Origin of the sequence: Bartonella sp. AD24XZML (genome assembly GCF_042196485.1) — a bacterium.
In the GTDB taxonomy this organism is placed as follows: Bacteria; Pseudomonadota; Alphaproteobacteria; order Rhizobiales; family Rhizobiaceae; genus Bartonella.
The window spans coordinates 57,672-115,342 of the sequence record NZ_JBHIQH010000104.1 but is presented as its reverse complement, the minus strand read 5'-3'; the positions used below and the strand labels follow the sequence as shown (position 1 = coordinate 115,342).

Annotated in this window: 53 protein-coding genes, 1 tRNA gene and 2 pseudogenes (1 of these 56 only partly in view); 27 read left to right on the top strand and 29 right to left on the bottom strand. The window is 35.4% G+C overall.

From position 1 onward, the window contains the following. The 3 genes from accC to ACFIMX_RS09490 form a co-directional block, all read right to left on the bottom strand. Positions 1-560 carry the start of an acetyl-CoA carboxylase biotin carboxylase subunit gene (gene accC, locus ACFIMX_RS09500; protein ID WP_375639665.1) on the bottom strand. The gene continues 799 nt to the left of window position 1, outside the view, so 560 of the gene's 1,359 nt are visible here — the first part of the coding sequence; the start codon lies at positions 558-560; the stop codon falls past the left edge of the window. Between the two features lie 14 nt (positions 561-574). Then, positions 575-1,072 (bottom strand): acetyl-CoA carboxylase biotin carboxyl carrier protein, encoded by a 498-nt coding sequence (gene accB / locus ACFIMX_RS09495; RefSeq protein ID WP_375613403.1) that lies wholly within the window; start codon positions 1,070-1,072, stop codon positions 575-577. A 242-nt stretch (positions 1,073-1,314) separates the two neighbouring features. Next, complete coding sequence (locus tag ACFIMX_RS09490; RefSeq protein ID WP_375618106.1) at positions 1,315-2,187, bottom strand: DsbA family protein; 873 nt, start codon at positions 2,185-2,187, stop codon at positions 1,315-1,317. A 342-nt stretch (positions 2,188-2,529) separates the two neighbouring features. Between ACFIMX_RS09490 and glpD the strand changes: the two genes are divergently transcribed. The 3 genes from glpD to cobT all read left to right on the top strand — a co-directional run bounded on the left by glpD (position 2,530) and on the right by cobT (position 7,111). Further along, complete coding sequence (gene glpD / locus ACFIMX_RS09485; protein ID WP_375639726.1) at positions 2,530-4,062, top strand: glycerol-3-phosphate dehydrogenase; 1,533 nt, start codon at positions 2,530-2,532, stop codon at positions 4,060-4,062. Between the two features lie 690 nt (positions 4,063-4,752). Then, positions 4,753-5,733, top strand: coding sequence for a tRNA dihydrouridine(20/20a) synthase DusA (gene dusA, locus ACFIMX_RS09480; RefSeq protein WP_375618107.1), 981 nt, complete (start codon positions 4,753-4,755; stop codon positions 5,731-5,733). Between the two features lie 391 nt (positions 5,734-6,124). Further along, a complete protein-coding gene (gene cobT / locus ACFIMX_RS09475; protein ID WP_375639666.1) occupies positions 6,125-7,111 on the top strand; it encodes a nicotinate-nucleotide--dimethylbenzimidazole phosphoribosyltransferase in 987 nt (328 codons plus the stop codon). Between the two features lie 48 nt (positions 7,112-7,159). On the opposite strand, the gene ACFIMX_RS09470 is transcribed toward cobT, so the two are convergent. The 7 genes from ACFIMX_RS09470 to topA form a co-directional block, all read right to left on the bottom strand. Continuing rightward, on the bottom strand, positions 7,160-7,651 hold the full coding sequence (locus ACFIMX_RS09470; protein ID WP_375639667.1) for an Lrp/AsnC family transcriptional regulator: 492 nt from the start codon (positions 7,649-7,651) through the stop codon (positions 7,160-7,162). A gap of 21 nt (positions 7,652-7,672) precedes the next feature. Then, entirely contained in the window at positions 7,673-8,302 is a 630-nt protein-coding gene (locus ACFIMX_RS09465) for a uracil-DNA glycosylase family protein (RefSeq protein ID WP_375639668.1), read from the bottom strand. A gap of 28 nt (positions 8,303-8,330) precedes the next feature. Then, positions 8,331-8,894, bottom strand: coding sequence for a thermonuclease family protein (locus ACFIMX_RS09460; protein WP_375618110.1), 564 nt, complete (start codon positions 8,892-8,894; stop codon positions 8,331-8,333). Between the two features lie 328 nt (positions 8,895-9,222). Further along, positions 9,223-9,390, bottom strand: a complete 168-nt coding sequence (rpmG, locus tag ACFIMX_RS09455) for a 50S ribosomal protein L33 (RefSeq protein WP_004864083.1) — start codon at positions 9,388-9,390, stop codon at positions 9,223-9,225. Positions 9,391-9,492: 102 nt separating this feature from the next. Beyond that, positions 9,493-10,665 (bottom strand): MFS transporter, encoded by a 1,173-nt coding sequence (locus tag ACFIMX_RS09450; RefSeq protein WP_375639670.1) that lies wholly within the window; start codon positions 10,663-10,665, stop codon positions 9,493-9,495. A 276-nt stretch (positions 10,666-10,941) separates the two neighbouring features. Next, positions 10,942-13,218 (bottom strand): ribonuclease R, encoded by a 2,277-nt coding sequence (rnr, locus tag ACFIMX_RS09445; protein ID WP_375694377.1) that lies wholly within the window; start codon positions 13,216-13,218, stop codon positions 10,942-10,944. A 3-nt stretch (positions 13,219-13,221) separates the two neighbouring features. Beyond that, complete coding sequence (topA, locus tag ACFIMX_RS09440; RefSeq protein WP_375618113.1) at positions 13,222-15,795, bottom strand: type I DNA topoisomerase; 2,574 nt, start codon at positions 15,793-15,795, stop codon at positions 13,222-13,224. 264 nt (positions 15,796-16,059) lie between these two features. On the opposite strand from topA, the gene ACFIMX_RS09435 reads away from it, so the two are divergent. Continuing rightward, positions 16,060-16,266, top strand: coding sequence for a hypothetical protein (locus ACFIMX_RS09435; protein WP_005773510.1), 207 nt, complete (start codon positions 16,060-16,062; stop codon positions 16,264-16,266). On the opposite strand, the gene dprA is transcribed toward ACFIMX_RS09435, so the two are convergent. The 4 genes from dprA to ACFIMX_RS09415 are packed head-to-tail and all read right to left on the bottom strand — an operon-like array spanning position 16,196 to position 20,292. Then, a complete protein-coding gene (gene dprA / locus ACFIMX_RS09430; RefSeq protein WP_375694376.1) occupies positions 16,196-17,428 on the bottom strand; it encodes a DNA-processing protein DprA in 1,233 nt (410 codons plus the stop codon). The genes ACFIMX_RS09435 and dprA overlap by 71 nt on opposite strands. Then, positions 17,385-18,017: a glycerol-3-phosphate 1-O-acyltransferase PlsY gene (plsY, locus tag ACFIMX_RS09425; RefSeq protein ID WP_375618116.1), complete on the bottom strand. Its 633-nt coding sequence runs from the start codon at positions 18,015-18,017 to the stop codon at positions 17,385-17,387. The genes dprA and plsY overlap by 44 nt, the downstream gene beginning before the upstream one ends. Positions 18,018-18,028: 11 nt before the next feature. Then, positions 18,029-19,330, bottom strand: a complete 1,302-nt coding sequence (locus ACFIMX_RS09420; protein ID WP_375618117.1) for a dihydroorotase — start codon at positions 19,328-19,330, stop codon at positions 18,029-18,031. Beyond that, positions 19,327-20,292: an aspartate carbamoyltransferase catalytic subunit gene (locus ACFIMX_RS09415; protein WP_375618118.1), complete on the bottom strand. Its 966-nt coding sequence runs from the start codon at positions 20,290-20,292 to the stop codon at positions 19,327-19,329. Before ACFIMX_RS09415 ends, ACFIMX_RS09420 begins: the two co-directional genes overlap by 4 nt. A gap of 125 nt (positions 20,293-20,417) precedes the next feature. On the opposite strand from ACFIMX_RS09415, the gene ACFIMX_RS09410 reads away from it, so the two are divergent. Further along, on the top strand, positions 20,418-22,037 hold the full coding sequence (locus ACFIMX_RS09410) for an acyl-CoA dehydrogenase family protein (protein WP_375618119.1): 1,620 nt from the start codon (positions 20,418-20,420) through the stop codon (positions 22,035-22,037). On the opposite strand, the gene ruvX is transcribed toward ACFIMX_RS09410, so the two are convergent. Beyond that, entirely contained in the window at positions 22,022-22,501 is a 480-nt protein-coding gene (gene ruvX, locus ACFIMX_RS09405; RefSeq protein WP_375618120.1) for a Holliday junction resolvase RuvX, read from the bottom strand. The genes ACFIMX_RS09410 and ruvX overlap by 16 nt on opposite strands. A 147-nt stretch (positions 22,502-22,648) precedes the next feature. Here ruvX and gatC point away from each other — a divergent pair, with 147 nt between their 5' ends. After that, a complete protein-coding gene (gene gatC / locus ACFIMX_RS09400) occupies positions 22,649-22,936 on the top strand; it encodes an Asp-tRNA(Asn)/Glu-tRNA(Gln) amidotransferase subunit GatC (RefSeq protein WP_375618121.1) in 288 nt (95 codons plus the stop codon). Positions 22,937-22,967: 31 nt separating this feature from the next. Next, complete coding sequence (gene gatA, locus ACFIMX_RS09395; protein WP_375618122.1) at positions 22,968-24,452, top strand: Asp-tRNA(Asn)/Glu-tRNA(Gln) amidotransferase subunit GatA; 1,485 nt, start codon at positions 22,968-22,970, stop codon at positions 24,450-24,452. Between the two features lie 94 nt (positions 24,453-24,546). Here the strand turns inward: gatA and ACFIMX_RS09390 are convergent, their stop codons facing one another. From ACFIMX_RS09390 to ACFIMX_RS09370, 5 genes are all read right to left on the bottom strand, one after another. Continuing rightward, a complete protein-coding gene (locus tag ACFIMX_RS09390; RefSeq protein ID WP_273791026.1) occupies positions 24,547-25,257 on the bottom strand; it encodes an ABC transporter ATP-binding protein in 711 nt (236 codons plus the stop codon). Then, positions 25,244-26,026 (bottom strand): ABC transporter ATP-binding protein, encoded by a 783-nt coding sequence (locus ACFIMX_RS09385; RefSeq protein ID WP_375618123.1) that lies wholly within the window; start codon positions 26,024-26,026, stop codon positions 25,244-25,246. The genes ACFIMX_RS09390 and ACFIMX_RS09385 overlap by 14 nt, the downstream gene beginning before the upstream one ends. Beyond that, complete coding sequence (locus ACFIMX_RS09380) at positions 26,023-27,081, bottom strand: branched-chain amino acid ABC transporter permease (protein WP_375618124.1); 1,059 nt, start codon at positions 27,079-27,081, stop codon at positions 26,023-26,025. Before ACFIMX_RS09380 ends, ACFIMX_RS09385 begins: the two co-directional genes overlap by 4 nt. Further along, positions 27,081-28,157: a branched-chain amino acid ABC transporter permease gene (locus tag ACFIMX_RS09375; RefSeq protein ID WP_375618125.1), complete on the bottom strand. Its 1,077-nt coding sequence runs from the start codon at positions 28,155-28,157 to the stop codon at positions 27,081-27,083. Before ACFIMX_RS09375 ends, ACFIMX_RS09380 begins: the two co-directional genes overlap by 1 nt. Positions 28,158-28,271: 114 nt before the next feature. Then, a complete protein-coding gene (locus ACFIMX_RS09370) occupies positions 28,272-29,405 on the bottom strand; it encodes an ABC transporter substrate-binding protein (RefSeq protein ID WP_375694375.1) in 1,134 nt (377 codons plus the stop codon). 323 nt (positions 29,406-29,728) lie between these two features. Here ACFIMX_RS09370 and ACFIMX_RS09365 point away from each other — a divergent pair, with 323 nt between their 5' ends. The 4 genes from ACFIMX_RS09365 (at position 29,729) to ACFIMX_RS09350 (ending at position 32,664) form a co-directional block, all read left to right on the top strand. Continuing rightward, the gene (locus ACFIMX_RS09365; protein ID WP_375639682.1) at positions 29,729-30,304 is read left to right on the top strand and encodes a cold-shock protein; all 576 of its coding nucleotides are present in this window, start codon (positions 29,729-29,731) and stop codon (positions 30,302-30,304) included. Positions 30,305-30,553: 249 nt separating this feature from the next. Then, on the top strand, positions 30,554-31,072 hold the full coding sequence (locus tag ACFIMX_RS09360; RefSeq protein WP_375639684.1) for a DUF192 domain-containing protein: 519 nt from the start codon (positions 30,554-30,556) through the stop codon (positions 31,070-31,072). After that, positions 31,062-31,835, top strand: coding sequence for an alpha/beta fold hydrolase (locus ACFIMX_RS09355; protein ID WP_375618129.1), 774 nt, complete (start codon positions 31,062-31,064; stop codon positions 31,833-31,835). The genes ACFIMX_RS09360 and ACFIMX_RS09355 overlap by 11 nt, the downstream gene beginning before the upstream one ends. A 616-nt stretch (positions 31,836-32,451) precedes the next feature. Continuing rightward, positions 32,452-32,664: a DUF3126 family protein gene (locus ACFIMX_RS09350; RefSeq protein WP_375618130.1), complete on the top strand. Its 213-nt coding sequence runs from the start codon at positions 32,452-32,454 to the stop codon at positions 32,662-32,664. 44 nt (positions 32,665-32,708) lie between these two features. Here ACFIMX_RS09350 and radC read toward each other — a convergent pair whose 3' ends face one another. From radC to sfsA, 3 genes are read right to left on the bottom strand one after another with little or no spacing between them, the layout of a single operon-like run. Continuing rightward, entirely contained in the window at positions 32,709-33,503 is a 795-nt protein-coding gene (gene radC / locus ACFIMX_RS09345; RefSeq protein ID WP_375618131.1) for a DNA repair protein RadC, read from the bottom strand. Positions 33,504-33,520: 17 nt separating this feature from the next. Then, complete coding sequence (map, locus tag ACFIMX_RS09340) at positions 33,521-34,351, bottom strand: type I methionyl aminopeptidase (protein WP_375618132.1); 831 nt, start codon at positions 34,349-34,351, stop codon at positions 33,521-33,523. Next, positions 34,344-35,060, bottom strand: a complete 717-nt coding sequence (gene sfsA, locus ACFIMX_RS09335; RefSeq protein ID WP_375611922.1) for a DNA/RNA nuclease SfsA — start codon at positions 35,058-35,060, stop codon at positions 34,344-34,346. The genes map and sfsA overlap by 8 nt, the downstream gene beginning before the upstream one ends. Positions 35,061-35,362: 302 nt before the next feature. On the opposite strand from sfsA, the pseudogene ACFIMX_RS09330 reads away from it, so the two are divergent. From ACFIMX_RS09330 to ttcA, 4 genes and pseudogenes are all read left to right on the top strand, one after another. After that, positions 35,363-36,200: pseudogene (locus tag ACFIMX_RS09330) on the top strand (RNA methyltransferase). After that, positions 36,193-37,020, top strand: a complete 828-nt coding sequence (gene murI / locus ACFIMX_RS09325; protein ID WP_375639685.1) for a glutamate racemase — start codon at positions 36,193-36,195, stop codon at positions 37,018-37,020. The pseudogene ACFIMX_RS09330 and the gene murI overlap by 8 nt, the downstream one beginning before the upstream one ends. Positions 37,021-37,190: 170 nt before the next feature. Next, entirely contained in the window at positions 37,191-37,808 is a 618-nt protein-coding gene (gene rpsD / locus ACFIMX_RS09320; RefSeq protein ID WP_273722651.1) for a 30S ribosomal protein S4, read from the top strand. Between the two features lie 264 nt (positions 37,809-38,072). Next, the gene (gene ttcA / locus ACFIMX_RS09315; protein WP_375639686.1) at positions 38,073-38,948 is read left to right on the top strand and encodes a tRNA 2-thiocytidine(32) synthetase TtcA; all 876 of its coding nucleotides are present in this window, start codon (positions 38,073-38,075) and stop codon (positions 38,946-38,948) included. A gap of 538 nt (positions 38,949-39,486) precedes the next feature. Here the strand turns inward: ttcA and rimO are convergent. Together rimO and lexA are read right to left on the bottom strand one after the other, a co-directional pair. Continuing rightward, the gene (gene rimO / locus ACFIMX_RS09310) at positions 39,487-40,800 is read right to left on the bottom strand and encodes a 30S ribosomal protein S12 methylthiotransferase RimO (protein WP_375618135.1); all 1,314 of its coding nucleotides are present in this window, start codon (positions 40,798-40,800) and stop codon (positions 39,487-39,489) included. Positions 40,801-41,258: 458 nt separating this feature from the next. After that, a complete protein-coding gene (gene lexA / locus ACFIMX_RS09305) occupies positions 41,259-41,963 on the bottom strand; it encodes a transcriptional repressor LexA (protein WP_375618136.1) in 705 nt (234 codons plus the stop codon). 1,192 nt (positions 41,964-43,155) lie between these two features. Here lexA and ACFIMX_RS09300 point away from each other — a divergent pair. Beyond that, a tRNA-Lys gene (locus ACFIMX_RS09300) sits at positions 43,156-43,231 on the top strand. A gap of 88 nt (positions 43,232-43,319) precedes the next feature. On the opposite strand, the pseudogene ACFIMX_RS09295 reads toward ACFIMX_RS09300, so the two are convergent. Further along, positions 43,320-43,498: pseudogene (locus ACFIMX_RS09295) on the bottom strand (integrase); the annotation flags it as partial. 284 nt (positions 43,499-43,782) lie between these two features. On the opposite strand from ACFIMX_RS09295, the gene ACFIMX_RS09290 reads away from it, so the two are divergent. The 8 genes from ACFIMX_RS09290 to ACFIMX_RS09255 all read left to right on the top strand — a co-directional run bounded on the left by ACFIMX_RS09290 (position 43,783) and on the right by ACFIMX_RS09255 (position 52,335). Then, the gene (locus tag ACFIMX_RS09290; RefSeq protein WP_375694374.1) at positions 43,783-44,682 is read left to right on the top strand and encodes a septal ring lytic transglycosylase RlpA family protein; all 900 of its coding nucleotides are present in this window, start codon (positions 43,783-43,785) and stop codon (positions 44,680-44,682) included. Positions 44,683-45,770: 1,088 nt separating this feature from the next. Further along, on the top strand, positions 45,771-46,934 hold the full coding sequence (locus ACFIMX_RS09285; RefSeq protein ID WP_375694373.1) for a D-alanyl-D-alanine carboxypeptidase family protein: 1,164 nt from the start codon (positions 45,771-45,773) through the stop codon (positions 46,932-46,934). Between the two features lie 28 nt (positions 46,935-46,962). Next, positions 46,963-47,607, top strand: a complete 645-nt coding sequence (gene tmk / locus ACFIMX_RS09280; RefSeq protein WP_375618139.1) for a dTMP kinase — start codon at positions 46,963-46,965, stop codon at positions 47,605-47,607. Continuing rightward, the gene (locus ACFIMX_RS09275; protein ID WP_375618140.1) at positions 47,604-48,647 is read left to right on the top strand and encodes a DNA polymerase III subunit delta'; all 1,044 of its coding nucleotides are present in this window, start codon (positions 47,604-47,606) and stop codon (positions 48,645-48,647) included. Before tmk ends, ACFIMX_RS09275 begins: the two co-directional genes overlap by 4 nt. Before the next feature lie 76 nt (positions 48,648-48,723). Next, positions 48,724-50,283 carry a methionine--tRNA ligase gene (gene metG / locus ACFIMX_RS09270; protein WP_375618141.1) on the top strand — a complete coding sequence of 520 codons (1,560 nt, stop codon included), beginning with the start codon at positions 48,724-48,726 and terminating at the stop codon, positions 50,281-50,283. After that, positions 50,273-51,046 (top strand): TatD family hydrolase, encoded by a 774-nt coding sequence (locus ACFIMX_RS09265; protein ID WP_375618142.1) that lies wholly within the window; start codon positions 50,273-50,275, stop codon positions 51,044-51,046. Before metG ends, ACFIMX_RS09265 begins: the two co-directional genes overlap by 11 nt. A 10-nt stretch (positions 51,047-51,056) precedes the next feature. Continuing rightward, positions 51,057-51,866: an MBL fold metallo-hydrolase gene (locus ACFIMX_RS09260; RefSeq protein ID WP_375618143.1), complete on the top strand. Its 810-nt coding sequence runs from the start codon at positions 51,057-51,059 to the stop codon at positions 51,864-51,866. A 109-nt stretch (positions 51,867-51,975) separates the two neighbouring features. After that, a complete protein-coding gene (locus ACFIMX_RS09255) occupies positions 51,976-52,335 on the top strand; it encodes a hypothetical protein (RefSeq protein WP_375639689.1) in 360 nt (119 codons plus the stop codon). A 307-nt stretch (positions 52,336-52,642) separates the two neighbouring features. Here the strand turns inward: ACFIMX_RS09255 and ACFIMX_RS09250 are convergent, their stop codons facing one another. From ACFIMX_RS09250 to pcsA, 3 genes are read right to left on the bottom strand one after another with little or no spacing between them, the layout of a single operon-like run. Further along, positions 52,643-53,044: a DUF6163 family protein gene (locus ACFIMX_RS09250; RefSeq protein WP_375639691.1), complete on the bottom strand. Its 402-nt coding sequence runs from the start codon at positions 53,042-53,044 to the stop codon at positions 52,643-52,645. Beyond that, positions 53,041-54,087 carry an enoyl-CoA hydratase/isomerase family protein gene (locus ACFIMX_RS09245; RefSeq protein ID WP_375618146.1) on the bottom strand — a complete coding sequence of 349 codons (1,047 nt, stop codon included), beginning with the start codon at positions 54,085-54,087 and terminating at the stop codon, positions 53,041-53,043. Before ACFIMX_RS09245 ends, ACFIMX_RS09250 begins: the two co-directional genes overlap by 4 nt. Before the next feature lie 26 nt (positions 54,088-54,113). Next, a complete protein-coding gene (pcsA, locus tag ACFIMX_RS09240; RefSeq protein WP_375618147.1) occupies positions 54,114-54,926 on the bottom strand; it encodes a phosphatidylcholine synthase in 813 nt (270 codons plus the stop codon). Between the two features lie 185 nt (positions 54,927-55,111). Here pcsA and ACFIMX_RS09235 point away from each other — a divergent pair, with 185 nt between their 5' ends. The 3 genes from ACFIMX_RS09235 (at position 55,112) to ACFIMX_RS09225 (ending at position 57,417) form a co-directional block, all read left to right on the top strand. Then, on the top strand, positions 55,112-56,338 hold the full coding sequence (locus tag ACFIMX_RS09235; protein ID WP_375639692.1) for a UbiH/UbiF family hydroxylase: 1,227 nt from the start codon (positions 55,112-55,114) through the stop codon (positions 56,336-56,338). Positions 56,339-56,771: 433 nt separating this feature from the next. Continuing rightward, positions 56,772-57,116 carry a hypothetical protein gene (locus ACFIMX_RS09230; RefSeq protein ID WP_375611907.1) on the top strand — a complete coding sequence of 115 codons (345 nt, stop codon included), beginning with the start codon at positions 56,772-56,774 and terminating at the stop codon, positions 57,114-57,116. Further along, positions 57,094-57,417 (top strand): hypothetical protein, encoded by a 324-nt coding sequence (locus ACFIMX_RS09225; RefSeq protein WP_375618149.1) that lies wholly within the window; start codon positions 57,094-57,096, stop codon positions 57,415-57,417. The genes ACFIMX_RS09230 and ACFIMX_RS09225 overlap by 23 nt, the downstream gene beginning before the upstream one ends. Positions 57,418-57,671 lie beyond the last annotated feature (254 nt).

The window sequence follows — 57,671 nt, the reverse complement described above, 5'->3', positions numbered from 1 at the left end:
TCTGAACGCGTTGTTTTGAGAGCTATAGAAAATTCTTGTTCAGAATGAACGACTTTCATACCACGTCCACCACCACCGGCAGAAGCTTTTATAATAACTGGATAATCAATTTCACGAGCAGTGCGTAAAGCATCTGATTCTTCAGTGACTGCTCCATCTGAACCTGGAACTACAGGAATACCAAGTTTTTTGGCGGTTTTCTTTGCTTCGATTTTATCGCCCATGATTCGGATATGAGTAGCTGTTGGACCGATGAATGTAATATCATGGGCTTCTAAAACATCTGCAAATTTTGCATTTTCAGAAAGAAAGCCATAACCTGGATGAACAGCATCCGCTCCTGTAATTTCACAAGCAGCAATAATTTGCTGAATACTCAAATAAGAATCACGAGCGGGAGGAGGGCCAATACAAACACTTTCGTCAGCAAGACGAACATGCATTGCATCTGCATCAGCGGTAGAGTGAACAGCCACGGTTTTTATGCCAAGTTCTTTACATGCACGTAAAACGCGAAGAGCAATTTCTCCTCGATTAGCAATGAGGATTTTTCGAATCATGGTTGCCCCTCGCTTTATTCAACAATAATAAGTGGTTCACCAAATTCAACAGGTTGACCATCTTTGACAAGAACAGTGGTTACCGTGCCTGAGCGTGGTGATGAAATTTGATTCATTGTTTTCATGGCTTCAATAATAAGTAATGTCTCCCCTTCAGAAACATTTTGTCCTACTTCTACAAAAGGTTGTGCGCCTGGTGAAGGTGCAAGATAGGCTGTTCCAACCATTGGAGAGGTTATTGTGTTTTTTGATTTATCTTCTTGGATAGATTGTATAGGAGATTCAGCTGTTGGAACTGGAGAAGATGTTACAGAAAAAGTAGGAGTAGAAACAGGAGCATAGATTGCTTGCTCAGAAGAAGTTAAGGTATTCTGGCGTGAGACACAAATACGAAGCTCCCCTTGTTCAACTTCAATGTTCGTTAAATTTGTATCATTCAAAATTTCAGCAAGATCACGAATAATTTTCGTATCAATTGCGGTTTTTGCCGAATCCATTTTTTTTGTTGCCATTTTATTTCTAACTCCTTGATCAATGAAGATCGTCATTATCTCATTTTATGACCGAATATCTCTAGATTAGGGATGACATCTTTTGAGGCTTTAAAGATTTTTATTTCCTTTAAATCATTATACTTTGCAATTTAAAACTTGTATCTGCTTTACGTAAAATTGCACTTATAAGCCTGTTATCAAAAAAGAGAAAGCATAAAATTACCTCATTTACAGTATTCTTCCTAAAACGGATCAGGTATTCACTGTGCATTATCTATCGCTTGTTTTAGAATATCTTGTCTGGCTGCGCCGATGAATATTTTATCACCAATGATGTAAGAAGGTGTTCCCGTAATATGAAGTGCAGAGGCAATTTGAATGTTTTCTTTAAAAGCGTTTTGCAGAGTGGGATCTTTTATTGCATTATGTAGTTTTTTTTCATCTGCTCCTAATGAAACAGCTACTTTAATAGCTTTAGCTTCATTTGCACGACCCTGATACATTAAAAGCGTTTTGTGAAACTGAGGATATTTCTCTGGAAATTGTTTTCGAAATGCGTAGGCAACAGTATGGGCTGCCATAGAATCAGAGCTTAAAATTGGTAAGTCCTTGATAATAACCTTTAAATCTGGATATTCTTTTATTAAGTCTTCTATATTTGAATAGGAAATTTTACAATATCCACAGTTGTAATCAAAAAAATTGACAAGCACTCTTTTACCATTTGGGTTTCCCAAAACAGCGTCATGAGGAGAATGAAAAATCTCTTTTTCTAATGAATGAATGACAGAAGTTTGTTTTTGGTTTTCGTATTCATTCTGTTTTTCCAGCTTATCTTGAAGAATAAGCTGCATTTCAATCATAATTTCTGGATGAGTAAGAAGATACTCTTTGACGATTTGTTGAATATGATGAGAATCAGTATGTGGTATCATTTTTTCTTTAAGCTTAGATAAAAAGCTAGAATCTTCTAAAAGTTGTGATTTAAGCTTTTCTAAGCTTAAATCATTTGCTGTTTTTGAGTGTGATGTTGCGTTTGATAAAGAAGGTAAAAAGATTAAAATACTCGACATAACTATGACTAAAATTTTTGAAAAAAGTGTTATTTTTGAGTTTTGAGAGTGATAATTCATTTGTATACCTTCACATTTTTTAGGGTGTCATTGAGTGAACTATATGAAAAGCGCTATCTATGTTCAATGAAGCATTTAGTTATAGTGTATCTTTAAGAATGAGAAAAAACATCAATTTTTCTCTAAAAAGATTTCATATGATAAAACTTGGCTTGGTAAGGATTATGTTTTGTAAAGGATAAAAAAAATCTCTTTAATTTGTCAAATGTTGTTTTGATGTATAAGGGTATCAAAAGCTTTTTGTGCGTGTTTATTTTAGGAAAAAGTACGTTGATAATACAAAGAAGAACACTTGTATTATTTTTTCCTGTTGCTTTATTGAGTACTGAGAAACAAAATTAAATAATAAAAAGTGAAATTATGAAAACCATAACACATTATGAACTGTTTATTATTGGAGGAGGGATAAACGGCTGTGGATTGGCAAGAGATGCAGCAGGACGCGGTTTTAAAGTGGGATTGGCTGAAATGAACGATCTTGCATCTGGGACCTCAAGTGCGTCAACAAAGCTTATTCATGGTGGGCTTCGTTATCTTGAACACTATGAGTTCAAACTTGTTCGTGAAGCATTGAAAGAACGCGAGATCATTTTACGTATGGCTCCACATATTGTGCGTCCTTTGCGTTTTCTCCTTCCTTATCATAAAGAATTGCGCCCTGCTTGGATGTTGCGTTTTGGACTTTTTATTTATGATTATTTAGGGAATTGGAATCAGAAGTTGTGGCGCAGTAAAACGATTAATTTTTCACAAAAATTTTGCTCTACACTGAAGAAAGAATATCAGAGAGGTTTTGAATATTCTGATGCAAGAGTAGATGATGCGCGTTTAGTTATTGGCAATGCTCGTGATGCAGAAAAGTGGGGAGCTGATATAAAAGTACGAACAGAAGTTCTCTCTTTAAAAAAAGAAGACAATAAATGGCGTATATTTCTTCAAGACAAGTTAAGTAGCAAAGAATATAGTGTCACAGCTTCTTATGTCGCGAATATGACAGGACCTTGGATTGATCATGTTTTGGCAAGCATATTAGATTGTAAAGAACATCCACCAGTACGGCTTGTTAGAGGTTCTCATATTTTGGTTCCCAAGCTTTATACTCATGATCGTGCTTATATTTTTCAAAATGGTGATGGGCGTATTATATTTGCTATTCCGTATCAAGAAGAGTTTACCTTACTTGGAACAACAGATTGTAATTATCAAGGAGATCCGGCTGACGTTCATATTACTGATACAGAAATTGATTATATTTGTGCAGCAGCCAGTGAATATTTCATACAACCAGTGTTGCCTGAAACGATTGTCTGGTCTTACTCTGGAGTTCGTCCACTCTATGATGATGGAGCTTCAAAAGCACAAGAAATTACGCGCGATTATGTTTTAAAAGAAATGGGAACAGGAACGACACCAAAGATACTTAATCTTTATGGTGGAAAGATTACAACTTATCGTAAGTTGGCTGAAGATGCGATGAAATTTGTTGAAAAAGAGCTTGGTAAAAAGGGAGCATCATGGACGGCTAAGGCAGTACTTCCAGGGGGTGATTTTCCCTATAACAAATTAGATACAATCGAAAATAGGATTGCTCTTTTAATGCCAGATTTAGATGCTTTTACACATCGCAGGCTTGCACGCTCCTACGGTACGGAAGCGTTGGTGATCTTTGCACATGGTAAGGCAAATAAAGGAAAAAATTTTGGACATGGGCTTTATGAAGTAGAAGTAAAATGGTTGATGGAAAAAGAATGGGCTAAAGTATGTGAAGATGTGTTATGGCGTCGTTCAAAACTGGGACTCCTATTTAATGAACAAGAGGTTGATACTCTTTCTTCCTATATGCAAAGCCAACAAGAGATTGAACAACGTTTATGATCATTTCATTTTACAGATTGTATCTGCAATATTGTAAAATATTTTCCTTCGAGAGATACCGATATTAGTTATAGATATTAAAAAGGCAATGGTTGTCTATACCCTGATTTTAGTTTTTTTTGCAAGAATCATAAAATGGCAAAATTAGATAGAATATTTAAGATGAAATTTGTCTATCTTATAAAGTGAAATCTAAGAATATCACCAAAAAGAACTCATTGATAAAAAGTAATTTATAATTAGATTCGTGTGAAATAAGGTTTTTTTCTTCTTTAGGAGAAGATAAAGCTACTTTCTGTATCGTTTATTTGTACAATGAGTTAAAAAAATCTAAAGAAAATTAAATCGATCATGAAAAATTGTATAATGTGTTAGTTTAGCATTTATTATCTTAAACGCTGTACTAAATCATGTAAGGGGAGAGGCTTGAAGAGCGTAAGAAGAACTTATAAATGAGTTTTTTATATTATAGTAAAAATCTTCTTTTTTCATGTTTATATACCTGAACACTAATCTATGAGAAATGCGATATTGTGTTTTGGCATGATTGATTGTAGTAAACCTTGATATCAATAATGAGCTGTTATTATACTCATGATAGTATAAGAGAATAAAATTTTCCGTAAACTAAAAGTAAGTATTTTTTTATGTATAAAGAGAGAGCTATAGAGACTTGAGAGTAATACCCTCATGATATTTTACAACCTTCCATCCCCTATAAAATTTGCAGTAGCACCAATGTTGGACTGGACAGACCGACATTGCAGGTTTTTTTATCGTCTTTTAACGAAAAAAGCTCTCCTTTATACGGAAATGATGGTAGCAGATGCTGTCATTCATGGTGTTCGTGAACAATTGTTGGCTTTTAGCGACAAAGAACGTCCAGTTGCATTACAATTAGGGGGGGCAGATCCGAAAAAGTTAGCAGAAGCTGCACGAATTGCTGAGGATTTTGGCTACAACGAAATAAATCTCAATGTTGGTTGCCCATCAAATCGTGTTCAAGCAGGGGTCTTTGGAGCTTGTTTGATGCTACATCCAGACATTGTGGCAAATGCCGTAGAAGCAATGAAACGAGAGGTTACTATACCTGTAACTGTCAAATGTCGGATTGGAGTGGACGAACAAGATGAAGAGTTAGCGTTAGATCTTTTGGCTAATCAGGTTTGGAATGCTGGATGTGATGCGCTCTGGATACATGCACGCAAGGCATGGCTACAAGGATTGAGTCCGAAAGAAAATCGCAATATTCCGCCCCTTAATTATGAAAGGGTTTACAAATTAAAACGTCAATATCCTCATAAATTCATTGGGATAAATGGTGGAATTAAATCGATTGATGAGATCAAAGAACACTTAACTTTCTGTGATGCTGTCATGGTTGGTCGCCAAGTTTATCATGATCCAACTTTGTTAAAACATATTGATTTTGAACTCTATGGTGAGTCGCAGAATAGTCTAAGTGAGAGTGATCTTATTGAGGTTATGTGTGATTATGCGGCTCGACATATTGCATCGGGGGGACGGCTTTCTCATGTGACGCGTCACATGATTGGTTTATTTCATGGGCGGGGTGGGGCACGTCGATGGCGGCAAATACTATCAAATGATGCGACAAAACCAAACGCAGATATATGTACTTTAAAAGAAGCTTTTTATGCTCTCATTTAATAACAGTCAGACAATTAACATATATTAAAGTTGAGATCCTTTGCGTTTTGATTTCTTTGCGATAATTTTGATCTCTTCAATTTTATAAGTTTTTGAAAGTTTATAACTTTTATTATGAATAAGAATGTTAGAATTTATATATTAAACGGCATGCTGATTATGCCTATTAAATAAAAAATAGCTTAAGGGTATCACTGTAAAGGTAGTCATAAGATATTAATAACATTTTGAATCTTGCACGTTTGTTATTGGGTAGAAAATAGAATGTAGAAATTATTGCTTTCATAGTATTTAACATTTTTAAAGCACTGTTAAAAAAACAATAAATTATTCATATCCTGTATATATGACGTGATTTTCATAAACATTGTAGATTTTAAAAGGTATCCTTATGATCGCTAGTCCATTTGATGATTTTCGTGCTTTGCTTACAAATTTACCTGTTGCTGATGAGTTTTCTATAATTTTGGCAAAAAAACGGCAAAAAAACTTAACAAAAGAGCAAGGAACATTGGGAAAACTAGGAGATATTGCTGTTTGGTATGCGGGGTGGAGGGGTACAGAAAAACCTATCGTAACCCGACCTTTGGTTGCTATTTTTTCTGGAAACCATGGTATTGTAGAGGAGAATATTACACCATTTCCACAATCTATGACACAAAAAATGGTAGAAAATTTTGCCTCTGGTGGAGCTGCTATCAATCAAATTTGTATTGCTTATGATCTTGGATTAAAAATTTTTGATTTAGCATTGGAATATCCAACAATGAATATTACGAAGAATGCCGCAATGGATGAGCGGAGTGCGGCTGCTACAATGGCATTTGGAATGGAATCCATTGCGGGTGGTACAGATCTTTTATGTATTGGAGAAATGGGAATTGGAAACACAACAATAGCTTCAGCTTTATGCTTAGCATTGTTTGGAGGGGAAGTGGAAGAATGGACAGGAAATGCTATGGAATCAGAAGGTGATTTTTATCAGCGTAAAATTGCAGCGGTTAAGACAGCCATTTCTTTGCATAAGGATTATTTTAATGATCCTTTTGAGATAATGCGTCGCTTAGGAGGACGTGAGATTGCTGCTATGGTTGGTGCTATTTTAGCAGCAAGAATAGAAAAAATACCCGTTATTTTAGATGGTTTTGTGGCAACAGCAGCTGCAGCGGTTCTTTATAAAATGCATCCAAAAGCTCTTGATCATACCCTTGTTGGACATGTTTCTTCTGAGACAGCTCATCGTAAACTTTTAAAAAAAATTGGCAAAGAACCACTTCTAGATTTGGGGATGCGTCTTGGTGAAGGGACAGGAGCAGCTATGGCAGCTGGTATTGTCAAAGCTGCTGTTTTAACACATGCACAAATGGTGGTTTTTTAACAAGAAAGTTTGAATGCCTAAAAGATCATAAGACGGATATAAAAAATCTTAAGAGCTTTGTTCATGCGTCTTGTCGTGTAATTTAATATAATTAAGTGGAAGTTCTGTTGTATATTTAATCTGTTCCATTGCGAAAGAAGAAGAGACATCACGGATGTCAATTTTAGAAATTAATTTTTTATAAAAAAGATCATAAGCTTCAATGTTGGGCACAACAACACGCAATAAATAGTCAATATCTCCACTCATTCGATAAAATTCAATGACTTCACGGAATTCTTCCACAATTTTTGAAAAACGCTTAAACCATTCATGACTATGTGTATTTGTGCGAATAGACACAAAAACAGTGACGTGTGCGTTTACTTTTTCTGGAGAAAGAACAGCAACACGACGCTGAATGACGCCATCTTCTTCAAGTTTTTGAATTCTACGCCAGCAAGGAGTGGTCGAAAGCCCCACTTTTTTAGCAATATCAGCAACAGAAAGTGTCGCATTTTCTTGCAAAAGATGTAAAATTTTTCGGTCAAGACGATCCATATTTTTTCTCAATATTTTAATTTATAAAAATTTACGCACTAAACGACGCAGATATACAATAAGCTCATCGTTAAACCATGGGTTTTTCTGTAACCAAGAAGTATTTCGCCATGACGGATGAGGCAAAGGCATAACATTATAGCCTCGAGGTTGAGGAATGGAAAGAATATTTCTCCAATCACCAACAGTTGCAGAAACGGTTTTATGTTTTAATTCTGTAATGTGCCACTTTTGCGCATAACTGCCAATAGCAAGAACAAGCTTTATTTGAGGCATTGCCTGAAATATCTTTTCATGCCATATTTCTCGACATTCACGTCTTGGTGGTAAATCAGCTTTATTTTTGTCATAACCTGGAAAACAAAATCCCATAGGAACAATAGCAAAAAGAGATTTATTATAAAATTCTTCTTTCGTGACACCCAACCAATTACGCAATTTTTCACCAGAGCGATCATTAAAAGGGATAGAAGTTTTATGGACACGCAACCCTGGTGCTTGGCCTGCAATTGCAATCGAAGCAGTATCGGATAAATAAACGACAGGGTTTGGTTCATGAGGAAGAGGAGGAAAATAATGGGGTTGTTGGACGCAAAAACGACAGGAATAGATCTCTTTTTCAAGTTTGATAATTGGGCTACATTGTTTCATTAGTAAATAAAATTAAAAAATATTTTTCTTATTCTGTGCGAGGATTTGCTTTGCGCCATTCTTTTGGTCGTTGAAAACTTGATGCCCATATTCCTTTCTTTTTCTTTCTAGCTTCTTGCTCTTCTTTGGGGTATTCATAATAATTTACAGCCCAACCATTATGTACAAGTGTTGCGTTGATATTGCTAACTTGTTTTGTTTTACATGTTGCAAGAATACGGCGATATTTATCTGTTTTTTGCCAGTGACATGTAACAATTTTATTTTTTAATAATTGTTCTAAATATTTCTTTGCTTCAAGCCCACAAGGGTAGCGTGCTTTCTTTTTTCCACAAAATTGGTGGAGTTCAGGAGCATCAATTCCAGCTAGTCGAATCTTAATTGAAGAAATCATAATGGTATCACCATCAATGATTAATGCATTTCCTTCAACAGAGTTTTGAGAAGAAAATTTTTCTTTTTGAGGCAACCGCTGAATTTTCTTAAAATAAGTTGACATAATGATAAGAATGCTAGCAGCGACAAAAATACTGAAACCGATTACTTTTAGATTAAAGCCTCTTAGATTAAAATGAGAAAAAGATTTTTTCATGAAATAAAGAAACTGCTAACATTATTATAACTCTATTTTAGTATTGTTTATAATTCACCCGAGAAACTTTATTCATATGACGAAACAATGTCTCGTTTTAATGACAAAGTTTTCGTTAGATATCACAATAATCAAATACTCATGCAGAATATATGTAAGCAACTTAAATAATAATTCAACTTATCTAAATCCGTACAAAAACAAATTTTAAAGTAAACTTTTTAAACTTAAGGAAATAAAAAAAACACCCCTCAAAAATAACGTTGAAGAGCAATACTCCCACATTTCTTTTGGAGTATAAAATCTATCAATTCAATGATAATTCTATTTATTTAATTTTTGTTTCTTTAAATTCAACGTGTTTTTTTACAACTGGATCATATTTACGCTTGCTCATTTTATCTGTCATTGTACGGCTGTTTTTCTTTGTTACATAGAAAAAACCAGTATCTGCAGTTGATAAAAGCTTGATCTTAATGGTTGCTGCTTTAGCCATAATGTAAACACCCTATTTATACTGAAAAAATATTATTGCTGTCAAAACTTATTTCCAACATCATCAGATTTTCCGGCAACACTACGGATGTTCTCAAAAAAGTCAAGAGCTGATTAATTTTCTCATAAGTTGGACAAACACCAAAATGACATATAAACCGAAAAAAACAGCCATGGCTATTGAAAAACCGAAAGGTTTAAAGATATCCATGGATTTTCCGATAAAGATCGGTCCGATGAGCATACCAATTCCATAACAAAAAATAAAAGCAGAATTAGCAGCAGCAAGTTCTTGCCCCTTGAGACGGGCTCCTAAATGTGCAAGACTAATTGTATAAAGGCTCGCTGATACACCACCCAGAAAAAACAAATCAAGCATCAGAATCCATGGATATTGAAGAATCCATGGTACTATAAAAGTTCCTATAAAACCTAGAATAGCGCAACTCATCAGTGGGTAGCGTCGATCTTTGGCGTAGTCGCTTATAATGCTGATAGGAATTAAGAGAAAAATATTCCCAAGTGCAAGGGTTGCCATAAAATGTGCTGCTTCATTCTCATTATAACCAATGGATAAACTAAAGGGTATTATAAGAGTTAATACGCCCATTTGAATGGCCCCGTAAACAAGGACCGCCATCATTGCACTTGGAACGTGAAAAAGATAACGAAACAATGGCATATATTGATTTTTTTGAAATTCTGGACTTAATTTCCAAGCGGTAAAAATTGGTATAGTAGCAAGCATAATAAGGCTATATCCAACAGCAAAAGGAATAAATCCTTGTGTTCCCACTTTTGCTAGCAGCGTTAGACCTATTATAAACCCTAATCCTAAGACAATAGCATAAATAGAAAGGATCAAACCGCGTTTTTTGGGGGGAGCATAACTGTTGATCCAAAACTCTGACAGGATAAACATAACTGTCATGCTGAAATGTAATATAAACTTTAAAATAAACCAAACCCATATGGGATCAAAAAAATAGAATCCTAAAAAACTTAAAGATCCTATCGCCATCATAAGCAATATTGTTTGAGCGCTTCCTAAGCATAAGGCGATTCGAGACGTAAAAATAGCTGCAATAATTGTGGCGATTCCACCAACTGTTCCACTATAGCCGATTGTACTGTTGGAAAGTCCTTTCTCTGCCATAAGAAGAGAAACAAGTTGTGTTCCCATTGCCAAAGCTGTTCCAACAGTGCCAATGGTTGCAATAGCGGCAATAATTGCACGCAAAGAATTATTTTGAGAGTCAAAAGGTTTTTTTTTCATGAGAATGGCTTAAGGTACTCTTGTTTATTTAAACAATGAAAAGATGAGCTGAAATGAAAGGAAGCCAAAACTATCCTTTGCAGTTTCTCTCATTTTCTAAGTATAAAAAACTGCAAGATTTCTATATGGTTATTATAGAATTAATAATAAAATTTATCCTCTTGTATACTAGAGAAAGAAGATTGTATATATAAAATAATATAAATATTATATAATATAAGTCATTTCTTAAATTGAATTTATTATTCATATTCTATTTAATTGAGGGAAAGAAGCTTAATTTTTTCTTTTCCCATAAAGAGTATAATTTTGTTTTTTTAATTTGTTTTTATGGTAGGATGTCGGTAAAAATTTTATTGGACGAGGTTTTGTTAACAGTTCAAAGCATAAAGCGCCAGCAAAAGGTTGTACCGTTATAAGTTTTACTTCTACAACATCACTGAGCTGATAGCCTTTATGGCTACGCTGTCCTACAAGAACATGTTGTGCTTCATCAAAATGATAATAATCATTTTTAAGTGTAGAAATATGGACAAAACCATCTGTATTGAGTTTATCAAGTGAGATAAAAAGACCTGCTTTTGTAACTCCGGAAATGCGGCCTGTAAAAATACGACCGATTTTATTCGTTAAATAGTGAGCAACAAGCCGATCTATCGTTTCTTTTTCAGCCATCATTGCACGGCGTTCGTATAAAGAAACTTGCGTAGCAATTTCTGCAAGATTTTGTTCTTGTGTATCTGTTAATTGATCATTTCCTAATTTGAGAGCTTTAATGAGTGCTCGATGAATAATGAGATCAGCATAACGACGGATTGGTGATGTAAAATGTGTATAGTTCTGCAAATTCAAACCAAAATGGCCACTATTTTTAGGGTTGTACTCTGCTTGTGATTGTGAACGCAAAATAACTTGATTGACTAGTTCTTGTTGTTGAGTATGAGCGACCTTTTCTAAAATTCTATTAAGGCGCGCTGAGGTAAGTTCGCTTACGCGGGAGAGTGGTATCCCCAAACTTTGAAGAAAGCTCCGAAGTATTTCTTGCTTAGCAAGAGAAGGTTTTTCATGAATACGATAAATGAGCGGCTGGTGATGTTGTTTTAATGTTTCAGAAGCTGCAATATTGGCTTGTATCATAAACTCTTCAATTAAACGATGCGCTTCTAATTGTGTTTCACTCACAACATCTTTTATGCATCCATTTTGATCAAGAATAATCTTTTTTTCTGCAATTTCTAATTCTAGTGGTTGGCGACGATTTCGCGCAGCTTTAAGGCATGCATAGGCTTCCCATAAGGGGTGCAAAATGCTCTCAAAAAGAGGGGCTATTTTTTCATTTATATTACCTTCAATTGCCAATTGTACTTCTTGATAAGAAAGTTTGGCTCTTACACGAATCATAGTACGATGAAAACTATGTTTTCGTTTATTACCGTTTGCATCAAAAATCATGCGAACGGCTAAAGCTGGTCTTTCTTTTCCTTCACGCAGAGAACATAAATCATGAGAAAGGCGTTCAGGTAACATTGGCACAACGGTATCGGGAAAATAAACAGAATTTCCACGTTTCAATGCTTCTTTATCTAAGGCGCTTCCTGTTTTGATATAATAAGAAACATCTGCAATGGCTACAATAATAATCCAACCATCATTATTTGCTGGATCCTTATCCTTGGTTGCATAAACTGCATCATCATGGTCTTTTGCATCTGGTGGATCAATTGTAATAAAGGGTAATTGTTGCCAATCTTCACGATTATCCATATTGGCAGCTTTGATATGTTTGGCTTGCTCAAGAACACTTTCAGGAAAAATATAAGGAATTCCTTTCGAAAGAAGCGCTATCATTGAGAGTGTTTTCTCACTCTTAATGTGCCCTAAAACATTCTTTATTTTTGCGCTCTTTAATCCGTAACCAGTATTTTTTTTTATTTCGACTTCAACGAGATCACCAATTTGAATCTTCATTTCTGGAGACATTTCAACAATGAGTTCATTGGTTTTGCGGTCTATAGGATCAAGGCGCCATTGATTATTTTCCAATTTTCGTACAATAGCAAATGCGCTTTTGGGAGATACGTCAATTTTACGAATAATTCGTCCCGTATAAGGATGGCTTGAGCTTTCAGAATTTTTATTTCGAAAAACTTTTACAAGAATATGATCTCCAACACCAATATTACTTCCTTTTATGTGATGAAAAGAGTGTATTTCAATATTGGGCTTTGGAGAATCTTCCCATTCAAGAGGTTGTGCAATAAAACTTCCATCTTTATCACGTCCGCTAATTTTTACTAAAGAAACAGGGGGTAATTTTCCTTTGCTTATTGCTCTTTTGTGGTGTTTAGATATGAGATTTTGATCCTTTAACTCACGTAACATATCTCTAAGCCAGATACGAGAATCGCCTTTTAAGTTAAAAGCTTTAGCGATTTCTCGTTTACTTGAGTGGTTAGGATTCTCAATTATAAAGGAAAGGATTGCTTCCTTATTGGGAAAAGTTTTCCCCTTGAATGAAGAGAGATATTTTATGTTTTTTTCACCTTTAGCCAAAATTTATGTCTCTTTTATTTTTGCTTTTGTTTTAGAAGAAGCTCTTTTTGAAGTTGTTTTTTTACTCGATGCTTTAGCCGATATAAGTTCTAGTGCCTCTGGAAGAGTTACACTAATGGGATCTTTATCTTTTGGCAATGTTGCATTAATTTTACCCCAATTGACATAAGGACCATAACGCCCGTTGCGCACAGTAATGGTTCCTCCTTCGGGATGCTCTCCTAATGTTGCCAATGCTTCAGGTGTTGTTCTGCTTTGCCTGGTTTTGTTTTCTTGTTGTTCTGCTAATACTGTAACAGCGCGATTGATACCAATATCAAAAACTTCATCTGCATGAAGAAGGCGCGCAGATTTTCCGTTATGGCTAAGATAGGGACCATATCGTCCAATCGTAGCCGTGATTGTTTTTCCAGTTTCAGGATGAATGCCAATTTCACGGGGAAGGGATAGTAAAGCCAAGGCTTTATCAAGGGTTACATTTTCTGCCTGCCATTCTTTTGGTAATCCTGCACGCTTAACTTCTTTGCTTTCACCAAGTTGAATATAGGGACCAAACCGGCCATTACGAAGAGAGATCTCTTTTCCTGTTTCAGGTTCAATACCAAGTATAACAGGTTCATCATTGCGTACAGCTTCATTCTCTTCTCCAGTATCTGTACCAAGTTGGCGTGTGTATTTACATTCGGGATAATTGGAACAGCCAACAAAAGCACCATAACGCCCAAGTTTTAATGATAATTGACCATTTTTACAAAGAGGACAGGAACGTACATCACTTCCATCTTCGCGTTCAGGAAAGGCGAGAGGTGCTAATGTTACATTTAAAGCATCAAGAACATTAGTTATACGGAGTTCTTGGATATTGATAATAGATGCATTAAATCCATCCCAAAAATCTCGCAATACGTCTTTCCAAGAAAGTTTGCCATCAGAGATAAGATCCAGCTTTTCTTCAAGATCTGCTGTGAAACCATATTCTACATAGCGATTAAAAAAATTTTCAAGAAAGGCTGTAACAATACGTCCCTTGGCATCGGGAATAAGCTTTCGTTTATCAATGACAATATATCCACGGTCACACAATGTCGCCAATGTGGATGCATAAGTTGAAGGACGACCAATTCCTAACTCCTCAAGCTTTTTAATTAATGAAGCTTCAGAATAACGAGCAGGGGGCTCTGTGGTATGTTGTACAGATTCAACTTTTTCTTTTGTAAGTGCTTCACCAGTGTTTATTTGTGGTAAACGTGTTGTTTCATTTTCTTCATTATTTTCTTCGTCTCGTTGATCCGTGTAGACGGAAATAAAGCCATCAAAGCGAGTAACAGATCCTGTTGCCCGTAGATTTGCACAGTTTTCTCCTGTCTGTGCTTCAATTTCAACAGTTGTACGTTCAATTTCAGCAGAGCGCATTTGGCTGGCAATAGCACGCTTCCATATCAGCTCATAGAGCTTTGCTTGATCGCTATCGAGAAAATTACGGACTTGACTAGGATTGCGTTGAAAATCTGTTGGACGGATCGCTTCGTGTGCTTCCTGTGCATTTTTTGCCTTTGTTGAATAAAAACGTGGCTTTTCAGGAATATAGTCTTTTCCGAAAGTTTCATGAATAACTTTTCTTGCTGAATCAATAGCCTCAGGTGCTATCTGCACACCATCGGTACGCATATAAGTAATAAGCCCTGCCGTTTCACCATTAATTTCAATGCCTTCATAAAGTTTTTGGGCAATTTGCATAGTGCGAGAAGCTGAAAATCCTAATTTTGAAGAAGCTGCTTGTTGTAGTGTGGAGGTTGTAAATGGAGGAAAAGGATTTCTCTTTGTAGGTTTTGCTTCAACACTGAGTGTATGGTATTGGGCTTGCTCCAACATAAAGCGAATTTGGTCTGCTTGTTCTTGAGATTGAATATCAAGCTTGCCTATTTTTCTTTGATTAAACATTGTCAATCTTGCTTGGAAACTATCATTTCGGATGGTTTTTAACTGTGTTGTAATGGACCAATAATCTTCTTTGATAAAATGTTCTATTTCTGATTCACGATCACAAATAATACGCAAAGCAACCGATTGAACGCGTCCTGCTGAACGCGCACCAGGGAGTTTACGCCATAAAACAGGTGAAAGTGTAAAACCAACGAGATAATCAAGAGCGCGACGTGCAAGATAAGCATCTACAAGTGATGTATCAATATCACGTGGATTGTTCATAGCATCAAGCACAGACTTTTTGGTGATGGCATTGAAGACAACTCTTTTAATAGGTTTATCTTTTAAAACTTTTTTTTGACGGAGAACATCCAGAATATGCCATGAAATAGCTTCCCCTTCACGATCAGGGTCTGTTGCTAATATAAGACTATCGGCTTCTTTAACGGCTTTTGCTATTTCATTTAAACGTTTAGCGGCACCAGAATCTATATCCCATTTCATAGAAAAATCTTGATCCGGTAAAACAGAACCATCTTTTGCAGGCAAATCACGAACATGTCCAAATGATGCGACAACTTTGTATTGAGACCCAAGATATTTATTAATTGTTTTTGCTTTTGCTGGAGATTCAACGATAACGATATTCATAATTTTACCCAAATATTGAAATAAAAATTTTTTTATAAACGCCTTTTACGCGAATAGCTAATGCCAATTGCTTAAGAGCACATAAAAAAATATTAGCCATATAAAAAACATGAATATTGTACAACTTATGATTGTCATTATTAGAGTACACCCTATATAGAATTACACAATTTATTTTCCACTGTTATTACAAAAACATACGGCGAAATACTAAGATAACGTCTATTGAGAGGTAGGAGGGGAAATGCTCAAGGATAGAGGATTATGTTTATAAATCATTTAAAAGTTATCCAATATATTACAGACATGTCAAAGCAAATGAATCAAATGGCGCGTCAGGCGCACAGTCCGCTTTTAGCATTGCTTTTGGATATGGTTGCCAAAGAAGGGCAAAGCATTATTAATAGTGCTGAGGCTCTTGGGGAAGATCAAGATTCGACAATGACACACAACCACCAGAGTGTCGAATAAGCTTTCCAGCAAGGTCGAGTTCTACCAACAAGAGGTAGAGAGCTGGGAGTGAAACACCTGAGTGGATACTGAGTGTGTCTAAATCGATTGGCGTTGTTGAAAGAGCGGAGAGAACTGCTGCACGTGCTGCATCATCATCTGCTAAAGAGAGATCACTGTTTTTTTCATCTGCTAAATTAAAATTCTCCTTTTCAAGTTGTAAAGAGGATGGTTCCTCAAAAAAATTGAGTTGCGAATTTGGAAGCGGTGAAATTAATGGCGTAAGTGTTTCTATAATGTCAGAAGGATGTGTGGTGAGTAGAGCACCATCTTTGATAAGATTGTTTGTACCAACAGATCTTGGATCAAGTGGAGAACCGGGAATGGCAAAAATCAACCGTCCCATTTCAGCTGCTTGACGTGCGGTAATTAAGGACCCTGAGCGCAGGGCTGCCTCTACAACCAAGAGACCAAGTGATAGAGCTGCAATAATACGGTTTCTTCTTGGAAAATCGATAGCACGCGGCTTCCAAGAAATGGGCATTTCGCTGATGATGGCTCCACCGTTGGCAATAATATCTTCATGCAACTTTTTATTTTCAGGAGGATAGATATGATCAATTCCTCCCGCCATGACTGCAACAGTTCCTGTTTTTAAACTTGCTTGATGCGCAACGCTATCAATTCCACGAGCGAGTCCAGAAATTGTTACAAAGTCTGCTTCTCCGAGAAAACGCGCAAATTGAGCCGTAAGCTTTTTTCCCGCAGCTGAAGCATTTCGAGAACCTATAATTCCAATAGAAGTTTTTTGAAAAATTGAAACATTACCTTTGATAGCAATAAGCGGCGGAGGGGCTTCTGTAACCTTAAGAAAAGCTGGATAATCTGGTTCTCCCATACCGATAAACCGGACACCTAATCTTTCAGCTTCTTGCATTTCTTTTTCTGCATCTTTTAAGCTTGCTATTTTAATAGATGCAGAACCATCACCTTTTCTACTAAGCTCTGGCAGTGCTGCCAGAGCATTTTCTGCTGTTTTATAATGATCAATGAGATTGCAAAAACTAACAGCTCCAATATTTTCACTGCGCAATAACCGTAACCAGCTTAGACGTTGACGATCAGTAAGCAGGATTCCTTTATTTATCTCCGTGTTGCGTACCAATCTTACTTTCTTCCCCAATTAATAATCTACCGATATTTGCAGAATGTTTTATAAACACAAATACGCTCATCACAATCAGCATACAATAGAAATAAGAAGCGGAAAAATAAAAAACAAATATCGGTGTGATCGTAACAGCAATAAGCGCAGATAATGAAGAATAACGCATGAGGAGAAAAATCGTTATCCATACAATAATAAAAATAATTGCTGCAGGCCAATAGATTCCTAAGCAGACTCCTAGATAGGTAGCAACACCTTTGCCACCTTTAAATTTAAGCCATACGGGGAAAAGATGTCCTAAGAAAACAAAAAATCCTGCTAGAGAAACAAGGATACTATTGTTTAGCGGATCACTAAAAAACTTTATAACGAAAACAACGATAGTTCCTTTCAACATATCACAAAGAAGTGTTAGAGCAGCAAGCTTTTTATTTCCTGTTCGTAAAACATTTGTTGCTCCAATATTGCCGGAACCGATTGTTCTTATATCACCAATTTTGAACAATTTCGTTAAAAGAAGACCAAATGGAATCGAGCCAATGAGATAAGATATGAGGAAAATAAACCATGGAGTGGATTGAAAAAATATTTCTGCTTCATTCATTAAGAATCTCATTAAATTTGTTGATCAAGTTTAAAAACGTTTTTCCCTTTCACAAAGGTCTGGAGCACGCGTCCTTGAAAACGCGCATTCTCAAAAGGGGTATTTTTTGAACGTGAATAGAGCTTCTCTTTCGAAACAACCCATGGTTCTTCAAGATTAACCACAATAAGGTCTGCATGAGCCCCTTTTTTGAGTGTTCCTGCATTGAGTCCAAAGAGCTTTGCAGGCGCCGTTGACAAAAGTTCCGTTATCCGTAGAAGAGATAGGCTCTCATTATGATAAAGGCGTAAGGCTGCGCTCAATAAGGTCTCCATACCAATAGCGCCAACTGCCGCGTCATTAAATGGTAAATGTTTTGTGTCGATACTCTGAGGATCATGAGAAGAGACAATAACATCTATAATCCCATCCTTTATTGCTTCAATCATTGCTACACGGTCTTCTTCTGTACGCAATGGGGGCATTAAGCGAAAAGAAGTGCGATATTCACCAATGTCATTTTCATTGAAAGATAAATGATTAATAGATACACCCGCTGAAATTTTCTCACTGCGTTTTTTACCTAAACGAAGTGCATCAGCAGAGAGTGCTGTCGATATTTGAGCGGCATGATAGCGTGTTTGCGTTAATGCTGCTAAACGTAGATCTCTTTCAAGTGGGATAACTTCTGCTTCGCGAGGGATGCCAGAAAGACCAAGCCAACTGGCAAGCAGTCCTTCATTCATCACACCTTGCCCTGTAAGATCTTTATCTTGCGTTTCATGCATCAATGGAACATCAAAATCGCGTGCATAAGTCATTGCACGCCGCATAACAGATGAATTTTGAAGTGTTGTTTTTCCTTCACTAAAGGCAACGGCTCCTGCATCTTTGAGCAAACCAAATTCGGTTATTTCTTGTCCGTTGAAACCTTGTGTGATTGAAGCAACGGGATAAATATTGACCAATGACATTTCCTGTGCTGTATGCGTAATAAATTTAACGAGTGCTACATTATCGATAACTGGATGCGTGTTTGGCATCATAAGAAAGGAAGTAATACCACCTGCTGCGGCCGCGTAACTTGCTGATGTAATTGTTTCACAATGTTCGTTCTCTAATTCTTCAACAAAAACGCGCGCATCAACAAGTCCAGGGAGAATTGCTTTGTTTTGTGCGTTAATAACTTCTGCTTCTTCAGGAAACCCCTGATTCAGAGCTTCTTTTCCAGCGGCTATAATTCGTCCATTTTCAACAATAACTGTACCAATTTCATCGATTGCGCGCGAAGGATCAATAATACGAGCATTTTGAAAAACAACTGGTTTTATCATTTTTTTTCTCCACTGATCTTTGCTCGTGAATCTAATAGAGCCTCCATGACAGCCATACGCACTGCAATTCCCATTTCTACTTGTGTATGAATCATACTTTGTGGTCCATCTGCTATGTCGGATGCAATCTCTACACCACGGTTTAATGGGCCAGGGTGCAGAATAATAGAATCATTTTTGGCATAGGCTAAATTTTCTTTATGTAAGCCAAAATAATGGAAATATTCACGCGTAGAGGGAATAAAAGAGCCTGTCATTCGTTCATGCTGTAAGCGCAACATCATGATAACGTCAGCATTTTTAAGACCGTCTTTCATCGTGTTAAAAACCTCAACACTCATATGAGCAATTTCTGCGGGTAAGAGTGTTGAAGGAGCAACAGCACGAACACGAGCACCCAAAGCATTGAGACACAAGATATTAGAACGGGCAACACGTGAGTGTAAGATATCTCCGCAAATCGCAACAGTTAATCCTTCAATACGACCTTTTGCCTTTTTAATGGTTAGAGCATCTAATAAAGCTTGGGTTGGATGTTCGTGGGCACCATCACCTGCATTAATAACACAACAATCAACTTTTTGCGCTAATAAAGCTGCCGCTCCTGCACTGTTATGGCGAAAAACCAGTATATCTGGCTTCATCGCATTGAGAGTTGTAGCTGTATCAAGTAATGTTTCTCCCTTTTTTACAGATGAGTTGCCGATCGCAAGATTCATCACGTGTGCACCTAGCCTTTTACCCGCTAATTCAAAAGAAGATTGTGTTCGCGTAGAGGCTTCAAAAAAGAGATTAATTTGAGTCCGTCCATGCAAAGTAGATTTTATTTTATCAATTTTGTTAGAAAGGATAACATTTGCTTCTGCACGATCAAGCAATGTATTAAGATCTTGTACACTCAGATCTTTAATAGCTAAAAGATGTTGATGAGGGAAAAGTGGAAAAAAATTATCTTGCATCATAGCATTCTTCTTTATCTCTCTCTAAACAGGTTAAACAAGCATTTGTTTGAATATGATAAATGTTTTTTAACTCTAAAAAGACAAATAGTCTATGATATGAATGATTTGAATGTAGGAATATACCTATGAGTGCTGTATCTGCGCAAAATACTCGTCGAAAAAATACATTTCTTAGCGATACGCTTATGTTTCGTATTGCTTCTACTTTGCCTAAGTTTTTGTTAACAAGTTTTGAAGAAATAGGGGATTTTGCCGCGAGTCGAGAAGCATGGAAACTTTCTTGCTTAGCGAATCATTATAAGCCTTTACTATGCTATAATGATGAATGGGGGCAACCAACAGAAAGATTAGAGATCCATTCTTCCTATCAAGCTCTTCAACAATATTCTAGACAAGCAGGTTTGGTTACCTCGCTTTGGGAAAATACGAGCTCAGAAAATGGAGTACGCTATCAAGCGCGTGCGATTCGTTTAGCTTTATCTGCTGGTTTAGAAACAGGACACTTGAATGAAGTTATCATAACGAGTGCAGCTATTGCTGTTTTAATTAGTGATATTGAGCTCTTCAAAAAATGGCAAAATGTACTTTTATCACGCCAATATGATTCCTCATCAAAGCCTATTCATCATAAAAAGGCGGCTTCTCTAACTTGTGCATTTGACGATATTGAAAAATACGCTTTCAATTTTCCAAGTGTTAAGAAAATTTCTTTCGATGAAAGTATGGAACGTGATCTATATCGTTTAAATGTTGTAAAAACCAACGTTATTAATCCTACCGCTGACGGATATCTTGTTAGTGCAGATTTAGATGGTCATTTAAGTTGTTTTTTTATTCCACGCATACAAGAAAATGGCGCATTAAATGGATCTATATCGATTCGTCATTTAATTCAGCGTTCTGGAGAACTTTTAACACCAGAGGGGGTTGTCGACTTCCAAGGCAGTTATGGCTGGCTTTTGGGAAATGCTGGAGAAGGGCTTAAAGTTATTAAAGATATCGAGACGATGATGCGTTTCGATCAATCTGTCATATCGGCAGGTGTTTTACGAGCGGCTCTTCAATTTGGTATGGATTTTTTCCGGAAAAAAATGCCCAATCAGCCTTTACCACCACTGACAGAACGTATTTTTGCAGATATTGCATTAGATATAGCTGCCTCACAAGCATTGGTTTTGCGTTTAGCAAGAGCATTTGACAATGCAGCAAATGACCGTTCTGAAGCAGCTTTTGCCCGCATTATGACACCTATTATTGCTTATCATGTAAGTCAATTGGTTGTACCTATTATTGGTGAAATTATTGCACAACTTGGTATTGAAAGTTTTATAGAGAATAATCCATTATCACAAATGTTGCATAATGGGCCTGCGCGAATTGTGAGAAATAGTTCTGCTAATCAATTGGTAAAGGATGCCATTCTTATTGCTGAAAAAGCACCGGGATTGTTTCAGAAATTGTTGGAAAAAATTGCTCTTGATATTGGAGCAGCGGGACCCCGAGCAATTGAAATTATTAAGTCAGCAGGTGATATGGCATTAGCAAATGAAGGTGCAGGAAGATTTTTTGTTGAACAGGTGGCCTATGCAGCAGCAGCAGCAGCATTACGTTCTACAGACATAGAACATGTTGCGAATGCCTATATGGAAAGCCGCCTTGGGGGACAATGGAGATCTTCTTACGGGATGCTCATTGCACGATATAATGCAGGGCATTTGCTCAATGTCCTCTATCCTTCCATATGATGAAAGTTTTGAATTCTATTGAGAGCACCTTGCAATATAAAAGCGGCGGCTGCCGAATCAATACGGCTTGCTCGTTTAGCGCGCGATACATTCATTTCTAAAAGAGACCGTTCCGCAGCAATTGTTGATAAACGTTCGTCCCAAAAAACAAATGGAATTTTTGTATAAGCTTTCATATTGCTCACAAAAGCTCTGGTTGCTTGAACACGAGAGCCACTGCTTCCATTCATGTTAAGAGGTAAGCCAATGATAATAACGCCTACATTTTCACGGTCAAAAATTTTAATAAGTGTGTAAGCATCTTCTGTAAATTTTTTTCGCTGTAGTACAGGACGCGGATTTGAGACAATCAGCCCCCTATCAGAAATCGCAATTCCGATAGTTTTTGTCCCTAAATCTAAGCCTGCTATTGTTTGTCTAGGCAAAAGATGTGTTATAACTTCATCTATATTAATAACAGTCATAAAGGTATAATACGTTTTTTAATGTTTCAGATCTATAGTTATATTCTTTATTCATGTTATCTAATATTCTTGCACTTACAAGTGCAGCCTTGTATAGCCAGAATAAAGATCAATAAATAAACAAAAAAGCAGAAAGGCGTAAAGAGTATGTCTGTTGATCAAGAGACAGTCAAGCGGATAGCACATTTAGCAAGGATTGCCCTCCACGATGATGAGATAGAACCTGTGACAAAAAAATTCAATGCTATTTTAGGTTTTGTAGAGCAATTGAATGAAGTTGATGTCAGTGGAGTTGAGCCATTAACATCTGTGATGCCGATGACACTACGAATGCGTGAAGATAGTGTTACAGATGGCGATAAAGCAGCAGATATTGTAGCCAATGCCCCTGTTACAGAAGAAAAATTTTTTCTTGTCTCAAAAATTGTTGAGTAACTTTTTATATTTTTGAAATTTGAGAACCAATATGACTGATTTAACAACTCTCACAATTGCGCAAGCTCGTGATGCTCTAACAAAGAAAAATCTCAAAGCAATAGAATTAACGGAAGCTTATTTACAAGCAATAGAGTTGGCAAATCCAACTTTAAATGCTTATGTAACAATAACAGCAGAACAGGCAATGAAAATGGCTGCTGAATCAGACAGTCGCTTAGCGAAAGGGCAGGAAGGGCTTTTGGAAGGAATTCCCTTAGGGATTAAAGATCTTTTTGCAACCTATGGTATTCATACTCAAGCCTGTTCAAATATCCTTGATGGTTTTAAACCGCACTATGAATCAACTGTCACGGCTAATTTATGGCAAGATGGTGCTGTGATGTTAGGAAAACTTAATATGGATGAGTTTGCTATGGGCTCATCCAACGAAACATCATATTATGGTCCCGTTATTAGTCCATGGAGAAAAAAAGGCTCAAATGAAAAACTCGTACCCGGTGGTTCTTCGGGGGGATCCGCAGCCGCTGTTGCTGCACAAATTTGTGCTGGTGCAACTGCAACCGATACAGGTGGCTCAATACGTCAACCCGCAGCTTTTACTGGAACTGTAGGAATAAAGCCAACTTATGGACGTTGTTCGCGATGGGGCGTTGTCGCGTTTGCTTCATCTCTTGATCAAGCTGGACCTGTTGCTAGAGATGTTCGTGATTGTGCTATCTTACTCAGATCAATGGCCTCTTTTGATGAAAAAGATTCTACTTCCGTCAATTTACCAGTTCCTGATTATGAAAGTTATCTTGGTCAATCAATCAAAGGAATGAAAATCGGTATTCCAAAAGAATATCATGTGGATGGAATGTCTCCAGAAATTATTGAGCTTTGGCAAAAAGGAATAAATTGGTTAAAAGAAGCAGGTGCTGAGATTAAAGATATTTCTTTGCCCCATACAAAATATGCTCTACCTTCTTATTACATTATAGCTCCTGCAGAAGCCTCTTCTAATTTAGCGCGTTATGATGGTGTGCGTTTTGGTTTGCGTATGCCTGGAAAAGACATCATTGAGATGTATGAAAATACGCGTTCTGTTGGTTTTGGTGATGAAGTCAAACGGCGCATTCTGGTTGGAACTTATGTTCTTTCATCAGGTTATTATGATGCCTGTTATTTAAGAGCTCAAAAAGTAAGAACACTCGTAAAACGTGATTTTGACCAATGTTTTGCTTCAGGCATTGATGCTATTTTGACACCAACAACACCAACACCTGCTTTTGGTATTGCTGATGAAAAAATAAAAAATGATGCTGTAGCAATGTATCTTAATGATATTTTTACGGTACCAGTTAATATGGCTGGTTTACCAGGAATTTCTGTTCCTGCTGGTCTGTCATCAAATGGTTTACCTCTAGGATTGCAATTGATTGGTAAACCTTTTTCTGAAGAAGTCATTTTTCAGATAGCGCACATTATTGAACAAGAAGCAGGAATATTCAGTGCAGAAAAATGGTGGATGTAATAGTCAAAATTCACAAAGGAGCATTTCTCATCCTTAATGAGAAATGCTTTTTTAAATGGTGGAGGGATGAGCTCTATTTCCTTAATTCGTAGTCTTACCCACCAAGATAGGCTTCTTTAACACGCGAATCAGATAGCATAGTTTTTCCTTCACCGTGAAATAAAATATGTCCTACCTCTAAAATATAAGCATAGTCAGCTATGGAAAGTGCAGCAAATGCATTTTGTTCAATAAGAAGAACAGTTTTTCCCATATCATTAATTTTTCGAATAATCGAAAAAATTTCTCGAACGAGAAGTGGTGCTAACCCCAAGGAGGGTTCATCTAATATGACCATATCAGGATTGCTCATGAGTGCACGGCCCACAGCAACCATCTGTTGTTCACCCCCTGACATTGTTCCTCCCAACTGTTTTGCTCTTTCACGTAGGCGCGGAAAAAGGTCAAATATCCATTCAATATCACGGGAAATTCCCTGCTTATCGTGACGAATATAAGCGCCTAGATGAAGATTCTCTAAAACAGTAAGATGGGGCATGATACGTCGTCCTTCAGGGCTTAGAGCAATCCCTAATCGCAAAATCTCTTCTGGTGATTTTTTAATAATAGATTTGCCATTATAGGTAATTTCTCCATAAACAGAGCGATTAAGCCCTGTAATAGAACGTACAATACTGCTTTTTCCTGCACCATTGGCTCCAATTAAAGTGACAATACTGCCCCGCTTTATGGACATAGAAAGATTTTGGACAGCTTTAATGGCGCCATAATGAACGTAAAGATTTTTTATTTTAAGAATATCCATAAACATCTCCGCCAAGATAAGCTTCAATAACTTTAGGGTTATTACGAATTTCATCTGGTGTACCACTGGCAATGCAACAACCATATTCCATAACCAAAATATGTTGGCAAAGCCCCATAACCACTTTCATATCGTGCTCAATAAGAAGAATTGTAAGATCAAAGTCTTTTTGCACTTTTGCTATGAATTTTCTAAGATCTTCACTTTCTTGTGGATTCATGCCAGCAACAGGTTCATCAAGAAGAAGCAATTTGGGCTTTGTGGCTAACGCACGTGCAATTTCTAGACGTCGTTGCACACCATAAGGTAAAGCTGTTGCCGATTGATTGGCAAGGTGATCAAGTTGTAGCTGTTCAAGGAGCTCCAAGGAATTTTTATAAATTTCCTTCTTTTCTTTTATTGCTTTTGAAAAAAATAGAGCTGAAGAAAACCAAGGATATTTTTGTCGAACATGCGCTCCTACCATAACATTCTGCAAAACCGTTAACCCTGAGAAAAGACGAATATTTTGAAATGTTCTGGCAATATGGCTTCTACAGATAATATAAGGAGAGGCTCCAGAAATTTTTTTCTCATCAAAAAGAATGATGCCGCTTGTAGGAGCATAAAATCCAGAAATCATATTGAAAACTGTTGTTTTTCCAGCACCATTGGGACCAATTAATCCAGTAATACTTCCTCGTTTAATTGCCATATTAACATTATTTACAGCAACTAATCCGCCAAAACGCATTACAATATTATTGAGTGAAAGGATATTGTCGTTCATAGCTTTCCCTCAGTATTAGAAAGCTTTTTGCGTATCAAAAAGCTATAAATTCCATTCCATGAAAATTCTCGTTGTCCCATTAACCCTTTTCTCCAAAACAAGATAATTACCAGCAATAAAAGAGAAAAAACAACCATACGAAGCCCTGGGGTTTCTGGAATATGTATAAAACCTAAGTCAAATGGACTTTCAATAATACGAAGCCATTCAAGCATAACTGTAATAATAATGCTGCCAATAATGCTCCCTGTAATTGAACCGAGACCACCAGCAACAACAATCATTAAAATATTAAAAGTCAGAAGAAAATTAAACATTTTTGGATCAATGGTTGAAATAAGAGCCGCCATTAATGCGCCACCTATACCTGCAAAAAACGCTCCAACAGTAAAGGAAAAACTACGGTAGAAAAAAGCATTAATTCCCATAGTTTTTGCAGCTATTTCATCATCACGAATGGCACGTAATACGTTACCAGTATTACTTTGCAGTAAGAGAACAATAAAGAGAACTGTAAATGCTAGCCAACCATAGTTCCACCATAATGTTGCATTTTGAGGTATTCCTTTGATTCCCAAAGAGCCATTTGTGAGCGATGTTGCGTTCGTAATGACAATGCGAATAATTTCCGCAAAACCTAATGTTGCAATTCCAAGATAATCGCCACCAAGACGCAATATTGGTAAAGCAATTAATAAACCTACAACAGCAGCACACAAACCACTTATAACAACAGCGATAAAAAAAGGTAACTGCAAATGATATAATGGTTCAGCAATAGGCTCAAGAATCCACATCATTTCTTTTTGTTCAGGGGAAAGAAGTAAAATTGCGCAAACATAAGCACCAATAGCCATAAATCCAGCATGTCCAAGAGAAAACATACCTGTGAAACCGTAAATCAAATTAAGCGAAATTGCCAATATCGCATTAATAGCAATCAGATTGATGATACGAAGCGTATAGTCATTAAAATGGCTATCAGCATAAAATAAAAAAACTATGAGAACTAAAACACTTATACACGATAAAACAGTTGTCGCTGACTTTGCCATTAGATTTTCTCCTGATTTCTTTTACCCATTAATCCTGTGGGCAATATCAATAGAATCAGAATCAATAAAATGAAAGCGAAGGCATCTCGATATCCAGATAGCGCAGGGAAAAATGCGATAATCATAATTTCAATAAACCCTAATAATAATCCTCCCAACATTGCTCCTGGTATCGAACCAATACCTCCGATAACAGCAGCAATAAATGCTTTGAGACCAGGAAGAACACCCATATAAGGCTGAATTTGAGGATAACGTAAAGACCACATAATGCCTGCTATGGCGGCAAGAGCTGAGCCTATTCCAAATGTAAACGCAATAACTTTATTGACAGACACACCCATCAAACGTGTTGTTTCAATATCATGGGAGATTGCGCGCATAGCAAGACCCGGTTTTGTTTTATGGATAATCCATAACAGTAATAAAATAAGAATTAATGACACAACGGGAACGATCAGAGACATGGGAGCAATTCTGATGATACCATCTGCTCCTGATCCTAGATGCCATAAAAATGGTGTTACAAGAAAATCTGGCTGTTGTACACCTTTCGGAACACCACTAAAGAGTACAGTAGCAAGATTTTCAATAAAAAAAGAAACACCAATTGCACCGATAAGTGCCGAAATACGCGGAGCATGGCGTAGAGGTTTATAAGCAAATTGATCAACAGCAACACCCACAGCACTTGTAATAAAAATGGAAAAACAAAGAGCTAAAACCCAAATCGGTGTAAAGTCTTGTGGGGAAATTTTAAAATAATAAACAAATCCTAGCACAAGAATTAAAAAAGCAGCAATCCAATAAATTGGAGGACGCCTTTTAAAGCCTATAAAGACCGAATAATAAACAAGAGCAGCAAGAAACAAAAGAAGAAAAGCTGCCCAAGCAGGCATAAAGCCAATTGTGGAAAAGAAAACAAAATATGCTCCCAGCATAAAGATATCACCGTGAGCAAAATTAATGAGTCTCAGTATACCGTAGACCATGGTGTAGCCAATAGCAATAAGCCCATAAAGAGATCCCAATGCCAGTGCATTAAAAAAGTACTGGATGAACATTTCAGTGCTCATCTCTCATCCTTCCACATTTGTTAATTTACATAGGACAATAAGAAATTTCTAAACTTTTGGTTGAGAAAAAAATCCTCAACCAATTCTTGCATTTTAATAAGTAAAACTTTTTAATTAAAAAGCAGGTTTAACTTCTTCTAAATAAACACGTTTTCCATCCTGTATTTTAATGATACCAATAGGAATTTTAGGGTTATGATTTTCATCCATTGACATATCCCCAAAGGGGGTAGGAAAATCTTTTAATTTGCTAAGTGCGATAGTAATTTTTTCACGATCAGTGCTACCAGCATTTTCAATAGCCTTTATGAACATCATATAACTCGTGTATCCCAAAACAGAATTGATATTTGGCTCTTTGTCCGGGTAAGATTTTTTCCATTCTTTTGTGAATTCTTGCGCAGCTACTGACATATTTGGCATATCCTCACTATAGGGAAGTGTCGTATGTAAGAAACCTTCTGCAGCTTTTCCTGCAATCGTAATGGTTTCTGGATTATCCATAGCATCTCCACCCATAATTTGAAACTTCGCCCCTAATTCTCGTGCTTGTTTCATGATGATAGCACCTTCAGAAAAGTAAGATGGAATGAATAAGATATCAGGTTTCTGGGCGATAATTTGCGTGAGAACAGCTGAAAAGTCCTGATCTCCAGAATTATAATTTAAATTTGAGATAACTTCACCACCTAATTTTTTGAAAGCACGCGTAAAATAACTTGCAAGACCAATAGCATAATCGCTTGAAATATCTTTAAGGATAGCAGCCTTTTTTGCGTGTAAAGTTTGGCTTACATAAGTTGCGATTCCTACTCCTTGATAGGAATCAATAAAGCAAGCACGAAAGTAATATTTTTTACCCTGTGTAACAAGGGGACTTGTTGAGGACGTTGCAATGGTTGGAGTCTTTGCCTTTTCAGATATTTCACCACCTGCTAACGAGAGTGAAGAACCATAGCTACCAATGATTCCACTCACTTTTTCACTTGCAGTTAAACGCATAACAGCATTAGCCGCTTCTACTTTATCAGATTTGTTATCAATAATAACAAGTTCCACTTTACGTCCTAAAATTTCTGGAACTTTTTTATGGGCTAATTCTATACCTCTAATTTCAAGCTGACCTCCAAATGCATTTTGACCACTTAATGGAAGATAAACACCAATCTTAATAGGTTCACTCGCATAAACATTTGTTGTAAATGCTATAAATGCTGCGATTATCGTAAGGATTTTCTTCAATTGCATTGCGCATTTTCCTTAATTGAATTGTCGTTTTTTCACCTTATATTGAACTTCTTCATCATGCAAGTTACACATTAATCAAAATATCATTATGTAAAAAAACTTTTATATGACCTCTTTTGTAGGGCACCCCTTGTAAGGTATGTAAAGTGTACAATCAAATAGTTTTATAAATATTCATGTTGATATTCTCTGACACTAACATAGAAGATACGACAATGTGGGGAAATCTTATCTTGGGGCTTGCGTGTTGATACAAGAGCAATGTTTACTTAAACCTAGAGAATCAATATCGTACAATTTATAAGCTACAGGATCACGTTATTATGACGAGTAAGGATGCATTAAAGGATTGTTCCCCATCTGAGGATAGTATAGGTACTTGTGGGGAGATTATCGAAATCAGTGGTGTCATTAAGTGGTTTGATGGTAGTAAGGGGTATGGATTTATTGTACCTGATTTACCTCATTTTCCCGATATATTATTGCATGTTACGGTAATGCGAAGGGATGGTTTTCAAACAGCTTTAGAAGGAGCTAAAGTCATTTGTGCTGTGGAAAAAACTGAACGAGGGTTAAAGTGCGTTCAGGTGAAATCCATAGATTGTTCTTCAGCAATTCATCCATCAGAAGTTCCTGCCCGTACCCATGTTGTTGTTACTCCAGAAAGTGGACTAGAACGAGCAATTGTTAAATGGTTTAATCGTGACAAAGGATACGGTTTTCTTAGCCGTGGGCAAGGAACAGAAGATATTTTTATTCATATGGAAACATTGCGCCGTTTTGGTTTAGCAGAGCTTCGTTCCGGCCAAGTTGTTCTTGTACGTTTTGGTAAAGGAGAAAAAGGTTTAATGACAGCAGAGATTTATCCGGACATAGGCATTCCTTTAGCTACGCATTGAATTTCACGAGTGAAATCAGTATGTTTTCTATATTTTTAAAGATGATTATTCCGTAAATTGCTATAGAGGTAGATTTTTAAAGAAAATATGGCTCTCGTGAATCCATAAACCAAATGAAGAAAATTTCGCATATTACGTTGAAAGAAACTAGAAAATAACAAGGAAGCAATCCTCTTTTTTTTGACTTTTAAACTCTGGTACTTTTATTTTAGAAACAAAATTTAAAATTTTTCTGTGGTGGAGACAAGAATGTTAAAGCCTTTTAAAAAGGAGCATATTGTTTTATTGGTGATGTTTTTTATGTTAGATATGCGTGTTGTTGTAGCAAAGGAGCCCATAGAGATTCCTGTGCATCCAATTCCTTTAGAAATACATACAAAGCAAGGTCCGGTTTTTTATAAGGTAGAGATTGCTTTTACGCCATCTCAAGCAGCAGCTGGTTTAATGTATCGAACTGATTTTCCACGCGATCGTGCAATGCTCTTTAAGCAGCTAAAAAGTTCTCGATCGGGAGATGAGCAGAAAATTTTTATGTGGATGGCAAATACGCCTTTACCTTTAGATATGATTTTCTTAGACTCTGAGGGAATTATTGTATCGATTATTGAAAAGACTTCTCCACTTTCAACAAATACCATTTCATCAGAAGTTCCTGCAGCTTTTGCACTTGAAATTAACGCTGGTGAAGTTTCTAAAAAAAAGATACAAAAAGGACAACGTGTTATTCATCCTGTACTTTGTGGAAAGTGCAATAAAAATGACCGCTGAAGATATTCGTTTTTTTGAATATAATGGTTTGCGATTTGCTTATCGAGAAGAAGGGCAGGGCGCGCCTATTTTGTTGATCCATGGTTTTGGATCTTCTGCACGGGTGAATTGGTATGCAACGGGTTGGTTTCGTATTCTCACTGAAGCAGGATATCGTGTTATTGCTCTTGATAATCGCGGTCACGGAGATTCAGTTAAAAGTTATGATCCTGTCTTTTATACACCTCAAGCTATGGCTGGCGACGCAGTGAAGTTACTGCAGCATTTAGAGTTATCTAAAGCCCATGTTATGGGATATTCTATGGGGGCTCGTATTAGTGCTTTCATGGCTCTTTTGCATCCAACATATGTACACAGTGTTATTTTTGGTGGTTTAGGTATTGGTATGGTGACGGGAGCAGGAAATTGGGAGCCTGTTGCTGAGGCCCTTTTAGCAGAAGATATTTCCACTATTACCAATACGCGCGGTTTAATGTTCCGTAAATTTGCAGATCAAACGAAAAGCGATAGGCGTGCTCTTGCTGCTTGTATCATTACATCAAAACAGGAGTTAACGGTATCTGAAGTTTACAAAATCAAACAACCAGCACTTGTTGCCGTTGGTTCATTAGATGAAATTGGCGGTGATGCAGAGCCATTGGCAGCCTTGTTGCCTTGTGGTGAAGCTTTATCAATTCCTGATCGAGATCATATGCTTGCTGTAGGCGATAAAGTTTATAAAAAAGGCGTTATCGATTTTCTTTCTCGTTATCCTATAAAATAAGAACTTTTCATAGCTTTTAGAATTTACAGAAATACTCAATATTTTTATTTCGTATAAATTGAAAAAAGCTTATTAAAAAATCTTTCTGTTGTGACATAAGTTTTTATAAAAAATGAAAAGAAAAATAAATTCTTATTAGCTTATTTTGTATATTTTTTAGAGACGTAATTCTTCTAAAATTAGATAATTATACTTTAAAGGTTATTAAAAAGAATTATTTTCGAATGATGTAATAAATATTTTTTGCTAAAAAATGTAGTTTTAAATAAAAAAATATTTTTATTTATTTTTTATAAAATAAACAAAATTATAAATTATTGATCAATTTATTCTTACGAATATGCATTTTAAATACAGATGCTAAAATTGGAGATAAAGTAAAATTATTAAAAATATACAGTTTTTTTGCCATTTTTTAATCTATACGGGTATATTTAATAATGATAGACTCCTTTTGTAACCGTTCTTTATGAATGTATAAAGAACGTTGTGAATATATGTAATATTAAGTAAATATTCAGATTATGCTTTTTTACTGACTTTACAGAATCATAAGAGTGTCTTATTTGCACGACACGCAATTATTTTAATCGTTTCAAAAAAACAGGAGAGCATAGTGAATGCTGATGAAATAAAAAAACTTGATAATTATTTTAAAAATATATTCCAAAACTCAGCATTGCAAGTCAGAGCACGTCCTAAAAAGAGTGATTCTTATGAGGTTTATATGGGAGATGAGTTTTTAGGCATTATCTATCGAGATGAAGATGAAGATGAGCTCTCCTATAATTTCTCAATGGCTATATTAGATATTGATTTAGAAAATTGATTCGTTATTCATAGTTGAATGAAGTCTTTTTTATACCATAAGATTTATATAAGTTTTAACGCTTTAAAACTCGTATGGTTATTTCGTGCAATAATAAGATGGTCATGGATAATAATGCCTAATGCATTTGCTGCATCTTTTAATCTATATGTCATTGTTATATCTGCATTAGAGGGTGTGGAATCGCCAGAAGGGTGATTGTGGACTAAGATAAGTCCTGATGCGGATAACTCTAAAGCTCGAGAAATAACTTCACGAGGATAAACAGGGGTATGATCAATGGTTCCAGTTTGTTGCACCTCATCAGCAAGTAAGCCGTTTTTCTTATCAAGAAACAAAATACGAAATTGTTCACGTGTTTCATGAGCCATAACAGCTTTACAATACGCTAACACTTTATCCCATGATGAAAAAATATCGCGCTTAAACAATTGCGCACGAGCAAGACGTCCAGCAACATCTGAAATAATTTTTAAATCAACTGCAGTGGCGGGACCACATCCTGGAATTTCTTGAAGTCGGTGAATATCCGCTCCCAACACATCAGCTAATGAACCAAAACGTGCTATCAAATTTTTAGCTATGGGTTTTGTGTTTGCACGGGGTATTGTGCGAAAAAGCAATAATTCAAGATATTCATAATCTTCAATTGCATTTCCTTTTGACTTTAAATAACGCTTCCGAAGACGTTCACGATGTCCTTGATAATGTTTATGAAACTGTGCGTTTTTCTGAGGCTCTTCACTTTTTCTTTCTGATACTGGGGTGAGTGGAGAACTCAATGTTAATGCAAAGTGATTACTTTGAGTATCTTCCTTTTGATTTAATTTTTTAGCCATAACATCTCTACATTGCGTTAGGTATGCGAATTTGGAATATAAAAAATATTTTTAGGAGATTGTGTAAATATTTCATACCCTTCATTTGTAACACCAATTGTATGTTCATATTGTGCTGTCAGAGAGCGGTCACGGGTAACAACAGTCCAACCGTCAGATAAAATCTTAACTTGTGGTTTACCAAAGTTAATCATAGGCTCAATTGTAAACATCATACCTTGTTTTAATTCAGCTCCTTCTCCAGGATTTCCATAATGGAGGATATTGGGAGCATCATGAAAAAGCTGGCCGATACCATGTCCGCAAAAATCTCTCACAATTGAACAGCGTTCAGATTCTGCATACTGTTGAATAGCTGCCCCAATATCACCTGTCGTTGCTCCAGGCTTAACGACAGCGATTCCTTGCATAAGACTTTCATAGGTTATTTTTAGCAAGCGTTCTGCTGCACGCCTAATTTTTCCAACAGGATACATTCGGCTTGAATCCCCATGCCAACCATCAAGGATAAAGGTTACATCAACATTTACAATATCACCTTCTTGCAAAGGTCTTTTATTGGGAATGCCATGGCAGACAACGTGATTGATAGATGTACAGCATGAATGGCTGTATCCATGATAATTTAGATCAGCAGGAAGTGCTCCTCGCTTAGCTCCAAAAATAAATACAAAATCATCTATTTCTTGCGTAGTAACGCCCGGCTTAATGATATCTGTAAGCGCATCAAGGCATTCTGCAGCAATACGACCAACTTCACGCATTTTAGCAAAAGCATAATCATCGAAAATGCGGATTTTTCCATTAAATTTTAAAGGGATTTTATTATATTCGATATACTCAGTCATTGTTTCTTCTATTTTCTATTTTTACTCTCTGAATCGGAAAAATGCCTTCTACACTTACATGACACTTTACAGCATAACATTCTACTCCTGATTTTAATGCTAAATCAAACTTACGTCCATAGAGTGGATCAAGATCATGACAAATTGTAAAAGCTGAGCAATCTTCTCGTTGAATAATATAAAGCATAGCAGCTCGTTTTCCTTGTTGTACAACTCCTATGAGCTCATCAAGGTGACGTGCACCACGTTTTGTTTCGCTATCAGGAAATTCTGCTAATCCTTTCTGACGAATAAAATGAACATTTTTGACTTCTAGGTAACAATCAGGAAGAATGTCATCACGTAAAAGAAAGTCAATTCGTGATTGTGTCCCATAGCGTTGTTCTTTTAAAATTGTTTTATATCCATTTAATTCTGGTAGTAATCCGTTTTGAATTGCTTCTAACGCAAGTTTATTGGGTAAAGAAGTATTAATGCCAACCAAAGTATTATCGGCTTCAATAATTTCTAATTGATAGGCATATTTTCGTTTGATGTTGTTATGATAAGAAAGCCAAATATTGGTGTTGAAAGCTGTTAATCCAAGCATTGATCCTGTATTAGGTACAGACACGGTGAGGACATGCTGATCATCTTGTTGAACATCCGCAAGAAAACGTTTATAACGACGGATAAGCTTTGCAGGAAAAAGTTTGGGAATAAAGTGCATATCCCTTTTTTAGGATTTATGATTTCATAATTCAACTGAGATTATGATTTATAGGGGCTGTTCCCTATTAAAAAAGATAAAATTGATGTAAAAAACGCTACGATATCTTATATAAATTGTTATAAATTCCATCGTTCACTTTAATGGCTTTTAAAATTTATTATTAGGTTTAGAAACTATTATCTTTGAATGAAAAGATAGATTATCTATAATTTATTATTAAACAGCATTAGAGTATTGTGAAAAAGGTTTCGTAAAAATAGTGGAGAGGGAGATAGTTTAAGTGAAACTAGGTAAAATTGATGGCAGGAACGAATAGGAATCGTGAAAATTTAACAAATGGTCCCATTATTATTTTAGTTGAACCGCAGCTTCCTGAAAACATTGGTATGGTCGCAAGGGCAATGGCAAATTTTGGGCTTTCTAAGCTTCGATTAGTCAAACCTCGAGAAATGTTTCCAAATGAAAAAGCTAGAGCTGCTGCAAGTAAAGCTGATCATGTCATTAACAATGCTGTAATTTTTAACACATTGCGTGATTCAATTGCAGATTTACACTATGTTTTTGCCACAACAGCACGTGAAAGATGTGGATTTAAAACTGTAAAAAGTGCTGTCGAAGCAGCAAGCGTATTACGTCAGCGTGAAAGTATCGGACATAAGACCGGGATTGTCTTTGGAAGAGAGAGATGGGGACTAGAAAATAATGAAATCAGCCTTGTTGATGAAATTATTACTTTTCCAGTTAATCCTGCTTTTGCGTCACTTAATATTGCGCAAGCGGTTCTTTTAATGTCTTACGAATGGATGAAAACTGGTTTAGAGAATGTCAGCGATACGGCATTTCGTGCAGCAGAGATGGAACCTGCAAATAAAACAATATTCCATGGTTTTTTATCTCAGTTAGAAGAGGCTTTGAATATCCGTGGGTATTTTAGACCACCAGAACGTAAAGAAGTAATGCTTGCAAATTTGCGCTCTGTTTTTACGCGCGCTAACTTTAGTGAACCTGAGGTTCGTTTATTGCGAGGCATTATATCTTCTTTGGATCATTTTTCGCCACAATATCCACGGGGGAGTAGAACACCGGAAGAGCGTGATCGTAAAAAAATTAAAAATAAGTGTGAAAACTAATGGATGAACGACCTGTTCTTTTTTTTGATAGCGGTATTGGTGGTTTAACAGTGTTCAGGGAAGCGCGTATTCTTATCCCTGACATGCAATTTATCTATGTTGCTGATGATGCAGGATTTCCTTATGGAAATTGGAAAGAAAATATTTTAAAAGAGCGTATTTTGAAGATTTTTACAAATCTTTTAACACGTTACAATCCAGCTTTATGTGTGATTGCTTGCAACACTGTTTCTACACTGATGATAGCAGATTTACGACAGAATTTTCCTCATGTCCCTTTTGTAGGAACGGTTCCTGCAATTAAATCAGCTGCTGAACAAACAAAATCTGGTTTTATTTCCGTATTAGCGACTCCTGGAACAGTTAAACGTGCTTATACAAATGAATTAATTAACTCTTTTGCTGGACAGTGTCATGTTCAGCTTGTGGGAAGTAAAAAGCTGGCTGGACTTGCTGAAGATTATTTACGGGGAAAATCTATCGATTCAGAAGAGTTAAGAAAAGAAATCCTGCCATGTTTTGTGGAAAAAAATGGACAATATACGGATGTTATTGTTTTAGCCTGCACACATTATCCTTTTTTGATTAATTTCTTTCGTGAACATGCTTTATGGTCCGTTGAGTGGATTGATCCGGCGAAAGCGATCGCCAAACATATCAGATCTTTATTACCATTGTCGGAAAAGATACACCATCAATATATAAAAAAATATCAAGATTTTGCGTTGTTGACATCGAAAAATATCACTTCTTTAACGGAAAATTTGTTTAAAGGATTTGACTTAAAACTCATGAAAGGAGTTGACTTTGGGTTACGAGACCAATAATGATGATCTAGTTATTTTTTCAAGAAAATAGCATTAATTGACGTGTCCCGTGAATAACTTTGCATATTGATATGTTAAGGTATTCTGTCAGTCTTTAGTATTTAAAGGCAGAGGAGGGCGCGTTTCCTTGGGATCTTAAGATCTCGTATTTTATTTTATAAGGAAATGCGATGAGTAAACGCGAAACAACAAAGTATAAAATTGACCGTCGTATGGGAGAAAATATTTGGGGGCGTCCAAAATCTCCTGTCAATCGTCGTGATTATGGTCCAGGTCAGCATGGACAGCGTCGTAAAGGAAAACTTTCTGACTATGGGGTGCAGTTACGTGCTAAACAGAAATTGAAAGGGTTTTATGGAGATATTTCAGAAAAACAATTTCATAAAACCTATGAAGAGGCTGCTCGTCGACGGGGAGATACTGGTGAAAACCTTATCGGTCTGTTAGAATCACGTTTGGATGCTGTTGTTTATCGTGCAAAATTCGTACCTACGATTTTTGCTTCTCGCCAATTTATCAATCACGGTCATGTTAATGTCAATGGGCGGCGCACAAATATTCAATCTTATCGTTGTAAACCAGGTGATGTTATTGAGGTTCGGGAAAAATCAAAACAACTTGTTTTAGTGTTAGAATCAGTGCAATTGGCAGAACGTGATGTCCCTGATTATATTGAAGCAGATCATAAACAGATGAAAGCAACCTTTACACGTATTCCTGCTTTTGCTGATGTTCCTTATGCTGTGCAAATGGAACCTAATCTGGTTGTTGAATTTTATTCTCGATAATTTTCTGTAAGAGAAATTGTTTCTCTCTTCTATTATGATAACTTCAAAGTATTGTGTTATTTTTACAATATTTGAAATTAATAAGTTATTTTTGTAAATGGTTCTATATTAAGTTTATCACTATGTTTTATAGTCATAAATTTGTATAGTTCCATTTCTTTTTTTGTGTATCTAATTTATAAATTCAAAAAACATAAATGTAAGCTTGCTTTAATATTTTTTTATCTTTGCAAAATGAGCGTTACTTATGCAGGATATGATATTATGAATGATGTTTCAGTTGAATATCAGGCAATAGAAGAAAACCAAGGGAGAGATGATCCTTTAATAAGCGAAGCAGATAATTGTCATCCAATGTTTCGTGTTGCTCCTTCAAGCGTAGAATTTAATAAATTACGCAAACGACTTTTACGTCATATGCGACAAGCTTTGGATGATTTTTCTATGCTCTCTACAGGAAAAAAATGGCTTGTTGCTTTATCGGGTGGAAAAGACTCTTATGGTTTATTAGCGCTTCTTTTAGACTTAAAGTGGCGAGGTCTTTTATCCGTTGAAATTCTTGCCTGTAATCTTGATCAAGGGCAACCAGGATTTCCTAAACATATTCTTCCAGATTTTTTAAGTTCTTATAAAATTCCATATCGTATTGAATATCAGGATACTTATTCCATTGTTACAGATAAATTGGCAGAGTCGCAGACATATTGTTCACTTTGTTCTCGATTACGACGCGGTAATCTCTATCGTATTGCACGTGAAGAGGGATGTTCGGCATTAGTTTTAGGTCATCATCGTGATGATGTTTTAGAAACATTTTTTATGAATTTGTTTCACGGTGGCCGATTAGCTGCCATGCCTGGAAAACTTAAAAATGATGAAGGAGATCTTTTTGTATTACGTCCTCTTGTTTATGCTGCTGAGGAAGATATGGAAAAGTTTTCTCAAGAAATGCAATTTCCAATTATTCCTTGTAATCTTTGCGGTAGTCAAGATGGATTACAACGTAATGCAATGAAAGAAATGCTGAAAAATATAGAAAGACAAATGCCAGGACGTAAAGATACGATGATTCGTGCTTTAACAAATGTACGCCCAAGTCATTTGCTTGATAAGAAATTCTTTGATTTTAAAACGTGTTAATAAAAATTAGATATTTAAAAAAATAAGTTCAAATAATTTACGATAAGATACTTATTTATAATGATAATTTATTGTTTTTAATTTAAATACCGTCAGATTGTTTTGTTTCAAATTCTCTTATATTGCATCTATAAAAAACATCTGCCTGCATATCACAAAGGAAATTCTTGTGTGCATAAAACACTCTTGAAAAAAGTTTCCTTTCACTAACCAATGACTGTCGTAATATGAAAAATGGGAAAATAGTACGGTTGTCGATTTGCTCTTTTGTTAATTAAAAATGGTGAACCTTGTGGATTTTATTCTTTTGCGCCGCCGTCACCGCCATTTAAAGCTCATTTAAGGCATTAAATTAAGAGAATATATAACTGCTTGGTATTTTGGGAGTGTATAGCAAACATTCAGAGCAAGGATTGCTCGTAAATTCTCATGAAGTAAGCTATATAAGTGATCAAGTTCGATTGTGAGTAGCTGATCTTTTTATAAACCGATGCTAATAGAAATCTTCATCATTGAGGACAGGGAAGGAGTTAAATTTTTAAACTGCTATACCATAAAGGTCATAGGCATCCGATTGTTCGATTTTAACGGTGACAAATTCACCAACACGCAGTGGGCGTCGTGATGATATATGGACAACACCATCTATTTCTGGAGCATCGTACTGACTACGTCCTTTGGCAACTTTTCCTTGACTTTCATCGATAAGCACTCGGAGTCTTTTTCCAATTTTTTTCTTTAAAAGATGTGTAGAAATTTGTTGTTGTCTTGCCATAAAACGATGCCAGCGGTTTTCTTTCACCTCTTCAGGAATATTTTCTAATCCCAAATCATTTGCGGCAGCTCCTTTTACTTCTTCATATTTAAAGCACCCCGCGCGTTCAATTTTTGCTTCTTCTAGCCATTCTAGAAGTATATTAAAATCTTCATTCGTTTCACCAGGAAAACCAACGATAAATGTTGATCGCAAAGTAAGATCTGGACATATTTTCCGCCATTTTTCAATTCTACGGTTTGTTTTTTCCATAAGTGCGGGACGCTTCATGTGATGCAAAACAGTCGGTGATGCATGCTGAAAAGGTATATCCAGATAAGGAAGAATTTTTTTTGCAGCCATAAGTTCGATAACTTCATCAACATGGGGATAAGGATAAACGTAATGCATACGTACCCAAATACCCATATCGCCTAGTTCACGACAAAGATCAAAGAATTTCGTTTTGATTGTACGATCTTTCCAAGAATTTTCGAGATATTTAAGATCAACACCATAAGCACTCGTATCTTGTGAAATAACCAAAAGTTCTTTTACACCCGCTTGCACGAGTTTTTCAGCTTCACGAAGAACATCGCTGATGGGACGTGAAGTGAGATCACCACGCAAAGTAGGGATGATACAAAAACTACACCGATTAGAGCATCCTTCAGAAATCTTTAAGTAGGCGTAATGGCGAGGTGTTAAACGAATACCTTGGGGAGGAACTAAATCAAGAAAAGGATCATGAACAGGAGGAATTGCTGTATGAACAGCTTCTATAACGCTTTCATAAGCTTGCGGTTTTGTAATAGCCAATACATTAGGATATGTTTGGCGAATAGCATCAGGATCAGCACCAAGACACCCTGTTACAATAACTTTTCCATTTTTTTTAAGAGCTTCATCAATATTGGCTAATGATTCTCTCCTTGCCGAATCAAGAAAACCACAGGTATTCACAATAACGACATCAGCTCCTTGATGTTGACGTGAAATATCATACCCTTCAGAGCGAAGGCGTGTAATAATTCGCTCTGAATCTACGAGTGCTTTTGGGCATCCGAGGGAGACAAAACTAATACGAGGTGCTACCATGATGATCCTACAATTACTATGAATGATTGAGTTACGCTTTTATTAACTTAAAAATAATGTTCTTTATTTTTATACCTATGCAATACAATCTGTTACAAAGTTATTTGATTTTTTTCTACAAAATTTTATATGTTTTTATGCATGCATACAATTTTGTCTTATTATATCGTAAAATTCCGTCATTGAGGATGATGATATAAGGCTGCTTCCTTCAAAGCATTTAAGTTCTTTTCAAAGTACGTGGTGAAATTTTAAAACTTACTTGTCAAGCCTTGCGTAAGAGAAGGGCATGAGGGGAAGGTGAAAGTGAAACCCGCTCGATAAGGATCTGGATTGTTTATAAACCTAATTGGGGGCATCCTTTGGCTGTGGAGAAGAAGTCAATTGCGTGTGGCACAATAAAAAATACTCAACAGCTTCTTACTGCGATATCTATCGCGTACTATAAGGTTTATTTTTTAATATTTGCGAATAAGACCGGTAAGTTTGCCTTGTATTTCTACACGCTCGGATTCGTATGTCCGTACTTCATAATGAGGATTTGCGGCTTCTAATGCAATAGAAGCTCCTTTGCGTCGATAACGTTTTAATGTGGCTTCTTTTTTATCAATAAACGCAACAATAATTTCACCTGTTATTGCTGTATTTTGACGTTTCACAATGATCGTATCTTTATCAAGGATACCAGCCTCCATCATAGAATCATCTTTAACTTCTAATGCGTAGTGCTCACCTGTATTAACCATATCGAGTGGAAGAGAAAGGCTGTTTATTTGTTGCAGTATAGCAGAGGCGGGTACGCTTGCAGAAATACGTCCCATAATAGGAATGGTGATATTTTTTTCTTCTTCTTCATCAAAGGCACTCAAGCTTTTTGATATTTCTCTTTTCTTTCTTTCTATCATACTGGGAGAAATTTTACGTGCTAAAGAAAGGTTAAATGTTATTTTTTCAGGGAGTCGAATCACCTCCACAGCACGAGCACGATTGGGCAAGCGACGTATAAAACCTCGTTGTTCTAAGGCTATAATGAGCTTATGAATACCAGACTTTGAAGAAAGTTCTAATGCATTTTTCATTTCTTCAAAAGAAGGAGGAATACCAGTTTCTTTTATATGGTTATGAATAAACAAGAGTAGCTCATATTGTTTACATGTTAACATTCAATATTCCAATCAAAATAATAAAAATTAGTAAATTAAAAATACATGTATATATAGCACTTTTACAATTTCTATCGCCAAATCAAATTTATTTTCTTTGTTTTTGATCTTATCATTTAATAAATCAATATTTTTATTTATAGATATATTTAAATTATTATTTATATACTGTATATATACATTAATATTAAATAATGTATAAATATACTTTATAGTTCTGACTGAATTATCCAACACTAAATTTTGTGACTAGTATTATCCTTTTCTTCTAAAAATATATCTACGTATTTTGTAACTTTTGATATAAAAAAGTTAACTAGAAGGCATTCTATATATTCAGAACACTTAAAATAATTTTGCATACTGCATATTATTTCTGCTTTTTTATTCTTAGTAAAATTATCTACAGCTCTAATAGTGAGCATAATTTATAGTCATTCGGGATATTTTCAATGAGACTAAATTTTGCTTCATATCTACTTTATTCTATAGGATAAATTGGCTTTCGTTATTATTCATTATACATGAACAAAAATCATACTCTCAAAGCCATTGTTGCTCATTTTTCCATTTTCAAGTCTAACGTGTCAACCGCTATATACTATTTTCATGCCCCCTAATATTGCAATAATTTTTAGTTATTGAAAGGAGGCATAAAAGGTATTTTCATTTCTTTTTTATAGTTTTATTCTCTCACTTATATCGGTCAAGAAAATGCTTTTTATTGTTTCAATATAAAAAAGATTTGAAAGGAGAAAAACTTACAATATTTGAGACTTTTCACTCAAGTGAAAAATGATAAATTATTATAAATCAATATATTATCTTATAAAGCTGTATTCATATTTGAAAATTGAACATTAAAATATAAAGATATAAAAATAATATTATAATAAAAGGTATTTTTTCTTCTCTACCCATTATGCTCAACAACCCATGTGAGGGGAAGGGGGGATTTTTCATAATTTTAACGCTTCGAATCTATGCAATATTTTGCAGTGAAATTTTTCCTTTATTGAAACTTCAAAAAGAAGATTAAAGAGTACTTATACAATGATGAAGTAAAGGGGCGAAAACGGAAAATTATTGATAACTGAAGAAAATAATAATATTTTTTTCCAAAAGGTGTTGACCAAATGGAAAGTCAACCGTATGTTCCCTTCAATTTCTGCAAACTAGATAGCTTGTGAGAGAGCGCGTAGCTCAGCTGGTAGAGCAACTGACTTTTAATCAGTAGGTCCAGGGTTCGAATCCCTGCGCGCTCACCAAATTTAAGTAATATCAATAGGCTATAAAAAATTTAAGAATCTTTCTTGTTTTGATTCTTTTTGAAGTTTTTATTGATTCTATAGTCTGTCATTTTCTATCAGCTGTTTTGGAATAGAGCGATGCTATACTGTCCCCTTTCCAACAAAAAAGAGCTTTAAGCTTACGGATAGGGTTGTACCTGCGTTGGCAGCACATGTGGTTTCTAATTTTCTCAATCCATAGGTGGTTTTTTTAATACCCACTGCATTACATGATTCGCAAAACAGTTGCTAAAATCACCACTTATTCACACTTATATTATGAAATGAATTTTCTATAAGATATTGATTTGTTTAACTTTTAATCTTTTTAATATCTACTAGACTACATTTATTTCGTATGAAAACCATAAAAAGGTTAACAATACGTTAATTTCTTGGTAAAAGGGGCCAATTCAAGAGTGGTATATACGCGAGGGGAATCATTTAAAAACGTAAATTCTTCCGTTGCGTACAAAAAGCGTGACGTGGTTTTTACAGTAGTACTTAACAGAAATAAGTGGACTGAATAGATGCCTTCAAATAGAAAAAAGAAAATTATTTTTATGATTAAACCCACATTTCAATTGTTTTCTATGATTATCATTTCTCAGTCACTGGTATCTTGTTGCGCAAGCCAAACTATGAATTTTTCAATAAAAGATTCCTATCACAATAAACCAATTAACGTAAACACTTCTGTACTACCTCAACAAGTCTCCAATAAGAGGAATCAATCGGAAGAAAAAAAGCGTGGACGAGTGATTGTTGGTAAACCTTATCAAATAAAAGGAAAGTGGTATTATCCTCAAAGTGATCCAACTTATAAACGTGTTGGCGAAGCATCTTGGTATGGTTCAGATTTTCATGGACGTTTAACTGCCAATGGTGAAATTTATGACATGAATCTTTTGACTGCTGCTCATCCTACAATGCCTTTACCTAGCTATGCTCGTGTTACTAATTTGAAAAATGGATCTTCAATCGTTGTTAGAGTGAATGATCGCGGACCTTTTATGAAAGACAGAATCATTGATTTATCAAGGCAAGCTGCGACAATACTGGGGTATGTAGATAGGGGGGTCGCAGATGTTAAAGTAGAATATATTGCTGAAGCACCTGTTGGCTATTATGATGGTGCATATTTAATGTCCTCTTATACTCCTGGAAATGCTGCCCCATATTCATTAGCGTCGGAAAATGTTGCGAAAAAAAGAGAAACTGTTTTGTTAAAAGAGCAGCGCAATACAGGGAACAAAAAAGAATTAGCTAAAGCAGCTGCTGTTAAACAAGAACAACGTAATAAAACTGTTGCAGTTAAATTGCCAAAAATTGGTCCTATCATGGTTGATAAGCCGATACCATTCGATCAAGTTGCTTCTATAAATAAGCTAAACAAAAAAACAAAGGTTAATTGGCTACAACTGTTTTAAGAAAAAATGCATTGATTTTTTATCTATATAATTTTCTAGTAAAAAAGGTAAGAAATTACGGATTTAGTGTAGGATTTTTATCTTAAAGCGCGTTGTCCTTTTCAAAAAGCGTGGTTGGGTGCTATTATTATAAATTCAGTACGGACTTTCCACCCCATTGCTGGTCTATTCGTCGTTTTATGATATTGCTTGCTTAATAAAGCGTGTACTTTTCTTGCTGTAATAGCTTTTGCTAGACGAAGGTAAATTATTGTGTCAAGTCTGTTTGTGTAATCTCTAAAACAACTGTACAATCGATTTTAGAGGAATAAAAATCTTAACAAGTAAAAAATATTTTCTTTTGATTCGTCCTTGCATCTTTCTAAAGTATCTACGGTAATATCTTATGAAAAGATTATGCATTATCTCATGCTTTTGTTTATCATGTTCTTTAATGGAGTAAGTTCCCTCACGAAAAACAGAGCGTCTCAAACAAAATACACTTACATTGCCAATTCATGGACTTATTTAAAAGAGACATACTTTAACACGCTACAAGTCTATTTTACGACAGCGCCTGTGAATGGTATAACTGTTAACGCCTTTAGACATCAGCATCTTTACACTTATGAAGATATAAATCGACACCATCATACACTTTGCAAGTCCCCAATGTTTTGTGCGATAATTCTTAACACTTGAGAGGTTGATAAGAAGTATTTTTACTCTCTTTTTTAATAATTTTTATCCATATACGAACCCTACTTATGACCCGTAAGTAAGCGATTTTTAATGAATTCAATATGAGAAGAGGGGATGAGAGAATCTTGTAGTATTTTGAGTTAGCTTCAATTTTAAAATGATAATTTATCATAACAAATCAAAATACTATCAATAAAAATAGGAAAAAATCTTTTGTCTCTCATACATTTAAAATATTAAACTGAACCTACATAGAAGATAAAAAACGTGTCATATTATTTTTTCTAAAGCTAAATGAAAATAAAATCTTTTTATGAGTTGTAAATAATTCCTCAATTTTCAGAAATCAAAAAGTTTTTTCCTATATAAGATTCTTTATGTTGATCTTTGGGATGGGAGGAGCAGCTATGTATACAGCATTAAGGATCTTATTGATATTATGGGGAGTATTGGCATTTGATACGTGGGGGAGAGCACAAGATTTTCAAACTCCCGCATCCCAATTATTATTACTCGATGATGATACAGAGACAGTACTCTATGAAAAACAAAGTGCTATTCCTTTTTTTCCTGCTTCATTAGTAAAATTGATGACAGCAGAAGTTGTATTTCATCAATTAAAAAAAGGATTATTAAAAAGTACGCAGAAATTTAAGGTCAGTGAAAATGCTTGGCGCAAGGGTGGAGCACCTTCTGGTACAACCACTATGTTTGCAAAGATAAAAACAGAAATCAGTGTTTCTGATCTGTTGCGTGGTTTAATGATTGTCAATGGAAATGATGCTGCTATTATTCTTGCTGAAGGAATATCAGGACATGAAGATCATTTTGTAAAACTGATGAATCAGCGCGCAAAAATGATTGGATTATCTCAGAGTCATTTTGTTAATGCAACAGGGCTACCCGAAGAGGGACAATTTGTAACTGTGCGTGATATGATTATATTAGCACGTCATATTGTTCAGGAATATTCGGATTATTATGCACTTTATTGTGAGTCTCATTTTACATGGAATAATATTTTTCAACGTAACAAAAACCCTCTTATTTCTAAGGAAATTGGTGTAGAAGGATTTGGTTTTGGTTACAGTGAAAAAGAAGGTTTTTCAATGGTTGCCACTATTTCTAAAAATCATCGACGTCTTTTTTTAGCAATCAATGGTTTGCAAGATGGTAAAAAATATACAAAAGAAATAGAACGCATTCTTCAATGGGGAATGACGGCTTTTGATCTCAAAACGATTTTCACAAAAGAAGAAATAGTTGGTCGTGCTGCTGTTTATGGTGGTAAGAAAAATTTTGTTCCACTCATTGTTAAAACACCAATAAGTTTTATGCTTTCGAATGAAAAAAAAGTAAATGTTAAAGCAAAAATTAAATATCATGGTCCATTGAAAGCTCCCATCGTTTCTGGGCAATCAGTTGGCGTTATTCAAATTTTAGAAGATAAAAAGGTTCTTCTGGAAAAACCAGTTTTTGCCGGAATGAATATTCAGGAAGGAAGTTTCTTTGCAAAAGTAAAAAATGCATTCTATGAAATAACAATTGGATGGTTACGGAAATATTTATAGTTACGCGCTAATAAGGTTAAGGTCATACGTGTCAGGTTATTTTATTACATTCGAAGGAGGGGACGGGGTAGGGAAAACGGTGCAGATTTCTTTACTTGCTGAGTCTCTCTCTCACCAAGGTTATGATGTTGTCACAACACGAGAACCAGGAGGAACGCCAGGAGCAGAAGCAATCCGGCATATTTTGTTGTCGGGGCAGGCGCGACAGTATGGACCGTTGATTGAAGCTGTTTTGTTTACAGCTGCACGTATCGACCATGTTACTGAGGTTATCGCACCTTCTTTGCAAAAAGGTAAAATCGTTTTATGTGACCGCTTTATTGATTCTACACGCGTTTATCAAGGACTCAATAATAGAGTCAGTTCTTCTTTTCTTTCTGTTTTAGAGTGTATTGCGCTCAATGGTATTTTGCCTCATTTAACATTTTTATTAGATATGCCAGCAATGTGTGGTATGAAGCGTGCAAATTTGCGAAGAAAAAAAACAGAAGAAATTGATTATTTTGAAAAAGATCAGTTGGAAATTCAAGAACAAAGGCGTCAGGCTTTTCTTCAATTGGCCAAACAAGAACCCCATAGATTTCGAGTCATTGATGCTACTAGCTCAGTAGAAGCTATTGCTCATCAAATAAAAAATATTTGTCATCAGGTATTGTTGGATCAGCTTTCATGAGTAATTTCAATACCTTATGCCAATATGATGATATTGATACAATTTTATCACCATCTCAGAACAATGTTATCTTTGGTCATGAGGATGTGCGTCATTTTTTGACACAAATGCTTAAAGAAGAGCGTTTGCATCATGCATTATTATTTGAAGGAGAATATGGGATTGGAAAGGCTACATTAGCCTTTCATCTTGCTTGGAACATTTTAAGTTTTCAACAGAGTGCTTTCTTGAAACCTGATCCTTATTCCACCCCATGGCGCCAAATTACACAAGGAAGTCACCCTGGTCTTTTGTATATTTCACGTCGATTTGATGTGAAAACGCAAAAGTTTAAAACAAGAATACTCGTTGATGATATCCGTGATATTATGCATTTTTTAAGCCGAACATCACAAGATAATGGATGGCGTATTGTTATTATTGATTCTGCAGATGATATGAATAGAAATGCAGCGAATGCAATTCTCAAAATACTTGAAGAACCACCTACAAAAACGTTATTTGTTATTATCGCACATTCTTCAGGAAAATTACTTCCAACAATCCATTCACGGTGTCAAAAAATTTCTTTTCGTCCGTTGAATAACGATGAAATGAAAAAAGTTATTACACATATTTTCGCCCATCAGGATTTACCTGATGAAAAAACAATTGAAATGATTATTAAAAAATCTAAAGGAAGCCCTCGAAAAGCCGCTTTACTTATTTCCCATGGCGGTCTTGAAATTATTAAAACAATTGATGTTCTCCTAGAGAAACCTGTTTGTAACGCAACAATTGTACATACTCTTGCACAAACATTTTCATCTGCTTCCTCTACATTTCAATTTCAACAATTTTGTGATGAAATTCTTAATAAAATTCAAAAAAAAGCTATCATGCTCGTTGAAAAGGGAGACTTATTTCTCTCAAAAAAATATGCGGAAAAATGGCAGGAGATTCATCAAGAAATAGAGGAAATACAACTGTTTAATCTCGATAAAAAGCAGTTTGTTATTAACTTACTTTTTAAAGTTCATAAGATCATTCATGAGAATTAGTTTTTCCGTGACAATGCGATGAACAAACGTTATGTCATAATATCTTCTATTTATAGCGTTTTACAACGAGTATGACATGCGTGACACATATTACATAACAACTCCCATTTTTTATCCTAATGGTGCTCCACATATTGGACATGCTTATAGTGCCATTGCAAGCGATGTTTTAGCCCGCTTTCAACGGTTAAACGGAAAAAATGTATTTTTTCTTTCTGGTACAGATGAGCATGGTCTCAAGATGCAACAAACCGCAGCAGCATTAGGCATATCACCTCAGCAACTTGCAGATCGTAATAGTGCGGTATTTCAAAAAATGCTTGCAGTATTAAATTGTTCTAACGATGATTTTATCCGTACGACAGAAGAACGCCATTATCAAGCTTGTCAAGAAATTTGGAAAAAGATGGAAGCAAATGGCGATATTTATCTCGGTCGTTATACGGGGTGGTATTCGATTCGCCAAGAAGCCTATTATGAAGAAAAAGATACGGAAATTGGAGCAGACAACATCCGTCGTGAAAAAGAATTAGGCTCTCCAGTTGAATGGAATGAAGAAGAAAGTTATTTTTTTAGACTTTCTCATTATGAAAAGGCTCTTCTTGAATATTATGAAAAACATCCTGATTTTATTGCTCCATTTGAGCGGCGTAATGAAATTATAAGTTTTATCAAATCAGGTTTAAAAGATATCTCTATTTCACGCGCAAGTTTTAACTGGGGAATTGCTGTTCCTGAGAATCCAAAGCACGTGATGTATGTCTGGGTTGATGCGCTTACAAATTATCTATCAGCAATAGGTTTTTTCAATGAAAATTCAAAAAAACGTGATTTTTGGCCTGCAAATACGCATATTATTGGTAAGGATATTATTCGTTTTCATGCAGTCTATTGGCCGGCATTTTTAATGTCTGCTGGAATTGAATTGCCTAAAAATATTTTTGCACATGGTTTTTTACTTAATCGTGGCGCAAAAATGTCAAAATCTATTGGAAATGTCGTTGATCCTTTTGAAATGGTTGATCACTATGGTCTTGATCAGGTCCGTTATTTCCTTCTCCGTGAAGTGCCATTCGGACAAGATGGTAGTTACAGTCATGAAAGCCTTGTGAACCGTATTAATGCTGATCTTGCTAACGATCTTGGTAATTTAGCACAGCGCTGTTTGTCTATGATTGCCAAAAATTGTAATGCACAAGTCCCGAAACCAGCTTCATTTTTAGCTCAAGATAAACAGCTTTTAGAACAATCTCTTCAAGTACTTGAAACTGTACACCAAGCTATGTCTTCTTATAGTATGCATTTAGCACTTTCAGCTATTTTTTCAATTGTAGCAGATGCCAATCGCTATTTTGCCAACGAACAACCTTGGAGTTTACGTAAAAACGATCGAGAGCGATTTTCTACAGTTCTTTATATAACTGTAGAAATCTTGCGGAGAATAGGAATTATGCTTTTGCCTTTCATCCCCCAATCAGCAGCGAAACTTCTTGATAGCCTTGCGGTTGCTGAAGATAATCGGTTATTGTATCATATAAGTCATTCAAAAATTCAAGAAGGGCTTGATCTTCCACCACCAGAACCAATTTTTCCTCGTTATATCTTGAAGAAAGAAGATACTCATCATGTTGATTGATACACATTGTCATCTTGATTTTGAAGACTTTTCACAAGATTTGGATAATGTTATCCAACGGGCTTTAGATGCTGACGTTAAACGTATGATAACAATTTCAACCCATGTTCATAAGTTAGATAAACTGTTAGCCATTGCGCAAAGCTATGATCAAGTCTTTTGTTCCGTTGGAACACACCCCAATCACGCGCATGAAGAACAAAATATTACAGCGGAAGAGCTTATACAGCTCTCGAATCACCCTAAAATTGTTGCGTTTGGGGAAGGGGGCCTTGATTATCATTATGATTACTCTACACCAGAAGAGCAAAAGAAAGTTTTTCAAGAACATATCATTGCTTCTCGAGAAACACAGATTCCTCTTGTTATACATTCACGCAATGCCGATATCGATATGGAGAAAATATTACGTGAACAGATAAAAGAAGGAGCTTTTCCCTTTATCCTTCATTGTTATTCGTCTGGAATGCAACTTGCTCGTGCTGGAATTGAACTTGGTGGTTATATTTCTTTTTCGGGTATTCTTACTTTTAAAAACGCACTTGAAATCCGTGAAATAGCAAAAATTGTGCCCCATGAGCATTTGTTAGTGGAAACAGATGCTCCATTCTTAGCACCTAGTCCCCATCGGGGCAAAACAAATGAACCATCTTTTGTATGTTATACAGCAGCTGTTTTGGCTGAAACAATTGGCTTAAGCATTGAAGAAATAGCTCAAATAACAACGCGTAATGCTTTTCGTTTATTTAGCAAAATGAAATAAGGCAAAAGATATGTGTGATCAATACCGATTTACAATATTAGGTTGTGGTCCTTCTCCAGGAGTGCCAAGACCTAATGGTGATTGGGGAACATGTGATCCGAATAACCCTAAAAATAAACGCTACAGAAGTTCTTTATTAGTTGAACGTATTAAACCTTCTGGAGACAAAACAACGATCGTTATTGATACAGGTCCAGATTTTCGCTCACAAATGATCGATGCGCGTGTAAGCCATCTTGATGCTGCTCTTTACACGCATTCTCATGCAGACCATATCCACGGTATTGATGATTTACGCAGCTATGCACTTGCACAAAAATGTTTAATAGATATCTATGCCGACAGATTTACACTAGAACATCTCAAAAGTGCTTTTGGATATTGTTTTCAAACTCTAAAAGATTCATCTTATTCTCCCATTTTAAAAGAACATCTTATCAATGAAGATAGCCAATTTATTATTCAGGGGAAGGGCGGAGAAATAAGTGTCAATACACATTTACAACACCACGGAAACATTAATTCCTTAGGTTTTCGGATTGGGAATGTTGCCTATTGTACGGATGTTAGTAAATTTCCTGAAAAAACTTTATCCAAATTAATGGATTTAGATGTTCTCATCATTGAAGCTCTTCAATTTAAATCCCATCCGAGTCATTTTTCTGTTGATCAAGCATTACAGTGGATAGAATATTTAAAGCCAAAACAAGCAATACTCACACATATGGACAGATCGCTGGATTACAATAAGGTAATAAATTACGTTCCATCTTATGTAAAACCTGCATATCAAGGTCTTACTTTTGAAACAGATGCGTAAGCTTATTATGCGCAATATTTTAAGTTAAATAAAACACTTTTAAATTTATCCTTTATTTTATTTCATTTTTGACATATTTAGTGTTTTTTATGTCAAAAATGAGGCTTTTATGTATAAGAATTTTAAGCGGGGTGTATGTATTGTCGTTTTAGCGTTTTTTTTGACAGCATGTGGGGGGCGTTTAGAAAAAAATATTCCAGTTACCACATTACATGATGGAACAATGAGTTGTTCTGATATTCAACGGGAATTCTTTGCTAATAAGCGCCAAATCGATGCTACAATTAGAGAGCGTTATAAAGCAAGAAATAAAAATGCGGCTTTAGCAGCAACAAGTCTTGTATTTCTTCCTGCTTTGTTTTTTATAGATCCTAAATCCAGTGAAAGTAATGAAATTTCAGCTTTAAATAACCGTAATGCTGTTTTGAGTGATCTTGCACGTACGAAACGTTGTCAAATAGCACAATAATTTTTCTTAGTTTTATTATACGTAATTTCATTATTTTTGGTCTTTAAGGAATGTACTTTAAAGACCAAATTTTATTTTAAAAGTAAATTGTATGATATAAATATGATGATGTTTTAAAGGAGGGTTTTCTTTTGGGATAAAGGATTTATCTTCTGTATCATGTTATCGCATAATATATATTATGGAACTTTATAGAAAAGTGAAGTATAGCTAGCATCAGCGTTTTGAGGAACGAAGCTTTAAAATGAGCTACTTAAGTTAACTAAGATCGAAAATCGAGCCTGTTATTCTGGCTCGAAAATTTTAATCACAATGTTTTTTTATTTTTTACTCTTTTAAAAAAAATAATTACAATTTGTAGTACTATAAAAGCTAAAAACAATATTCCATGAAATAATGGTACAAATGGCTGATAAATAAAAATTGTTATTGCTTCAATCAACGCTGCAATACACCACACAATGATACCCCATAGTGAATACATCCAAAGTCCAACTAAGGCAATAGGATAGAGAATAGCCAATATAGCTGATGCAAATTGCCACTGCCAAGGCATAAGATCAAAACGCCATAGAATACCTGGAAAAACCCCAACAAGGCGTATCCAATAACAAATACCTAGAACTAAGCAAATAAGTGCCAAAAACCGTAAGTAACAGTTATAGATTAAATTGATTTTTGAAATCTCTTTGTGTGAATTATTTTTCACAATAATAACTCTTGTTCAACAGATTGGAAGTAAGAATCTACCATTTCATCTGTCACATTTGAAAGTTTATCTGGTTGCCATTGAGGTCTTTTATCCTTATCGATTAACATAGCACGTATACCTTCATAAAAATCATGTGAATGAATCATATGATACGCTATGCGGTTTTCAATTTTCATACAATCTTCCAACGTTTGAGATGAATTTTGTTTCATTTGTTTCCAGATAACTTTTAAACTTGTCGGAGAACGTGACTGCAAAATATCATAACATTCTTTAGCAAATAAAACATCTTCATTGCTTTTTTTATGTAGCAACTCAAGACATTCTTCTAAGGTATGGGCACTAAAACAAGTGTTAATAATACAACGTATTTCATGACTTGTTTCATAATCTTTTGTAATTGCTCGCTCGTTTAAAGCTAAAGTAGGATCTCCTTGCTCAATAACAGCTTTTCTAATCATATCGAATTCAGTTTCAGCAACGGCGTGTGTTGCTAATCCTAAATTTAAGCAATCTCCCCACTTTATACGTGCGCCCGTTAATGCAAGATAGATACCAAAATGATTGGGAAGAGATGGTAAGAAAAAACTTGCACCTACATCTGGAAAAAATCCAATCGCACCTTCTGGCATAGCAAAAACTGTATTTTCTGTAACAATTCGATGCGAGCCATAGAGAGAAATACCTACCCCTCCTCCCATCCAAATACCGTTTAAGAAAGAAATGTAGGGCTTTGAAAAATGTTTGATATAAGCATTTAAACTATATTCATTCCTAAAGTATTGACAAGAAGCAGCACTTTTCCCCATATGATAGATTTCTACAACATCTCCACCAGCACAAAAAGCACGCCCCTCCCCTTCAATTAAGACACAAAAAACATTATCATCTATTTCCCATGTTCTGAGAGCTTTTTTTAAAGCTGAAACCATTCGTTGATTAAGAGCGTTTAATGCTGAAGGACGTGTGAGCTTTATAATACCAGCACGCCCTTCTTTCGTAAAAGAAATATCATCATCTGCTCCAAAATTAATTTGCATTTCACACCCTTCTTAAAACAATTATTTCATTGTTTTTTTATACTTTTTGCCCCAAGTTTAGGAAATGTTTGCATGATTGCGCCAATAGAATATATATAAATTCCTGTTACCGAAATTCCTATTTTAACCCAATAGGGAGCCTCTAGTTGATAAAAGAAGGCAGAAACACCAAAAAAACACCATAAGAGAAAAATGGGAAAATTAATTCTACGTAAACGAAGGACTCTTACTGGATGAATAAAATAAATTGGCAAAAAAGATATAATCGCCGATAAAACAATAATGATAAAAGTAATCCACTCTCCTGGTCTGACGACAAAAAGCGTAAAAATCATCATATTCCAAACAACAGGAAATCCTTTAAAAAAGTTTTCTTTGGTTTTCATACTAGTATCTGCATAATAAATAGCAGATGAAATAACAATAATTGCACTCAATGAAAATGATAACCCTACACCCATGAAACCACTTTGATAGAGTGCAAAGGCAGGAATTAAGACATAAGTCACGTAATCAATAATATTATCTAACAGCTCTCCAGACCATGTTGGAAGAACGTACTTAACATCAAGTTTGCGTGCAATTGGTCCATCTATACCATCAACGAGAAGAGCAAGCCCAAGCCAACAGAACATAGCTGTCCATTCTTTTTGAGAGGCTGATATAAGAGAAAGAAACGCTAAAAATGATCCCGAAGCTGTTAGTAAATGAACGGAAAAGGCCTTTGCTTGTGGCATTGTTACTTTTTTATGGCGTAATAATTTAGCATTTGTTTTGATTTTCTTTGTTAATTTACGTTTCAAGGTTTTCTTATCCTCGTTTTTAAAGTCTTCAACCATCTATCAATACGCCATTTTTTAACGATGATATAACTCAGCATTTAAAAAAATCATAAAAAGGTTACTTTTTTATATCGCATTATTTATTACATACTATAATAATAGAAGAGCTTCATATAATAAAAAGAGAGAGATCATTTGGAAATGTTAAAATATTTTCTCAATGAATAAAGGTTCAAATCGTTGTGATATTTGAAAAGGAAGAGCATAAAGATATTGCTGTTATTGGTGCAGGTCCTGTCGGAATGTTAGCCGCGCTGAGTCTTGCACAGAAGGGGCTTTCTGTTTTTCTTGTTGGTCCCCCTGCTCATACAGATGAGTTACGGACAACGGCTCTTATGATGCCTGCAATACGCATGCTTCAAAAACTCAATATTTGGGATAATCTTCAAAAACATGCAGCTGCTTTATCGTCCATGAGAATTATAGATATAACTTCTAGAATTGTGCATGCTCCTACGGTGCATTTTTTTTCTACTGAAATTGGCGAAAAAGCTTTTGGCTATAATATACCTAATGTAAAATTGAACAGTGCTTTAGTCGACGCTGTTACACATACGCCCAATATTACAAGATTTGTTTCTGCAGCCAAATCTGTTCATCACACAAAAAACCATGTATGCATTACTCTTGCTGATCATAGAATCATTCAAGCACCACTTGTTGTTGCAGCTGATGGACGTCACTCTCTTACACGTGCCGCAGCAGGGATAAGTGTCAAACAGTGGAATTATCCACAAAAAGCACTTGTTCTCAACTTTTCTCATGAATTTTCTCATCAAAATACATCAACTGAATTTCATACAGAACACGGTCCATTTACACAGGTTCCACTACCAGGACGAAGATCTAGTCTTGTATGGGTTGTTCATCCTTCCCGCGCTGAGGAATTATTAAATATAGAACCAAAAACAATTGCAAAAATGATCGAAAACCAAATGCAATCAATGCTTGGAAAGCTAAGCTTAGAAACATCAATTCAAGCATGTCCGCTTTTCGGACTTCTTTCTCATCATTTTGCTGCTAATCGAACAATTTTAGTGGGTGAAGCCGCTCATGTTTTTCCCCCTATTGGGGCACAGGGATTGAATTTAGGATTCCGTGATGTCCAAACTTTAATTGATATTTTACCCAATAAAATATCCAATTCTAACTCTGAAATGATTGTTGCACATTATAACAAATGCCGCAAACCAGATATATTAATCCGAAGTGGAGCTGTTCATACACTGAACTCTGCTCTACTTTCTCATATGTTGCCTGTTCATATCATACGAAGCATTGGGCTTGGTTTGTTGCATAGTTTCCCACCATTACGTAATTTATTTATGCGCGAAGGAATGTATCCCGGTTATGGATTTAAGGAAATTATGCAAATATTTCCAACAAAATCATCAAAACAGCTCTACTAAGCAATAATGGATAATAACGTAAAATAAAAAATAATAAATTGCATTTTGAATCATATCTATTACTGATATGAAAAAATATTCTTGTTCTTTCTAATAGTAACAAATTATATTAAAATAATTAATTATATTTATTTAGTATATTGATATGAAATAAGAGAAAAGTGAATTATAGAATGCAAATTAAATAATAAAGATATCTTGCTAAATCATAGCTGTTAAATTTAGCACTATAAAAAAAATAATACCGTTTTGAAAAAGTTATTTTATAATAATTAATTTTAATAAGAAGATAAATAATAAAAAACAGTTTTATTTAATCAATATATTTTCAAAAATTTTTATTGTTAAGTATAATATTAAAAATAAAATCATCTTTGGAACCTGTTAGTAACACAAAGGTTAATGAAGTGTTGTTTCAACAAATGGTAATAAGATGACACTAAATAATTTTTTGAAATTAAGTACTTTTTTTATAATGATTGCATGTGTCTCGTTGATAGTCACGACTTCAATAAGTGAAGTTTTTCACCTTCCTTATTGTCAAACCTTTACCTATAGCTCTACTCAAAAGGTCACTAAAATAGGTCAGAACTCATTTACTGCTTCACAAGTTAAAAATTGTCTTATGCAAAATGGTTTTGAGAATATTAAACGATTGCGCTTAGATGACAATGGTATCTGGCGTGCTTTAGTAAAATTTAAAAAGTCCCATTTTTTCGTATCCGTTGACTATTCAGGAACAGTTAGCATTCAAAATGAAAGAAAAGAATATGATTGATTTAAAAACTTACAGCAACGTTTCTTTTCACAGCTGTAAGAAAAAAAAAATAAAAAAGTACTGCCATTCTATTAAAGAATTTGCTTTCATTGGCGGTTTAAATGGTAGCATATCAGGAGCTATCGCGGCAACTCTTGCAGCTTATGGTTATATTGCTCTTCCAGGATTTGGTCCAGTTATCGCAATGGGTATAGGAGTAGCACTTTCTTCCGGAATAATAATAGGAGCACTGATAGGATCAGGAATGGGAGGGAGTGTCGGTATATGCTGTATTTTATTGGAAAATTTATATGAATCATAATAATTTTTTCTCTTATAAATTACATAATGAATAGAAATTTCTCGTCATTTTTTCTATGAAAAACAATTAAATCATCAACAAATTATATGTTCTTTTTTTGATGAAACGATTATCATACTATAAATGAAATAACATCTAACTTACTAAAATTCCTTATTTAATTTCTTATTATACCTCAAAAAGTAGATTTTTAAAAAACATCTCTTGAAGAAATGTAAGTGAGATATAATTATCCATTCATAAAAGCTGTATTT

Excerpts from the sequence above, each read along its gene's own strand:
- accB (WP_375613403.1), bottom strand. The coding sequence starts at position 1,072 with ATGGCAACAAAAAAAATGGATTCGGCAAAAACCGCAATTGATACGAAA.
- ACFIMX_RS09490 (WP_375618106.1), bottom strand. The coding sequence starts at position 2,187 with ATGAATTATCACTCTCAAAACTCAAAAATAACACTTTTTTCAAAAATT.
- dusA (WP_375618107.1), top strand. The coding sequence starts at position 4,753 with ATGATATTTTACAACCTTCCATCCCCTATAAAATTTGCAGTAGCACCA.
- cobT (WP_375639666.1), top strand. The coding sequence starts at position 6,125 with ATGATCGCTAGTCCATTTGATGATTTTCGTGCTTTGCTTACAAATTTA.
- ACFIMX_RS09470 (WP_375639667.1), bottom strand. The coding sequence starts at position 7,651 with ATGGATCGTCTTGACCGAAAAATTTTACATCTTTTGCAAGAAAATGCG.
- ACFIMX_RS09465 (WP_375639668.1), bottom strand. The coding sequence starts at position 8,302 with ATGAAACAATGTAGCCCAATTATCAAACTTGAAAAAGAGATCTATTCC.
- ACFIMX_RS09460 (WP_375618110.1), bottom strand. The coding sequence starts at position 8,894 with ATGAAAAAATCTTTTTCTCATTTTAATCTAAGAGGCTTTAATCTAAAA.
- rpmG (WP_004864083.1), bottom strand. The coding sequence starts at position 9,390 with ATGGCTAAAGCAGCAACCATTAAGATCAAGCTTTTATCAACTGCAGAT.
- ACFIMX_RS09450 (WP_375639670.1), bottom strand. The coding sequence starts at position 10,665 with ATGAAAAAAAAACCTTTTGACTCTCAAAATAATTCTTTGCGTGCAATT.
- topA (WP_375618113.1), bottom strand. The coding sequence starts at position 15,795 with ATGAATATCGTTATCGTTGAATCTCCAGCAAAAGCAAAAACAATTAAT.
- ACFIMX_RS09435 (WP_005773510.1), top strand. The coding sequence starts at position 16,060 with ATGTTTATAAATCATTTAAAAGTTATCCAATATATTACAGACATGTCA.
- plsY (WP_375618116.1), bottom strand. The coding sequence starts at position 18,017 with ATGAATGAAGCAGAAATATTTTTTCAATCCACTCCATGGTTTATTTTC.
- ACFIMX_RS09420 (WP_375618117.1), bottom strand. The coding sequence starts at position 19,330 with ATGATAAAACCAGTTGTTTTTCAAAATGCTCGTATTATTGATCCTTCG.
- ACFIMX_RS09415 (WP_375618118.1), bottom strand. The coding sequence starts at position 20,292 with ATGATGCAAGATAATTTTTTTCCACTTTTCCCTCATCAACATCTTTTA.
- ACFIMX_RS09410 (WP_375618119.1), top strand. The coding sequence starts at position 20,418 with ATGAGTGCTGTATCTGCGCAAAATACTCGTCGAAAAAATACATTTCTT.
- ruvX (WP_375618120.1), bottom strand. The coding sequence starts at position 22,501 with ATGACTGTTATTAATATAGATGAAGTTATAACACATCTTTTGCCTAGA.
- gatC (WP_375618121.1), top strand. The coding sequence starts at position 22,649 with ATGTCTGTTGATCAAGAGACAGTCAAGCGGATAGCACATTTAGCAAGG.
- gatA (WP_375618122.1), top strand. The coding sequence starts at position 22,968 with ATGACTGATTTAACAACTCTCACAATTGCGCAAGCTCGTGATGCTCTA.
- ACFIMX_RS09390 (WP_273791026.1), bottom strand. The coding sequence starts at position 25,257 with ATGGATATTCTTAAAATAAAAAATCTTTACGTTCATTATGGCGCCATT.
- ACFIMX_RS09385 (WP_375618123.1), bottom strand. The coding sequence starts at position 26,026 with ATGAACGACAATATCCTTTCACTCAATAATATTGTAATGCGTTTTGGC.
- ACFIMX_RS09380 (WP_375618124.1), bottom strand. The coding sequence starts at position 27,081 with ATGGCAAAGTCAGCGACAACTGTTTTATCGTGTATAAGTGTTTTAGTT.
- ACFIMX_RS09375 (WP_375618125.1), bottom strand. The coding sequence starts at position 28,157 with ATGAGCACTGAAATGTTCATCCAGTACTTTTTTAATGCACTGGCATTG.
- ACFIMX_RS09370 (WP_375694375.1), bottom strand. The coding sequence starts at position 29,405 with ATGCAATTGAAGAAAATCCTTACGATAATCGCAGCATTTATAGCATTT.
- ACFIMX_RS09365 (WP_375639682.1), top strand. The coding sequence starts at position 29,729 with ATGACGAGTAAGGATGCATTAAAGGATTGTTCCCCATCTGAGGATAGT.
- ACFIMX_RS09360 (WP_375639684.1), top strand. The coding sequence starts at position 30,554 with ATGTTAAAGCCTTTTAAAAAGGAGCATATTGTTTTATTGGTGATGTTT.
- ACFIMX_RS09355 (WP_375618129.1), top strand. The coding sequence starts at position 31,062 with ATGACCGCTGAAGATATTCGTTTTTTTGAATATAATGGTTTGCGATTT.
- radC (WP_375618131.1), bottom strand. The coding sequence starts at position 33,503 with ATGGCTAAAAAATTAAATCAAAAGGAAGATACTCAAAGTAATCACTTT.
- map (WP_375618132.1), bottom strand. The coding sequence starts at position 34,351 with ATGACTGAGTATATCGAATATAATAAAATCCCTTTAAAATTTAATGGA.
- sfsA (WP_375611922.1), bottom strand. The coding sequence starts at position 35,060 with ATGCACTTTATTCCCAAACTTTTTCCTGCAAAGCTTATCCGTCGTTAT.
- murI (WP_375639685.1), top strand. The coding sequence starts at position 36,193 with ATGGATGAACGACCTGTTCTTTTTTTTGATAGCGGTATTGGTGGTTTA.
- rpsD (WP_273722651.1), top strand. The coding sequence starts at position 37,191 with ATGAGTAAACGCGAAACAACAAAGTATAAAATTGACCGTCGTATGGGA.
- ttcA (WP_375639686.1), top strand. The coding sequence starts at position 38,073 with ATGAATGATGTTTCAGTTGAATATCAGGCAATAGAAGAAAACCAAGGG.
- rimO (WP_375618135.1), bottom strand. The coding sequence starts at position 40,800 with ATGGTAGCACCTCGTATTAGTTTTGTCTCCCTCGGATGCCCAAAAGCA.
- lexA (WP_375618136.1), bottom strand. The coding sequence starts at position 41,963 with ATGTTAACATGTAAACAATATGAGCTACTCTTGTTTATTCATAACCAT.
- ACFIMX_RS09290 (WP_375694374.1), top strand. The coding sequence starts at position 43,783 with ATGCCTTCAAATAGAAAAAAGAAAATTATTTTTATGATTAAACCCACA.
- ACFIMX_RS09285 (WP_375694373.1), top strand. The coding sequence starts at position 45,771 with ATGTATACAGCATTAAGGATCTTATTGATATTATGGGGAGTATTGGCA.
- ACFIMX_RS09275 (WP_375618140.1), top strand. The coding sequence starts at position 47,604 with ATGAGTAATTTCAATACCTTATGCCAATATGATGATATTGATACAATT.
- metG (WP_375618141.1), top strand. The coding sequence starts at position 48,724 with ATGCGTGACACATATTACATAACAACTCCCATTTTTTATCCTAATGGT.
- ACFIMX_RS09265 (WP_375618142.1), top strand. The coding sequence starts at position 50,273 with ATGTTGATTGATACACATTGTCATCTTGATTTTGAAGACTTTTCACAA.
- ACFIMX_RS09260 (WP_375618143.1), top strand. The coding sequence starts at position 51,057 with ATGTGTGATCAATACCGATTTACAATATTAGGTTGTGGTCCTTCTCCA.
- ACFIMX_RS09255 (WP_375639689.1), top strand. The coding sequence starts at position 51,976 with ATGTATAAGAATTTTAAGCGGGGTGTATGTATTGTCGTTTTAGCGTTT.
- ACFIMX_RS09245 (WP_375618146.1), bottom strand. The coding sequence starts at position 54,087 with ATGCAAATTAATTTTGGAGCAGATGATGATATTTCTTTTACGAAAGAA.
- pcsA (WP_375618147.1), bottom strand. The coding sequence starts at position 54,926 with ATGGTTGAAGACTTTAAAAACGAGGATAAGAAAACCTTGAAACGTAAA.
- ACFIMX_RS09230 (WP_375611907.1), top strand. The coding sequence starts at position 56,772 with ATGACACTAAATAATTTTTTGAAATTAAGTACTTTTTTTATAATGATT.
- ACFIMX_RS09225 (WP_375618149.1), top strand. The coding sequence starts at position 57,094 with ATGAAAGAAAAGAATATGATTGATTTAAAAACTTACAGCAACGTTTCT.